A 56,103-nucleotide genomic window follows, 5' to 3' on the forward strand; every position below is an offset into this window, starting at 1 on the left:
GCGCACACGGCCACGCCCGGATGGTGCGTGTTCTCCGGCGAGATCGACGGCGACGTGACGAGGCCGCGGCCATGCGGATCGTCGACGAGCACGTCGACGAAGAACAGCGCCGCACCTTTCAGGACGGGGTAGATGCGGCGCAGGTACGCTTCGTCGGGCGCGTAGTCGTAGTGGTCCCACAGCGTCTTGCACAGCCACGCGCCGCCGCAGGGCCACATGCCCCAGTTCGGGCCGTCGATGGGCGCCGCCGCGCGCCACAGGTCCGTGTTGTGGTGCGCGACCCAGCCGCGCGCGCCGTACGAGTCGCGCGCGACGTCCGCGCCGGTGACGGCCAATTCCTCGACCATCGCCACCAGCGGCTCCACGCACGGCGCGATATTGGCCGCTTCCGCCGGCCAGTAGTTCATCTCCGTGTTGATGTTGATGGTGTACTTGCCGCCCCACGGCGGGTTCGTCCCCTCGTTCCAGATGCCCTGCAGGTTGGCCGGCTGGCTGCCCGGCCGCGACGACGCGATGAGCAGGTAGCGGCCGTACTGCAGGTACAGCGCGGCCAGCGTCCCGAGCGCGGCGTCGTCGGCCTGCGGGACGGCGGCGATGCGCGCGTCGGTCGGCAGGGCGGCATCGTCGTGGCGGCCGATGCGCAGGGACAGCCGGCCAAACAATGCGCGGTGCGCCTGGACGTGGTCGGCGCGCAGGCGCGCGTAAGGCTTGCGCGCGGCCGCGTCGACGCGCTCGCGCACGGCCTTGACCGGATCGCCTTTGACGTCGCGGAAGTTCACGAAGCTGGTGGCCGCGCCGATGAGCAGCGTGACGTCGCGCGCGCCGCGCACGCGCAGGCGGTCGCCGGCGGCCTCGATCTTGCCGTCGCCGACGGCCAGCACGCGCACGGCGAAGCGCAGGGCGCCGGCCACGCCGGCATTGTCCGCATTGCGGCCTTCGACGAGCAGGGCGCGCGGGCCGTCCGGGCGGATCGACAGGCTGGCCGGCCGCTTGGCTTCCAGCAGATCTTCCCTGACGTCCCAGGCGGCGCCGGTGCCTTCGGCCTTGTCCCGGCCATACTGGGCTTCGTGCGGATGGCGGTAGCCGACGTCGAAGTCGAGCGGGCCGCCGGTGGCCCGCAGGTGCAGCACGATCACTTGGTCGGGCGCGCTGGCGAAGACTTCGCGCACGTGGCGCGCGGCGCCGCTGGTGAAGCGCGTGGTGGCGATGGCGCTGTCGAGGTCCAGCGTGCGGCGGTAGCCCTTGGCGCCGTCGACGCCGTGGAAGTCGAGCAGCAGGTCGCCGGCCGCGCCATAGGGCATCTGCGTGGCCGGTTTCGAGATCATGTCGCGCGCCACCAGGTCGCGCGCCGCTTCGAACTTGCCTTCGTCGATCAGCGCCCGCACGCGGGGCAGCGCGGTCTTGAAGGCCGGATTGTCGAAGCGGTACGGGCCGCCGGCCCATAGCGTGTCTTCGTTGAGTTGCAGGCGTTCCTGCAGCGGGCGGCCGAACACCATTGCGCCGAGCCGGCCGTTGCCGACGGGGAGGGCCTCGACCCATTGGCGCGCCGGGCGCTCGTACCACAGCGCCAGCTTCTCGCGCTCGCCGTCGCCGCGGGCGACGACGGTGGCGCCGGCCAGGCCGGGATACGCCGCCGCGAGACCCAGCGTGGCGAGCACGCGCCGCCGGGTGGGATTGATGCGTTTCACTGCTGTCTCCTTGTTATCGTGCCGAGCGCACGATGCTAACAGCTTGACGGCGGCGGATATATATCGATAAAACTCAATCGTATGACGATTTTTGCGTCAGCGCGGGGAGGCCGTCCGGTATTCCCGGCGCGCCTCGCACACGTGGCGATGATGCTCGTCGGCCCAGGCGACGAGGCCCTTCATTGGGACGAGGAAGGAGTGGCCCAGCGGCGTGAGGTCGTATTCGACGCGGGGCGGCACTTCCGGATACACGGTGCGGCGCACGAAGCCGTCTTCTTCCAGGCGCTTGAGCGTGAGCGACAGCATCTGCTTGGAGATGTCGCCCAGTTCGCGCATGAGTTCATTGAACCGTTTCGTACCGCCGACGAGCGCGTCGAGCACGAGGAGGCTCCACTGGTCGCCGATGCGGTCCAGCACGTCGCGGATGGGACAGGGTTGTTCGAAGCCGCCGTTTGCGGCAAGAAGATTCGTCTTGGCCATGATGTTTTCGGGGTAACGGTCAGTTCGCGCTGACCTGATCACGCCGCGCTGACTTCTTGTGCGGCATCCACAGACTAGCATAAGATGCCTTTGCGGTCTCGTTTTTAGACCTGTTCTCAACCACAGACTTATGGAGTCTCACATGGCACGCATCGCTCTCATCGGCGCTTCCGGCAACGTCGGCACGCGCATCCTCGACGAACTCGTTTCGCGCAACCACCAGGTCACGGCCATCGTCCGCGATCCTTCGAAAGTGCCGGCACGCGCGGGTGTGACGGCGGTGCGCGGCGACGTCGCCGACGCGGCCGGCCTGGCCGAGGTGCTGAAGCGCCACGACGCCGTGATCAGTGCCGTGCGCTTTCTCGACAGCGAGCCGGATGCGTTGATCGATGCGGTACGCAAGTCCGGCGTTAAACGTTATCTCGTCGTGGGCGGTGCGGGCAGCCTGTTCGTCGCGCCGGGCAAGCGCCTGGTCGACCAGCCCGAATTCCCCGCCGCGTACAAGGCCGAGGCGACGAAGGGCGCCGACTTCCTCGACGCGCTGCGCGGCGCGAGCGACCTCGATTGGACGTTCATCTCGCCGTCCGCCCTGTTCGTGCCGGGCGAGCGCACCGGCAAATTCCGCCTGGCCCAGGACGAGCTGCTGGTGGGCGAGAAGGGCAGCACGATCTCGTACGAGGATTACGCGGTCGCGCTGGTCGACGAGATCGAGACGCCGGCGCATGTGCGGCAGCGGTTCACGGTCGGTTATTGACGCTTGGCCGGCTGCCACTCGTCGAGCCGCCGCCCCTCCGCGCACGCGTCGATCAGCCGCTCGAGCCGCGCCGCCCGCGTCTCCGGCTTCTTCGCGCTCGTCACCACGTGCAGCATGCGCTTGCGATAGCTGGGCGGGCACGCTTCGAAGAAGGCCCACGCGGCCTTGTGGCGCTTGAAGCGGGCGAGGTCCGCGGGTTCCAGTTCGGCGGGCGTTTCGCGCTCGTGCGAATACACGCGCGAGCGGTGTTCCGAGCGCAGCGCGAACGCCGCTTCGCCCGCCGGCGTCATGAGGCCTTGTTCACGCAGCTTCGCGATCTTGTCGATGTTCACCGCGCTCCAGATCGAGCCGGCTTTGCGCGGCGTGAAGCGGATCGTGTAGGTATCGGCGTCCACGCCCTTGCGTACGCCGTCGATCCAGCCGTAGCACAGCGCCTGGTCCACCGATTCGGCCCATTTCATGCACGGCTTGCCCGTGCCGACCTTGTGAAACCCGACGAGCAGCTCGCGCGCCTCGTGCGCGTGCGCGGCGAGCCAGGCGCGGAAGTCTTCCGGTGTCTCGAAGAAGACCGGCGCCGACATGTGCTGGACGTCAGCCGATGAAGGAATCGAACTGCAGGTCGAACTCCTGCAAGGCCTTCTGCGCGTTCTGCATCTTCTTGCGGAATTCCGGACCGCGCTGCAGCGCGAGGCCGACCGCCAGCACGTCGATGACGACGAGGTAGGCCAGGCGCGCGGAGATCGGCGTGTACGGGTCGATCGCGAACACGAGATCGATCGGAATCAACAGGCTCGCCATCTCCGCGAGCGGCGTGCCGGACGGCGCCAGCACGATCACTTCGGCGCCGCCGCGGCGCGCCAGTTTCGCGGAGCGCGTCAGCGACGGATTGTTGCCGCGCTGGGAGATCGCGACGAGTGCGTCGCCTTCGCGCAGCAGCGCGGCCGCGATGGCGTGGATCGCCGGGTCGGTGTAGGCGACGGTCGGCACGCCCGAGCGGAAGAATTTGTGTTGCGCGTCGGCCGCGACGAAGCCCGACGTGCCCTGGCCGTAGAACTCGATCTTGTTGGCGCGCGACAGGATGTCGAGCGCCTTCTGGATCAGCTCCGGTTTCAGGTTGTTGCGCAGGTCCAGCAAGGTGTTGATGGAGCGGCTGCAGATCTTGTTGACGAGGTCCGCGGCCAGGTCGTCCTGCGCCGGCTGCTCGGTCGCTCCCGGCAGCGCCAGCGCGAGGCCCTGCGCGAGCTTCAGCTTGAACTCGTGCCAGCCGTCGTAGCCGAGCGTGCGGCAGAAGCGCACGACGGTCGGCTCGGACACCTGCGCGCTGCGCGCCAGCGCCGTGATGTTCTGGCTCACGGTGGCGCTGGGCGCGGCCAGCACGGCGAGCGCCACCTTGCGCTCGGACTTGGACAGCGAGTCGAGCTGGGTACGGATGGAATCGAGCAGCACGGCGGTTCCTTTAGTCTTCCGGCAGCGCCTCTTCGCGCCACTGCAGGCCGTCGCGGCCGATCAGTGCGGAAGCGGCGGCGGGGCCCCACGTGCCCGACGTGTACGGGACCGGCGTCGTGTCGTCCTGTTCCCAGTAGGCGAGGATGGGCTCGACCCATTCCCACGCGGCTTCCAGCTCGTCGCCGCGCATGAACAGCGTGAGCTGGCCGCGCAGGACGTCCAGCAGCAAGCGCTCGTACGCTTCCATGCGCGGCGATTTGAACTGTTCGCGGAAATCGAGTTCGAGTTCGGCCTGCTTCAGGCGCATGGAATCGCCCGGCGTCTTGGCCATCAGGTTCATCGACAGGCCTTCGTCCGGCTGCAGGCGGATCACGAGGCTGTTCGGCTGGAAGCTCGACGTCGGCTGGTTGAAGATCGAATGCGGGATCGGCTTGAAGCGCACGACGATCTCGGCCAGGCGGTCGGCCATGCGCTTGCCGGTGCGCAGATAGAACGGCACGCCGGCCCAGCGCCACGTGTCGATTTCGGCCTTCATGGCGACGAAGGTTTCCGTCTTCGACTGCTTGGGCGCGCCCGGTTCGTCGCGGTAGCCCGGCACCGGCTGGCCGTCGACATAACCCGAGCGGTACTGGCCGCGCACGATGTTCTGTGACAGCGTCGTCGGCGTGAAGCGCTTCAGCGAGCGCAGGACCTGCAGCTTGGCGTCGCGCACGGCGTCCGGCGCGATCGACGTCGGCGGCTCCATCGCGACGATACACAGCAGTTGCAGCAGGTGGTTCTGCAGCATGTCGCGCAGGGCGCCCGAGTTGTCGTAATAGCCGAGGCGGTTGCCGACGCCGATCTTTTCGGCGATGGTGATCTGCACGTCCGAGATCCACTCGCGGCGCCACAGCGGCTCGAACAGGATGTTACCGAAGCGCAGGGCCAGCAGGTTCTGCACGGTTTCCTTGCCGAGGTAGTGGTCGATCCGGTAGATCTGCGATTCGGCGAAGACCTTGCCGACGTCGGCGTTGATCTGCTTGGCGGACGCGAGGTCGCGGCCCAGCGGCTTTTCCAGCACGACGCGCGACTCCGGCGTGGCCAGGCCCACCGCGGCCAGGTTTTCGCAGATCGTGGCGAACAACTGCGGCGGCGTGGCGAGGTAATACACGCGCGTGAGCGACGGATCGTTGCGCAGCGCCTCGGCGAGCGCGGCGTAGGTCGCCACGTTGCCGGCGTCGACGGCGACGTAGGTGATGCGGTCCAGGAACGCCTGCCACGCGGCCGCGTCGACGTTTTCCTTCACGTGCGGCTTCGCATGGGTCTCGACCATCTCGATGAACGCTTCCTGCGACATGGCGTCGCGGCCGACGCAGATGATGCGCGCCGTCGGGGGCAGGTCGTTGCACACGTCACGAGCATACATCGCCGGCAACAGCTTGCGCATCGCGAGGTCGCCGCTGCCGCCGAAGAAAACGAGATCGAAATCGGAAAGAGCCATGGTGTCTGTCGAGGAGTGAAATGCTGTAAATTTACTACACGAATATTGATAGCGCAAGAAAATTTACTACGTCGCAGGATGTGGCTGGGGACTATGTTGCCACATCCGTGTGCGCGTGGGCGCGAGGGAAAACGGCATCGTCGTGCACGCGTCTTGGTGGGCACGGGGTGCCCACCCTACGGTACCAATCGTAGGGTGGGCTCCCCGAGCCCACCATGCGCATCCGAAAAATCAACTGCGGTATTCGGCGATCTCGATGCCCGGCACGTCGACGGCGAACGCGAGCACCTTGCCGCTGTGCGGATACTTTGCCAGCTCTTCTTTCGAGCGCCCCTTGCTGGCGCTGGTGACGTACAGCGTGCGCAGGTCCGGCCCGCCGAACGCGAGGCTCGTCGGGCAGCGCACCGGCAGTTCGACTTCCTGCAGCAGCTCGCCCGTCGGCGACAGCTTGACGATGCGGCCGCCTTCGTACATCGCGGACCAGTAATTGCCTTCGCTGTCCACGGTCGCGCCGTCCGGACGGCCGCCGTAGTCCGGCGCCTTCTTGTCGTCCGGGAAGGTGACGAGGTTGCGCCGGTTCGACGCCGTGCCCGTCCTGACGTCGTAGTCGTAGGCGTCGACGCGGTGGCTCGTCGTGTCCGAGTGGTACATCGTCTTGCCGTCCGGGCTGAACGACAGGCCGTTCGAGTTCGTCATGCCGCCCGACCAGGCCAGGCGCAGCTCGCCCTTGTCGAGCACATACATCTCGGCCTTCGGCTGGTCGCGCGGTTCGTACATCGTGCCGACCCAGAAGCGGCCGGCCGGGTCAGTGCGGCCGTCGTTGAAGCGCACGATGGCCGGGTCGTACGGCGCCGCCACGATGTCGCTGATCTCGCCCGTCGTCGTGTTCAGGTAGACGAAGCCGGCGCGCGTGGACAGTACGAGGTTGTTGTCCTGGTCGACGGCGATGGCGGAAGGTTCCGTCGCCGTGTTCCAGCGCGAGTACTTGCCGCTCGACGGGTGCAGGCGGTGCACCGACTTGCCGTCGATGTCGACCCAGTACAGCGCGGATTCGATCGCGTGCCAGACGGCCGATTCGCCGACCAGCATCGGCTCGTCGTGCACGATGTGGAATTTTTCGTTTTTCATGGAGCGTCTCCTCGTCTCCTCAAATGGCGGCCTTGGCGCGGGCGATCAGGCCGTTGGTCGAACCGTCGTGCTGCTCCGGATGCGACGCGCCGTTCAGTTCCGCCTCGATCTTCTTGGCCAGCACCTTGCCCAGTTCGACGCCCCACTGGTCGAAGCTGTTCACGTCCCACAGCGCGCCCTGCACGAACGTCTTGTGCTCGTACAGCGCGATCAGGGCGCCCAGCGTCGCCGGGGTCAGGTATTCCATCAGGATCGTATTGCTCGGACGGTTGCCCGGGAAGGTCTTGTGCGGGACCAGGCGCTCGATCTCGGCGGCAGAATTTTCTCCTCCTTGGCCAGCCAGGTCCAAGCGCACCTCGTCCGCCATCTTGCCCTTCATGAAGGCTTCCGACTGCGCGAAGCAGTTGGCCAGCAGCGCGGCGTGGTGGTTGAGGAATTCGTGCGCGGGACGCAGCGCGGCGATGAAGTCGATCGGCGTCACGTCCGTGCCCTGGTGCAGCAGCTGGAAGTAGGCGTGCTGGCCGTTCGTGCCGACGTCGCCCCAGATCACGGGGCCGGTTTCGTAGTCGGTGATGATGTCGCCGGCGCGCGTGACGCGTTTGCCGTTGCTTTCCATGTCGAGCTGCTGCAGGTAGGCGGGGAAGCGGTTCAGGTCCTGGTGGTAGGGCGCGATCGACACCGACGGGCAGCCGAGGAATTCGCGATTCCAGAAGCCGACGAGCGCGAGGATCATCGGCAGGTTCTGCTCGATGGGCGCGGTGCGGAAGTGCTCGTCCAGCGCGTGCGCGCCCGCGAGGAAGTCGGCGAAGTAGCCGTAGCCCACGCACAGCGCGACGGGCAGGCCGATCGCCGACCAGACCGAATAGCGGCCGCCGACCCAGTCCCAGAACGGGAACATGTTGTCCGGGTCGATGCCGAACTTCTTGATGGCTTCCACGTTCGTCGACACGGCGACGAAATGCTTGGCCAGCGCCTGTTCGCCCGACTGCGCCGATGCATGCTTGAGGAACCAGCTGCGCGCCGTGTTCGCGTTCATCATGGTCTCGGCCGTGGTGAACGTCTTGGACGCGATGATGAACAGCGTCGTTTCCGGATTCACGCGCGACAGCGCGGCGTCCATGTCGTGGCCGTCGACGTTGGACACGAAGTGCATCGTCAGGCGCGGATGGGCGAACTGGCGCAGCGCCAGGCAGACCATCTTCGGGCCGAGGTCGGAACCGCCGATGCCGATGTTGACGATGTCGGTGATTTCACGGCCCGTATGGCCGCGCCACTGGCCGCTGCGCACGGCGTCGCTGAACGTCCTGATGCGCTCGAGCACCGCATGCACGTCGTGCGTGATGTCCTGGCCGTCGACCGTGATCTGCTTGTCCTTCGGCGCGCGCAGCGCGGTGTGCAGCACGGCGCGGTGTTCCGTCAGGTTGATCTTCTCGCCGGCGAACATGGCGTCGCGCAGACGCTCCACGCCGCGCTCGCGCGCCAGGTTTGCCAGCAGTGCAAGCGTGCGCCCGTCCAGGCGGTTTTTTGAATAGTCTAGGAACAGTCCGGCCGCATCGGCGGACAGGCGCTCGAAGCGCTGCGGGTCTTGCGCGAACAGGTCGCGCATCTGCCATTGCTTGGCGTCTAGCGCGTGGGTCTGGAGGGCCTGGTAACTGGCGGTGCTGGTCAGGAGTGGTTGGCGCATGGTGTTGGACGGTATGATGTCATTTTATGCAGGTTAGCGAATCATACAGGAACCGGGCGTAAAATCACTACACAAAATCGCCGGTATTCGTCACCGACGGCACGGAGGCATGGTGGGCGCGGGGCGCCCACCCTACGATCCTTCGCATGCTTCGGCCGTCACCTTCGACACATCGCGCCGACATGCGCCCGCGTCCAAAACGTAGTAAAATTTCAGAAATCTAATTCACAAGGAACAGATCATGGCGCTGCACCCCGTAGTAGAACAGGTCACCAACCGGATCATCAAGCGTAGCCGGCCGTCGCGCCAGGCCTATCTCGCGCATCTCGATGCCGCGCGCGTGAAGGGCGTGCAGCGCAGCGTGCTGGCGTGTACGAACCTGGCGCACGGTTTCGCCGCGTTCCCGGCCAACGACAAGCTCAAGCTGCGCGAGTACAAGCAGCCGTCGGTCGCCATCGTTTCCTCGTACAACGACATGCTGTCGGCGCACCAGCCGTTCGAAGCCTACCCCAAGGTCATCAAGGACGCCGTGCGCGAAGTCGGCGCCGTGGCCCAGTTCGCGGGCGGCGTGCCCGCCATGTGCGACGGCGTCACGCAAGGCCAGCCGGGCATGGAGCTGTCGCTGTTCTCGCGCGACACCATCGCCATGTCGACGGCCATCGCGTTGTCGCACAATATGTTCGACGCCAGCCTGTACCTGGGCATCTGCGACAAGATCGTGCCGGGCCTCTTGATCGGCGCGCTGCACTTCGGCCACATCCCGGGCATCTTCGTGCCGGGCGGTCCGATGGCGACCGGTATCTCGAACAAGGAAAAGGCCGCCGTGCGCCAGCGCTACGCGAAGGGCGAAGCCACGCGCGAAGAGCTGCTGGAAGGCGAGGCGAAGGCCTACCACAGCGCCGGTACGTGTACCTTCTACGGTACCGCTAACAGCAACCAGATGCTGATGGAGATGATGGGCCTGCACCTGCCGGGCGCCGCCTTCGTCCACCCGGACACGCCGCTGCGCGAAGCGCTGACCCGCGCCGCGGCCCAGCATGCCGTCAAGATCTCGCAGCAGGGCGGCGAATACATGCCGATCGGCCGCATCGTCGACGAAAAGTGCATCGTTAACGCCATCGCCGCGCTGCACGCGACGGGCGGCTCCACCAACCACACGCTGCACCTCGTCGCGATCGCGCGCGCGGCCGGCATCGTGATCGACTGGAACGACTTCGACGAGCTGTCCAAGGTCGTGCCGCTGCTGACGCGCGTGTACCCGAACGGCGACGCCGACGTGAACTATTTCCAGGCCGCGGGCGGCCCGACCTTCGTCATCCGCGAACTGCTGGACGCGGGCCTCGTGCACGACGACGTCAACACCATCCTCGGCCACGGCCTGCGCAACCACTGCAAGGAGCCGTTCCTGGACGGCGACAAGGTCGTCTGGCGCGACCTGCCGGAACAGAGCGGCGACGAATCCGTGCTGCGCAAGCATACGAACCCGTTCAGCGACAACGGCGGCCTGATCCTCGTGCAGGGCAATCTGGGCCGCGCCGTGATGAAGATCTCGGCCGTCAAGAAGGAGCACCACATCGTCGAAGCCCCGGCCCTCACGTTCGACTCGCAGGAAGAGTTCATGCATGCCTACAAGGCCGGCAAGCTGAACCGCGACTTCGTCGCCGTGATCCGCTTCCAGGGCCCGCGCGCCAACGGCATGCCGGAACTGCACGCGCTGACGCCGGCGCTGGCCAATCTGCAGGACTCCGGCTACCACGTCGCGATGGTGACCGACGGCCGCATGTCGGGCGCGTCCGGCAAGGTCCCGGCCGCGATCCACGTGTCGCCGGAAATCCTGGCCGGCGGCCCGCTGGGCCTCGTGCGCGACGGCGACATCATCCGCGTCGACGCCACCCAGGGCACCTTGGAAGCGCTGGTGCCGGAAGACGTGTGGGTGGCGCGCAAGATGGCGACCGCCGACCTGAGCTCGAACCACATCGGCATGGGCCGCGAGCTGTTCGACGTGTTCCGCAAATCCGTCAGCGCGGCCGAGGAGGGCGCCGCCCACTTCCCGCTGCCGTCGCCGATCGACACGACCGTTCCCCTGCACGAAGGCACCGACAGCGGCGAGATCATGCCCGGTTCGGACGAAGACTTTTTGTTCCGCAAATCCAAATAAGCGAAAGAGCACAACGATGAGTACTGAAATGACCCTGCTGGACATCATGAAATCGGCCGTCGTGATCCCCGTGATCGCGATCGACGATCCGGACCATGCCGTCCCCCTCGCCAAGGCCCTCGTCGCCGGCGGCATCCGCGTGCTCGAAGTCACGCTGCGCACCAGGCACGGCCTGGAGGCGATCCGCGCGATGTCGCAGGTGGAAGGCGCGATCGTCGGCGTCGGCACCCTGACCCAGCCGGAAGAACTGGCCGCGTCGCGTGACGCCGGCGCCGTGTTCGGCGTGTCGCCGGGCCTGACCCCGGCGCTGATCGACGCCGCCAAGAAGAGCGGCCTGCCGATGCTGCCGGGCTGCATGACCCCGTCCGAAGTGATGGTGGCGCGCGAAGCCGGCTTCAAGCAGCTGAAGCTGTTCCCGGCCGTGCCGGCGGGCGGCGTCGGCATGCTGAAGGCGCTGGGCGGTCCGCTGGCCGACATCACGTTCTGCCCGACGGGCGGCATCTCGATCGAGACCGCGCCGCAATTCCTCGCGCTGAAGAACGTCGCGTGCGTGGGCGGCTCCTGGCTGACCCCGGCCGACGCGATGAAGGCCGGCGACTGGGGCAAGATCACCGAACTGGCGAAAGCCGCCGCCGCGCTGAAGGCTGCCTGAGTTCCATCGCCTGCGGCGCAGGTGAGACAAGCGCGGCTCCGGGGCCTGACCCCGGGCGAGATACGCATGGCGTCGCTGCTGTTCGGCGACGCCATCGACTGCGCGCGCGTGCGCGTCCACGGCCGCCGCTACCTGCCGCTGGTGCAGCCGAAAAACTGCGCCATGACGCCCAACGGCAGCATCTATTTCCACCCCTCCTGTTACCTGCCCGACTACGCGGCGGGCGACCCGCACACGATCCACTGGTTCATGCACGAGATGGTGCATGTGTGGCAGCACCAGCTCGGTTATCCGGTGCGGCTGCGCGGCGCCGTCCGCATCGGCCTGTCGTACCGCTACGAGCTGCGTCCCGGTGCCTTGCTGTCCGACTACAACATGGAAGCCCAGGGTGACTTGCTCGCGGATTATTTCGCGCTGAAATACATGGGCAAACCGCGCGTGATGCGCCAGCGCCGCTATGCGGGCCAGCTCGCGTTGTACGAGCAGGTACTGGCGCGCTTCCTGGCCGACCCGCGCGACCCGGACAACCTGCCGCGCGGCGGCGCGCGCCGGCTCGTGCGCATGAAAGCGTCCGTCTCCGCCTGAGCTTGCGCGGCCTCAAAATTGGACAGCGGTGCTGCCGTAGGCTTTCGCCTTGCGCTCATCTTCTGCACGTCCCATGTTCACCTTCCTCCGCAATCGGATTCCGTTTTTACTGGCTTGCGCCTGGCTCGCTGCCGCGCCGGCGCATGCCCGCGTCGGCGAGGCCGAGGTGCGCGAAGGCCCGCGCGGCGGCCCATGCTTCACGATCACCCCGCGCGAAGAACGCCTGGGCACGCCGGATTTCCAGGCGATCGTCGTGTGGGAGGGCGCGCGCCCGGTGTGGAAGATGACGATGCCCAGGGACCGTACGTTTCCCCTCACGTTCGGCATGTGCGTGCCGTACGGCGGCAGGGTGGCGTCGCTGCCGCGCACGGCGTCGGTCCCGTTGGCCCCGGGCCGGGTCTACAGCCTGCGCATCGAGGCGCGGCCGGGCGGCAACGGGCGCACGGCGGCGGCCTACGAGGCCAGGTTCTGCCTCGCGCGCCAGCCCGACGGCCGCGCCGTGGTGCACCAGATCTGGAATGGCGAGCGGGAAGGCCCGCGCCTGTACGGCTGCCTGCCGTCCGACTAGGACGGGCCGCGCTTACTGCAGCAGCGACATGACCATCGACGACATGCCGTTGGTCTGCTTCAGCATGGCGGTGCCGGCCTGCATCAGCATCTGGTTCGACGTCATGCTCGACGATTCGGTCGCGAAATCGACGTCCATGATGCGGCCCGTCGCCGCCTGCGTGTTGCTCGAGATGTTCGCCAGGTTGTTGTAGACGTGATCGAGGCGGTTCGAGATCGCGCCCAGCTTCGAGCGCAGCGCCGACACGGCGTCGATGGCGTCGCTCACGCCCTGGATCGCGGCCGTGGCGTCGGCGGTGCCGTTGTTGGCGGCGTTGGCGTCGCCCGTGCGGTCGGCCAGGGCATGGCCGATGGTCGCGACGGTGGCCGAGCTGTCGCCCGCGAAGCGTCCGGCGACGGCCGGATCGCCGCCGGTCGCACTCCGGATGGCGGTCTTGACGTCACCGAGTTCGGTGGCGAAGGTCGCGCTCATGGTTTCCGAACTGTCGGCGCCGATCTGGAACTTGACGGTACCGTTCAGCTTGCCGGCCAGCGCTGCCTTGGCCGGATTCGCATCCGCCGGGTCGTTCATGTTCAGCAAGCGGGTGCCGCCGAACTTGGTGTTGCTGAAGATATTGGAGAGTTCGTCCGTCAGCGAGTCGTATTCGGCCTGCATCGCCGTCTTGTCGTTGGCCGACGAGGAGCCGTCGGCGGCCTGGGTCGCCAGGTCCTTCATGCGCGTGAGGACGTTGTTGACTTCGTTCAGCGCGCCGTCGGCGGTCTGCAGCATCGAGATCGAGTTCTGGGTGTTGCGCATGGCGACCGCCATGCCGCTCGTCTGGGACTTCAGGCGGGTGGCGATCTGGAGGCCGGCGGCGTCGTCCGCTGCCGAATTGATGCGGTAGCCGGTCGACAGGCGGGTCATCGAGGTCGACAGGGCGGTCTGCGTGTGGCCCAGCGAATTTTGGGCCGAAAGCGAAGCGGGGTTGGTGTGAAGGCTCAGCATGGTCGGTGTCTTGTTGTGCGAAGGTCAAGGAACGTTCAATAACTGTTCCTTAATGACAGGACGACCATATTGTTCGATTTATTAAGTTCCTTGTGGAAATATTTTTCGGATTTACCGATTCGGCACTCATCGGCGCGGCGGATGCGGGGACGCGACGGGCGCGCCGTCACTGCACGCCCAGCGCCCCCAGCCTTTCGCGCGCATGCATCTGCCCCGGCTCCAGCGCCAGCGCCTGCCGGTAATTGGCGATGGCCGCGTCGCGCTCGCCCGTCGCTTCGTACGCCTGGCCCAGGCCATCGTAGAGGAAATCGAAGCGTTCCGGATACAGCTTCACACCCAGCCGGAACACTTGCATGGCGTCCGCCGCGCGGTGCTCGCGCAGCAGCTTCATGCCCCACTCGTGGGCTTGCAGCGGGCCGAGGGCGAGGTCCGGATTTTGCGCGTGCAGGCGTTCGTAGATGGCGGCGATGTGCTCGAAGCCTTGCTGGCCCAGCTGGTCGAGGAAGGTGTCCAGGGTCGGCGGCGCGCTCGCGGCGCGGTGCACGACGAACGACAGGAAGCCGGGCGGCGGACGGTTCGCGGCGAGGGCGTCGTCCAGCTGGCGGCGGGCGGGGGCGTCGTTCTTCAGGCGGGCGTCGAGGAAGCGTTCCACCAGGCGCGCCATCGCGCCGTACGCCTGCGCGACCTGGGCGCGCGTGCGCCCGGCGAAGGCGGCGTCCGGGGCCATGCGCTGCGACCACGACGAAAATTCCAGGTGGCTCGCGGCATCGAGCGTGGCGAGGTAGACGTCGCCATAGCGCATGCGCGCCAGCAGTTCGCTGCCGATCGCGCCTTCGTCCTGCAGGCGCGTCATGTACAGCAGCGGGATGCCCAGGCGTTCCGGCGTGACGTATTTCGCGGCGCGCGGGCCGCCGTTGACGTAGTCGTAGGCGGCGCGCAGCGAGCCGTCCAGGGTGACGAGGGCACGGATGCGGTCGTCGCGGGCCGCGGCCAGCACGCTCGCGAGGCTGCCCCAGCTGTGGCCGACGACGGCGATGCGGCGCGTGTCGGCCTGCGGCAGCGTGTGGGCGTAGCCGACGAGGAAGCCGATGTCGGCGGCCTGCGCCTCCGCGCTTTCGAGGTCGGCCGTCATCGCGTGCGAGCGCGGGCCCAGCGACGGCGTGGCGATCACGATATAGCCATGGCTTGCAAGATACTCGCACAGGTCGGCGTTTTCGACGGCGTAGGCGCTGTGGCTCGGCGCGTAGATCACGACGGGGAATTTACCGGGGCGCTCGGGCGCGTCGCGCAGCGCGTGCATGGGGCTTTGCAGCGCGTGCCGGACCTCCGGGCCGCGCGTCTCGACGAGCGCGTCGGTGGCGCGGCGCACCTGGTCGGGCATGCGGCTGAATTCTTCCTCGGTCGCGACGGTGCTCGCGTAGTCGCGGAAGACCATCGCGCCGCCCGTGCCGATGGCCGGATACCAGATCAGCGTCTGCAGCGGACGCGAACGGTCGCCGCTCGTCGCCTGCGCCGTGACGGGATTGCGCGGGTGCTGGTAGACGCGCGCGCGGTCGTACTGCTGGCGGACGTGGAAACCGACGCGGTAGGGGCCGCTCGGGGCGGTCGGCGTGAAGTCGGCGGCCGTCGCGGTGTGGGCGAGGACGAAGGCGAGCAGCAGGGTGTGCAGGGTCCGGAGCATGTGTCGTGGCCAGTGTTTCTTCGGTTGCAAGATTATATGCCCAATTGGCATGAAAACTGTCGCGAAAGCGCGGCGAAGATGCGGCGCACCGCGGCGGATGTGGCAAGAACAGCATGCGAATCCGTTAAAATGTCGGATTCTTCACCTTCTACCAACATCATGACCCAGGACGAACTCAAGCAGGCAGTGGCCCGCGCCGCCATCGACTACGTGGTCGACGGCGAAATCATCGGCGTCGGCACCGGCTCCACCGCCAATTTCTTCATCGACGAACTCGGCAAGATCAAATCGCGCATCAAGGGCGCCGTGGCGTCGTCGGAAGCGACGGCGACGCGCCTGCGCGGTCACGGCATCGAGGTGTTCGACCTGAACGACGTCGCATCGATTTCCGTCTACGTGGACGGCGCCGACGAGATCGACGCCGCCGGCGCCATGATCAAGGGCGGCGGCGCGGCCCTCACGCGCGAAAAGATCGTCGCGTCCGTGTCCGGTAAATTCGTGTGCATCGCGGACGGCTCCAAGCTGGTCGAGACGCTGGGACAATTCCCCCTGCCGGTCGAAGTCGTGCCGATGGCCGCGAACGCCGTCAGCCGCAAACTGGCCGCACTGGGCGGGCAACCGCGCCTGCGCACCAAGCCGGGCAGCAGCGACGCGTTCGTCACCGACAACGGCGGCCATATCCTCGACGTGGCCGGCTTGTCCATCACGGATCCGGTGGCGCTGGAATCGGACATCAACCAGATCGTCGGCGTGATCGCCGTCGGCCTGTTCGCCCGCCGCGGCGCCGACGTCTGCCTGCTGGGCACGGGCGACGGCGTCAAGACGCTGACGTTCTGATCATGCGGCGCGCTCCGGTCCTCTTGTCGTTCGCCCTGGTGGCCCTGGCGGCCGTGGTGGGCCTGGGCGGCTGTTCCATATTGCACAAGCGCATGCCGGCGCCGCCCGCGCCGGCCGCGCCCGTGGCGGACGCAACGCCCGCCGTCGAGACGATTCCGTTCCACACGGGCGTGTCGTCGGCCACCGTCGAGAAGATGGCGAAGCAGCAAGGCTGTACGGGCGGGCAGGGCGCCGGGCTGATCACGGAGCCGGGGCCTGTGGAGGTCTATCGCATGCGCTGCGACAGTGGAAAAGTGTTCATGGCGCGCTGCGAGCTGCGCCAGTGCAAACAGATGTAGGGTGGACGGGTTCCCCGTCCACGCGTTCAACTCACTTGGGCGCAGCAGTAATGCAAGCGCTTGCTGGACGCGTGGACGGCGGAGCCGTCCACCCTACCGATCAGGCGGTCGGCGGCACGTAACCGGAGGCCTCGTCCGCGCCTTCGCCGAAGAAATGACGCTCCATCTGCGTGGCCAGGTATTTGCGGGCGCGCGCGTCCGCCATGTTCAGCCGGTTTTCGTTGATGAGCATGGTCTGGTGCTTGAGCCAGCCCTCCCAGGCTTCCTTCGACACGCTTTCATAGATGCGCTTGCCCAATTCGCCCGGGTACGGCGGGAAGGCCAGGCCTTCGGCTTCCTTGTTCAGTTTGATGCAATGGACGGTGCGGGCCATGTTCTTGCTCCTGGTTCGGTATCGGAAAACGTGATTATAAATCGGCGCGCCCCGGCCGTCAGAGCTGCTTGATCAAGATCTGCGACCTGCGTTGCCAGTTGTACATATGCGCCCGGTCCTTGGGCAGGTCGTCGACGGTCGCCGGCACGAAGCCGCGCTTCTTGAACCAGTGCGACGTGCGCGTGGTCAGCACGAACAGCTTCGTCATGCCGGCCGCGCGGGCGCGGTTTTCCATGTGCTTGAGGATGCGTTCGCCGTCGCCCTGGGTCTGCGCGTCCTGGCTCACTGTCAGGCAGGCCATCTCCGCCATCTTCGATTCCGGGAACGGGTACAGCGCGGCGCAGCCGAAGATGACGCCGTCGTGCTCGATCACGGAAAACTGTTCGATTTCGCGTTCGATCAGCTCGCGCGGGCGCTTGACCAGCGTGCCGTCCGCTTCCAGCGGCTCGATGAGCTTGATGATCCCGCCGACGTCCTCGATGGTGGCCTTGCGCAGGCTTTCCAGGTTGTCGTGCGTGATCATGGTGCCCACGCCGTCGTGGGTGAACAGTTCCAGCAGCGCGGAGCCGTCCAGCGAGAACGGGACGATGTGGGCGCGGTCCACGCCGCTGTTGCAGGCCTTGATCGCGTGCTGCAGGTAGAACGACGCGTCGTTCGGCAGGAAGCCCGCCTGCAGCACGGCTTCGGCCTGGTGCGACGACAGTTCGCGGATGTCGCCGCCGCCGGCGTCCTTCATCAGCGGGGTTTCGGTGATGAAGATGAGTTTTTCGGCGTGCAGGGCGATCGCGGCGGACACCGCCACGTCTTCCATCGTCAGGTTGAACACTTCGCCGGTCGGCGAGAAGCCCAGCGGCGACAGCAGGACGATGTTGTCCTCGGTTTCCAGGATGGGCTGGATCTTGTCGGCGGCGACCTTGCGCGTGACGCCCGTCAGCTCGTGGTCGACGCCGTCGATCACGCCGAGCGGGCGCGCGGTGACGAAATTGCCGGAGACGATGCTGATGTTCGCATTCGACATCGGCGTGTTGGGCAAACCCTGGCTGAACGCGCCCTCGATGTCCAGGCGCAGTTCGCCGGCGGCTTCCTTCGCGCATTCCATCGCGGCGCTGTCCGTGACGCGCACGCCGTTGTGGAAGCGGCCCGCGACGTTGCGCAGCGCGAGCTGTTCGGCCACCTGCGGCCGCGACCCGTGCACGAGCACGACGCGGATGCCCAGGCCGACCAGCAGCGACAGGTCCTGCGCGAGCACGGGCAGGGCGCCGGCCGCGACCAGTTCACCGGGGAAAGCGACGACGAAGGTCTTGCCGCCGAAAGCGTGAATATACGGCGCGACGGAGCGCAGCCACTGGACGAATTGGGTAGGGTTTTCCATTTGCCGCATTATAATTCGCTGCGCGACTTGCGCACTGAATCCTAGCAAAAATCAATGTCTGAACAGAGTAACAAGCCTGCGCCGAACCCGGCGCGCGCCGCTTCCCCCGACCGCCGCTCGCAACCGCGCAACGACGCGCGCCGCGGACCGCGTCCGCCCGCGCGCGAGGGCGCGCTCGCGAACGCGCTCGCGCAGGCCCAGGTGCGCGCGCCGCGCGCGGATACCGGCCCGCAGGAACGCCCGCCGCGCCAGCGCGAAGGCGACGCGCGTCCGCGTCCGGACCGCCCCGCGCGCAACGAGGCCCGCAAGGAGCCGGTGCGCAATCCGCTCCCGCCGATCACCTTCCCGGAAGACCTGCCCGTCTCGGGCCGGCGCGCCGAAATCGCCAGGACGCTGATGGAGAACCAGGTCGTGATCGTGTCCGGCGAAACCGGCTCGGGCAAGACGACGCAGCTGCCGAAGATCTGCCTGGAACTGGGACGCGGCGAGAAGGGCATGATCGGCCACACGCAGCCGCGCCGCATCGCCGCGTCGTCGACGGCGAAGCGCATCGCGCACGAACTGGGCTCGCCGCTGGGCGAGCACGTGGGCTACAAGGTCCGCTTCAACGACACGCTGTCGCCCGGCGCCTGGGTCAAGCTGATGACGGACGGGATCCTGCTGGCCGAAACGCAGACCGACCCGCTCCTCAAGGCCTACGACACGATCATCATCGACGAGGCGCACGAGCGCAGCCTGAACATCGACTTCCTGCTCGGCTACCTGAAGCAGATCCTGCCGCGCCGGCCGGACCTGAAGGTGATCATCACGTCGGCGACGATCGACGCCGACCGCTTCGCGCGCCATTTCGGCACGCCTACGACACCGGCGCCCGTCATCGAAGTGTCGGGCCGTCTGTACAAGGTCGAGGTGCGTTACCGCCCCGTCGAACGCGACCAGGAATTCGCGCCCGCCGCCGACGGTAAATCCGTCTCGAAGGCGCAGGCGGCGCGCGACAAGCGCGACCTGATGGATGCCGTCGTCGACGGCGTCGACGAGGTGTGTCGCCTGGGGCAGGGCGACGTGCTCGTGTTCCTGCCCGGCGAGCGCGAGATCCGCGACTGCGCCGAGGCGCTGCGCAAGCATCATCCGCCGCACGTGGAAATCCTGCCGCTGTTCGCGCGCCTGTCCGTCGAAGAACAGGACCGCGTGTTCCGCACGACCAACGCGCGCCGCATCGTGCTGGCCACGAACGTGGCCGAGACGTCGCTGACGGTGCCGGGCATCCGCTACGTCGTCGATGCCGGCCTGGCGCGCGTAAAACGCTACAGCTACCGCAACAAGGTCGAGCAACTGCAGATCGAGGCGATCTCGCAGGCCGCTGCCAACCAGCGCGCGGGCCGGTGCGGCCGCGTCGCGGACGGTGTCTGCATCCGCCTGTACGAGGAAAACGATTTCCTGCAGCGTCCGAAATTCACGGACCCGGAAATCCTGCGCTCGTCGCTGGCGGCCGTCATCCTGCGCATGAAGTCCCTGCACCTGGCGGACGTGGAGACCTTCCCGTTCGTCGAGCCGCCGCAGGGCCGCGCCATCGCCGACGGTTACCAGCTGCTGCAGGAACTGGGCGCCGTCGACGACGCCAACGAGCTGACGACGATGGGCCGCAAGCTGGCCAAGCTGCCGCTCGACCCGCGCGTGGGCCGCATGATCCTGGCCGCCGTCGATAACGTTTGCCTGACCGAGATGCTGATCATCGCGTCCGCGCTGTCCGTGCAGGACCCGCGCGACCGGCCGATGGAATACCAGCAGCAGGCCGACGAGAAGCACAAGAAATTCGCGGACGAGAAGAGCGAGTTCCTGGGCTTCCTGAAGATCTGGCGCTGGTTCGAGCAGGCCATCGAGCACAAGAAAACGAACCGCCAGCTGCAGGACAACTGCCGCGAGAATTTCCTGTCTCAGGTCCGCCTGCGCGAGTGGCGCGACGTGCATTCGCAACTGCTCACGATCGTGAAGGAGCAGGGCTGGCGCCTGAACGACGCGCCCGCGACGTACGAGCAGCTGCACATGGCGCTGCTGACTGGTTTGCTGGGCAATATCGGGTACAAGATGGAAGAGGAAGGCGAAACGGCTTCCGGTGGAGCGCAAGGCGGCGGCGCCTACCTGGGCGCGCGCGGCATCAAGTTCCACATCTGGCCCGGGTCCACCCTGGGCAAGAAGGCCGGCAAATGGATCATGGCGGCGGAGCTGGTCGAGACGACGCGCCTGTACGCGCGCTGCATCGCGCAGATCCAGCCGGAATGGATCGAAAAGATCGGCGGCCACCTGCTGAAGAAATCGTGGGGCGAGCCGCGGTGGGAAAAGCGCACGGCGCAGGTGACGGCCAGCGAACGCGCGACCCTGTACGGCATCGTGGTGTATAGCCAGCGCCGCATCAACTACGCCCTGCACAACCCGGCGGAAGCGCGCGAGATCTTCATCCGCGACGCGCTGGTGGGCGGCGACTACGAGACCCGCTCGCCGTTCTTCGCCCACAACCACAAGCTGATCCGCGAAATCGAGAACCTCGAGCACAAGTCGCGCCGCCTGGACGTGCTCGTGGACGACCAGCTGATCTACGCGTTCTACGACAAGGAAATCCCGGGCGACGTCGTGAACGGCGCGGGTTTTGAAAAATGGTACAAGGACGCGGCGCGCGACAATCCGAAGCTCCTGTACCTGAACCGCGAAGAGCTGATGCGCCACGAGGCGGCTGGTGTCACGACGGAGCTGTTCCCGAAGACGATGAACGTCACCGGCATCGAGATGGGCCTCACGTACCACTTCGAGCCGGGCAGCCCGCGCGACGGCGTGACGTTGACGGTGCCGCTGTTCGCGCTGAACCAGATCCCGCGCGAGCGCGCGGACTGGCTCGTGCCGGGCATGCTGAAGGAGAAGGTGCAGCTGCTGCTGAAGTCCCTGCCGCAGAAGCTGCGCCGCCATTGCGTGCCCCTGCCGGAGTACGCCGCGCGCTTCTTCGAGCGCAACGAGGACCCGGTGCGCTTCGGTCGCGGCGACCTGATCGACGCCCTGATCGCCGACATCCACGCGCAGACGGGCGTGCGCGTGATGACGACCGATTTCAAGCTGGAGACCCTGCCGGCGCACCTCTTCATGAACTTCAAGGTCGTGGACGAGCATGGGCGCCAGCTCGACATGGGCCGCAATCTCGCCACCTTGCAGGCGGAGCTGGGCGGCCAGGCGCGCCAGAGTTTCCAGCGCATGGCGGAGACCACGCCAGCCGCGGGCCAGTCGGGCGCCAAGCCGTTGGCCGCGCAGGCGCCGGCACCATCGGCGGCGCCGGCCAAAGGCAAAGCCGCGCCCGCGCCGGCCGCACCCGCCGCGCCGGCCGCCCACACGAACATCACCGGCTGGACGTTCGGCGAGCTGCCGGAGCTGCTGGAGATCACCCAGGGCAAGATCACGTTGATCGGCTTCCCGGCACTCGTCGACAAGGGCACGCACTGCGACCTGGAAGTGTTCGACGACCCCAACGTGGCGGCGCGCACGCACCGCATCGGCCTGCGCCGCCTGTTCGCGCTGCAGTTCAAGGAGCAGCTGAAATTCGCCGAGAAGAACGTGCCGGGCCTGCAGCAGATGGGCATGCAGTTCATGTCGGTGGGCACGCCGGACGAACTGCGCGAGCAGATCGTGAGCAAGGCCATCGACATCGCGTGCCTGCAGGACCCGTTGCCGATCGATGCCGCGTCGTTCAACAAGCGGCGCGACGAGGGCAAGGGCCGCATCGGCCTGTTGATCAACGAGACGGCGCGCCTGGCCGGCCAGATCCTCGCGGAGTTCCACGGCCTGCCCAAGCGCCTGCAAGGCCTGCCGCCGGCCGTCGCGAGCGACATGCAGGCGCAGTTGCAGGGGCTCGTGCACAAGCGCTTCATCGCCGAGACGGAATACAGCCAGCTGGCGCACTTCCCGCGCTACCTGAAGGCGATGAACGTGCGCCTGGAGAAACTGCGCGCCAACCCGGCGCGCGACGCCCAGTTGATGGCCGAGTGGCAGACGGCGGCGACGCAGTTCCAGCGCACGGTGAAGAACCAGCCGTTGAAGAACCTCGACCCGCGCATGATCGAGTTCCGCTGGATGCTCGAGGAGCTGCGCGTGTCGCTGTTCGCGCAGGAGCTGCGCACGCCGATGCCGGTGTCGTCCAAGCGCTTGCAGAAGGTGTGGGAGTCGATGTTGCGGTAGGGTGGACGGCTTTGCCGTCCACGCGGTGATCGTTAGCGGCTCCGCGTTCGTGCACGGTATCGGAGCCGACCCGTATCACCGCGTGGACGGGGAACCCGTCCACCCTACTTTGACATGGCGCGGACCTGCCGCTACAGTTGATATCCCATCACTATCAGCGACCTTGCCATGACCGACCTCGTGCTCGCCATCGTCCACCACCTGATCGTGTTCGGCATCGCATCCGCACTGGCCGCCGAGCTGGCGCTGATGCGGCCTGCCGCGATGTCGCCGCAGACCGTGCGCCTGCTGGGACGCTTCGACGCGGCGTACGGCATCATGGCGCTGGCGATCCTCGTCGTCGGCTTCCTGCGCGTGCAGTTCGGCGCGAAAGGTCCCGACTTTTATATGCACAACCCGGTGTTCTGGGCCAAGATCGGTGCGTTCGCCGCCGTGGGCCTGATCTCGATCCGGCCCACGCTGCGCATCCTCGCCTGGCAGAAGCTGGCGAAGGCGGACGCCGCGTTCGTCCCGGCGCTGGACGAAGTGAATGCGCTGCGCCGCACGATGCTGCTGGAAATCCACGTGTTCGCGCTGATCCCGATCTTCGCGGCCATGATGGCGCGCGGGATCGGGTACAGCTGACGTTCACGCGGCCGCCGCGGCGCCGGCCGGCAGCATGCGGTACGACGCCAGGTCGCGCACCAGGCGGCCGACGAACCAGCCGTTGAAGACGCCGAACAGGACGCACACGGCGCAGGCGAACACCGTATCGTGGCGCAGTTGCGGCGCGACGGACAAGGTCACGGACGCCACGTACTTCGTGAAGAACACGGCCATCATCATGACGAGCGGCTGGCCGCTGCCGCGCACGCGCACCCAGCCCGGCATCGTGCCCGCCTCGATGTGCGAGGCGCCGGCCAGTCCGGCCAGCAGCGCCATGCCGGCCGCACCGATTGCCCACGCGGCCAGCGCCCAGCCGCCGAGGCCGAATTTCGCGTTCATGTCCTGCAGCGACAGCACCAGCATCACGGCCGGGATCAGCACGAGCCGGCGCACTTCGACGTCGCGGTCGCGCATGGCCGTCAATCCGCGCTGGACGAGGAAGGCAAGGATCGCCCAGACGTAGAGCGGGGTGTGGGACAGGATCTGGATCAGCATGGTCGGCTCCATCGGTGAGTTAAGTTGGCGCCATCTTGCCGGCGCCCGCGCTCGTGCGGGCCGCGATGCGACGAAATACGCGGCGGCGGCGCGAAATGCGGCCGGACGGCGCGAAATGCGGACGGCGCGCGTCTTTACGCGGCTTTACAGTCGTTGACGGCACTTAACGTTCCCCCATCCGACAATGCGCGGCGCGCCCGGCACTTGCGTCATCCATATCGACAAGCCGGACTGCACTCCGTTTCGTAACCCAGGGGGATTCATGGATCATTCACATCACAGCCTTGCCGAGGACCTCGAGCGCATGCTCGCCACCCAGTCCAGCCGGCGCCAGTCGCTGCGCTGGCTGCTCGCGTCCGCGGCCGCCGTGCCGCTCGCGAGTTGCGGCGGGGGCGGTTCGGGCGGGGACACGGCCGCGTCGACCGTGTCGTCGTCCACCGGCAGCACCGGCACCACGACCACGACGACGACGGGCACCTGCGCCGTCATCCCCGAGGAGACGGGCGGCCCGTACCCGGGCGACGGCACCAACAGCAACGGCAGCGGCATCGCGAACGCGCTGGGCCTGTCCGGCATCGTGCGCAGCGACATCCGCACGAGCGTGGCGCCCGGCAGCGCGACGGCGGCGGGCATCCCGACGACCTTGAAACTCCAGATCGTCAACGTCGGCGCGAGCTGCGCCAGCGCGGCCGGCGCCGCCGTCTACCTGTGGCACTGCGACCGCGACGGCAATTATTCGATGTACGCGAGCGGCCTGACGAACGAGAACTACCTGCGCGGCGTGCAGGAGGCCGACAGCACGGGCACCGTCACGTTCACGACGATCTTCCCGGGCTGTTACTCGGGCCGCATGCCGCACGTCCATTTCGAGGTCTACCCGAGCCTCGCCAAGGCCACGAGCGCGTCCAACCGCGTCAAGACGTCGCAGTTCACCTTCCCGATGGCGACGCTGAACGAAGCCTACGCGACGGCCGCCTACAGCGCCAGTTCGCGCAACCTGGCGTCGATGAGCTATGCGACCGACAACGTGTTCAGCGACGGCACGACCTTGCAGATGGCGTCGGTGAGCGGGGATCCGGTCAACGGCTACGTCGTCACGCTGACGATCGGCGTGTCGTTGTGACGGGGGCGGCGCGGGTCAACGATACCGCGCGATTGTCTTCAGCGCGGCGATGCGCTGGCGTAGCAGCAGCGCTTCGATCGCGTCCGGGTTTGGTCCCGACGGCAGCGTGCCGCGAAAGGCCAGGAAGGCGTCGCGGTAGGCCAGCCACAGACGTTCGGCCTTGCGGACGTCGCCGCGCTCCACGGTGGAAGCGCCGATGCGGGCGGATTCATCCTTTTGTTTGGCGGGCGCGTTCATGAGGTCCTGGTAGACCGCATTGAGTTCGCCGTCGAGCCGTTTCGCTTCCGTGGGCGTCGTCGCGGCCACCTTGCCGTCGAGGACGTCCAGGACGGCGCGCATGAACTGCTCGTCGAGCTTCCCTTCATGCTCGATGGCGAGCGCCGGTGCGGCCGTGCCCTGCATGTCGACTTCGGCCGTGGCGGCGCCGGCATACGCGTCGGCAGCGGCGCGCAGCGTTTTGAATGCCGGCCGAGCGGAGGCGGGAATGGCGCGGGCCACGCGGTCGAGGCGCGCGGCGCGCACGCGCCCGGCCTGTGACTGGCGGATGCCGGCGCAGACACTGCCCATCATGCCGCTCGTGATGTCGTCGCACTGGTCGAACACGGCGCCGGCAGGCAGACCGCCCGCCAAATGGGCGATGCGCGCTTCCATTTCCGCCTTCGCCGCGAAATCCAGGCTGCAGGCATAGTGGATCGCGATGTCCAGATCGCGCGGCACGCCGAAACCGTTCGCATACAACATCATCAGGACGGCATTGTCCCCGCGCGCCAGCGCGCATGCCCTGACCGTCTGCCATTCGGCGGGCGAGGTCACCGCCTGGCTGCGCTTTTCGTAATACAGCCTGGACGCGTCGCAGGTCGCGCCCGGCGCGGGGGCGGGCGCAGCGGGTGCGACGGCGTGTTCGACGCGCATGCATTGGCGATACCACGCTTCGTCCTTCGAAAACGGGACGCCGAAGGTGTGCGTGGTGGGATATTCGGGCGCGGCCGGGACGGACGCGGCGGCGCAGGCGGCCAAACCGGCGACGGCGAGTTTGAAGAACGATGTCGGCATGCTTTTCATAGTCCTAGCGCAAAACCGTGGCCGGCGGACTTTCGGCGTGTCCGGGCGCCACGAAATAATGGGGCACGAAGTGGCTCATATTGGTCGTGACGAGCAACGCATCTTCGCGCAGGCAGATGCCGGCGGGTTCTTCCCCGACGATCCACGAGCCGATGACGGGATAGTTGCCGTCGAAGTCGGGGAGCCTGTGCAGTTGCTGGTAAATGAAGCGCCCGTGGCCATACGGCCCGTCGTCTTCGGCAACGACGTTTCCGTCCGCGACGAGCACGATATTGGCACCCTCGCGCGAGAAGAACGGTTTCTTCGCGTACGACGTCAACTGTCCCGGCTCGAAAAACGCCGGCAACAGGTTAGGATGGTCCGGATAGAGTTCCCACAGGATGGGAAGGATCGCCTTGCAGGACAAGACCGATTTCCAGATCGGCTCGATGAAGCGCGTGCCGCACGCGGTCGTCATCGGACCGAATGTTTCATGCATCATCCATTCCCACGGATACAGCTTGAACAGCGTGCCGATCGGCGCATTGTCCTCGTCCACGAACGTGGCCGTGTTCGCGTCCCAGCCCAGGTTTTCGACGTCGATATGGCGGACGTCGAATCCCGCCTGCCGCGCGGTATCCATCAAATAGTGCACGCAGACCCAATCTTCCTCGTTCCCGGCCAGCGAGGCAAAGTGGATGCGTCCGTCCTTGCTGTTCACTTGCTTCCAGCGTTCGACAAGGCGCTCGTGCAGCGAATTGAACTGGTCGTGGGCCGGGAATTTTTCCTTCATCCAGTACCATTGCGCGACCGCCGACTCCAACAGCGACGTCGGCGTGTCGGCGTTATATTCGAGCAGCTTGGGTTCGCTCTTGCCGTCATAGGCCAGGTCGAAGCGGCCGTACAGGCTGAATTCGCGCCGCGCAAACGACGTCTCGATCGCTTGCCAATATGTGGCGGGGATGTCCAGTTCACCCAGGCGCCTGTGCCGGATAACGTGATCCACTGCGTTGAGGCACATCGCATGCAATTCGGTGGTACGGGCTTCGAGCAGGTCGATCTGCTCGGCCGAAAAACGGTAGCAAACTTCCTCGCACCAGTAATCGTCCCAGCCGTGGAACGAGAGTCCGATCGATTCGAGTTTTTCCGCGTGGTTGGGGCGGGGATCGATGAGTAATCGTTGCATGTCAACCTCCGCCGGATTCGCCGCCGAAACCGCCGCCGTGCGCGCCTTCGCCATGTCCGCCCTCGCCGCCGCCATGCGCGGTCGAGCCGAAACCGCCGCGCGCCACGGGCACGGAATCGACGGACGTCGCATGCGACGGTCCGCCGCGGCTGGCGTCGCCGCTCGTCACCGCGCGCGCTGTGCCGTTTTCGATGATCATCGGACGGCCGGCGTCGCGGTCCCAGTAATAGCGTGGACCGACAAAGGCGGCGCCGCCATGGGCATTCGGCGCCGGTTTGCAGCGGTCGCCGTCGCCCCAGTCCTTGCGGCAATCGTCGGCATTGGCGTACGAGTTTTGCAGCGCGTTGTCGGGTAGATTGTCGGGCTTGCTGCAACCCGTGAGCGATGTGAGCGCGCCGAGCAGAATCAGCGGCACTTGTTTCGAGCGTTTCATCCCTGCCTTAGAAAATCGACTGTTTGTAAAGTACCCGTGCCGTTCGCGGGCCAGGCTGCATGCGTCCCGAACACCCGGCCGAGGAAGGGCAGCGCGGCCTGTACCACGCAATCGCTGTCCATGTCCTCGGCTTCCACGACGCCGTCCGAAGGATGGCGCACCATCCATTCGAGGGCGCCGACGATGCCGCCGACGACCTGCATCGACGTCGCGTTGTTATACGGTGCGATGCGCCGCGCCTGTGCCAGGGACAATACGGACCCGAACCAGTACGCGCCCTGTTCCGAAACCAGCAATGCCCCCAATTCGTCGGCGCCATCGACGAGCGCGTCGCGCATGACGGTTTTTTGCGCCGGCCGTGCCAAGCCGTCCCGGATCCACCGCTGCACGCTCTCGCATGTCTTTGGCGCCGGGCGGTAGGCGTAGTACACGGTCGGGCGATAGGCGAGCGTGCCGTCGGCATGGAATTCGCTCAACAGCTCTCCGATGGACAGCGTTTCGTGGTGCGTGATCAGATACGCTTCCTGTTCGCCCACGGATGGCGTCCACGACGAGACGTGCATTTTCGCGCCGGGGCCGCCGAGCATCATCCCCGAGCGCGCCGAGCGGTCGTGACGTCGAGCGCCGGGCGGCGCGCGCGTTTCATGGGTTCCCCAAGATAACTCGGCACGCTGCATGATTTCAGCCATCAGGCCATCGACGGACCATGTGTTGGCGAATTCGCCCGGTGCCAGCGGCCGCTCGTCGGTCTGCGTGTCGCGCTCGGCGACATGAATGACCTTGATGCCGAGCGCACTCGCCAGCGCGGCGCATGGCAGATCGGCCGGTATCGAATGGGCAGCGGCCAGATGCTTCAGGGCGAGTTTGACGAAATGGGACACCAGGCCCGGGTTCGCGCCGTGGGCGATGACGCAGGTGGACCGTCCTTGATCTTTGCGCTGCAATGCATGGTTGCGCAGCCAGTAGTTGGTGGTTTCCAGAACCGGTCTTTGATCCGCATCGTAGCCGCCGGGCCAAGGCTCGACGCACGTGTCGAGATACATGATATTGCGCGCCTGGCACCAATCGATCAGGGCTACGCTAGACACCTCGACCGAGAGGTTCAGCATGATATCGCCCGCGCCCAGCCGTTCGCCGAGCACCTCTTCGAGATTGGCTTGTGTGAGCGCCCATAACGTAAAGGCAATGCCGTACTCGCGCGCGACCGCGGCGCCGCGCGCGTCGGCACTGATGGCGCTGACGTCATTCGGATTCAGGCCGGGATACCGATCGAATAATACGGGCGTCAATGCTTGCGCGATCGAGCCGTAGCCGATGAATAAAATTTTTCGCTGGTTCATCTGTTGATACGGGCAGTGCGCCATGACGCGGCGCAGGCAGCTCACTCATCCCAACCGTATTCCGAGTACGGCTTTTGGGCGGTGCCGGCCAGTATTGCTTGTCGGACGTAGGGAATGGTTTCGGGAGGCAGATCGTCGACTGGCCGCCATTGGAGATCGGCGTGCTTGTCGGGTTCGTGCAATGCGACTGTGCCGTCCCAATGTGCCGTCTGGAAGAAATGCCCTAACCAAGTGTTCCCGTTGGTTTTGCTGTGCAAGGTATGAACATACGAAAACCGAGGCGGACAGTTGGTGGCGTTTTTTTCGTTCACGGCAAATTCGTCAAGATAGCACCGCGAGTGCATGGGTTGGACTGTCGACATGACTAACGAGCGTTGCGCAATCTGTGAAGCTCTACCGGAATACCAACGAGAAGCCCGGCCGCAAGCGCGGACAGCAGGACGAGGAAGAGCATCGAAAAGGAAACGTCATGGTCGCGCCAGTATTGGGCGATTCCGCTCGCCATTAGAATACCTGCGACGAGCAAGCAGTTTTTTCTCAGCACGTTCACAAGTGCGGTTTTTAACATTTCCTCTCCTGATTCATTCCTGAAGTTTGCGGACACTCACCGCATTCATTTCCCGTGCTTTTTCCCGGCCTCAAGGCCGATCACCAGGAACATCACGCCGCCGAAAATGAACACGTCGGCGACGTTGAACGAATACGGGTTGTGGATCCCGCAGCAGCTCATGTTGATGTAGTCGGCCACCGCGCCATAGGCCACCCGGTCATAGGCATTGCCGAGCGCGCCGCCGACCACGGCGCCGGACGCCAGCGTCAACATCCAGCCGGGCTTGTTGCGTGCCCATACCGTCAGCGCTACCGAGGCGATGATGCTGAGCGCGACGAGCAGCCAGCGGGCATCGAAACCATTCAGGAAGCCGAAATTGACCCCCTTGTTCCAGGCCATGACGAAATTGAGATAGGGCGGCCATGCGGGGATCTGCTGGACGGACGCCAGTGCCAGCTTTTGCACGAGGATGATCTTGGAAAGGCGGTCGAGGCCGAAGGCAATTAACGCTGCGAAGGCGATCCGTAATACGGGCATAGAGAAAGTCATTCACTTCAATTGGGCTGGTTGGTCGACGCGACCAAGCGGTCGAACGAGAATAGCACGTTGCGCATTGACGCATATGCCGGAAAATCAGGGTTCACGCTTCCATTGCGCCCTCGACGGGCACGCGATCGATCCGGCTTCGTCGATCCCCTTGATGACGCCGTTTTCGGGACCGACGTTTCCACTCATCCGGCATATCGTCCGTCCGCCTACGTGTTTGCGGTAAATGATCGTGCCGTCGGCGGCCGTGTAGCTGTCCTGCCATACGCCCGCTTCGTAGTGGGCAGCGTCGACGTCGCGCCCAAATCGGGTCCAGGCCGAGTCCGGGCCAGACGGTACATTTGGCAGTTCCCGGGCAATCGCTCGCGCGACGCGGCTCGCCTGGCGCCGGACAAGGTCCATATCGAAGTTCTTTTCGGGGGAACTCGCCGGTGTGGGCGCTGCCGCGTCTGACGCGGTAGTGGAGCGAGTCGCGCCTGTGTACGCGGCGCGCGCGTCCGGAAGCGAGATGTCATGCTCGGGAACTTTCGGCATCGGCGGGGTGATTGGTATGTGATGGATCGGTGGGATCGGCCGGTCCGGCGCCGGCGCCGTCGCTTTGGTTGGGGGCCGCAGCAGGATCGTGATCAGCGTCGTGCCGGGAACCAGACGCGGCCGCTTTTCGTGCAACCATGCCATTACTGCGAGCAGGTGCAAGCCGATGATAAGCGCAAGCACGAATTGTTTTCGTAGAGGGGTGTTAGCGGAGGCCAATGATGGTGTGGTTCGACCGTGCGAAAGGAATCGTCGATCGCTACGTTATCAGATCGCAACATTAGAAAATGCGCGCATTGTCACGGATCTCGTGGATGGCGCGTACCATGCACGATCCGTTCACCCGCCGATCACCGTGACGACGACCTTGCGACGATGCTCCGCCACCCGGTGCTCCCACAAATAAATGCCCTGCCACGTGCCGAGCAGCAGGCGTCCGTCGCCGACCGGCACCGTCACGGACGTGGCCGTCAGCATGGCGCGCGCGTGGGCGGCCATGTCGTCCGGGCCTTCGGTGTGGTGGCGGTAGGCCGGGTCGCCGTCCGGTACCAAGCGCCGGAGGATGGTTTCCAGGTCGTGGCGCACGTCGGGGTCGGCGTTCTCCGTGATCAGGAGGGAGCAGCTCGTGTGCTGGACGAACAGGTGCGCGAGCCCGCAGCGGATGCTGGAGCGGGCGACGGTGTCGGCGACGGCCGCGGTGATGTCGCGGCTGCCGCGTCCGAACGTGTTGAATTCGAGGATGGTTTGATGCGGCATGGTCGGCTCCTTGCGATGCCGACCATGCTACACGAGGTCAGGGCGCGGCCGAAAACGACGCGTGCGCCGGGAAGCGCGCCGTCATCCATTCGCGCGACAGGCGCAGCGTGTCGACCACGTCGGCCGGCAGCGTGTCGAGGATGGCGGGGTCGTCGCTCGGCGTGTCGGCCAGCAGGCTGGCCAGGTGGATGATGCCGCCCAGCTGGCAGAACGGGTGCGCCGCCATCGGGTCGGACGAATTGTCCAGCGCAAGCACGATCCGGTCGGGGAAGTCCCAGCGCCGGCCCAGCTCGGCCGTGATCTGGCCTTCCGAAAGGCCCAGCAGGCGCTGTTCGCGTTCCCAGCGCCCGCCCGGCAGGTGCGGCAGTTGTTCGATCTCGGCGAACGTCGCCGGGGCCGCCTGGTAGATCAGCAGCTCGCCCAGGCGCAGCATCATGCCGGCCAGCCAGGCTTCGCTGCCGTCGATGCCGAGGCCGCCCGCCAGCCACTTGGCGTAGCCGGCGCACGCCATGCTGCTTTTCCAGAACTCGTCGGAATCCAGGCCGGGCAGGGCGGGAAAGGCATCGGAAAAGCACGCGGCCAGCGCCAGCGTGCGGATGTGGGCCATGCCCGCGAGCGAGATCGCTTCGTCGAGCGAGCCGACGTCGCGGCGCGAACCGAAGCGGGCGCTGTTCGCCAGGCGCATCAGCTTGGCCGTGAGCGCCGGGTCGCGCGCGATGATCGCCGCCACCTTCCTGGTGGACGCGTCTTCGTCGTCGAGGGTGTCGATCAGGGCGTGGGCGACTTCGGAAATCGTGGGCAGTTTGACGTCTTCAAAAAACTTCGTAAGGCTGGTCATGGGCATCTTTCATCTACGGCGGTGAGACGGTTCAGTGTATGCCTGTCGACGTTTCCTTATCGAACTATTTTTTGTTTTAGGGAAAATTGTTGCGGAGGAGCCTTCTCATACAAACAACCTTGGACTTGTAACAAACAAATACAAATGTAAAGCGCGGAGCTGGGATAATCTTGCCTGCCTTTCCTCAACCTCAAGTCAACCAGGGATCCAATGAAACTCAAGCCTTCCATCGCCGCCGCATCCGTTGCCGTGTTCGTCGCCGTCCTGAGCCTCGCAGGCTGTGGCGGCGGCGGTGGCGGGTCTTCGTCCAGTACCGTGGTGGCGAATCCGGCGCAGTTCAGCGCGACGGACGTCGTCCTCGGCACCGGCACCGAAGCCGCGACCGGCAAGACCGCGACCGTGACCTACACGGGCTGGCTGTACAGCGACACGGCGGCGGACCACAAGGGCATGCGGTTCGACGGCGGTTCGTACACGTTCACGCTCGGGCAGAACCAGGTGATCGCCGGCTTCGAGCAGGGCGTGCTGGGCATGAAGGTGGGCGGCAAGCGGACGGTGCTGATCCCGGCCAGCATGGGCTATGGCGCGGCCGGTTCGGGCCAGATTCCGCCGAACGCGGGGCTGGTGTTCGACCTGGCGCTGACATCCGTGCAATAAAAAACGGGGCCGCGCGGCCCCGTCGTCCGATGCCGGTTGCCGTCAGTGCGCCGGCTTCAGGTAGCCGTGCATGCCCAGCCAGCGGGCGAAGGCATCGAACCAGCCGGTGCTGGTGGTGGCTTTGCGGTACATGCCGAAGCCGTGGCCGCCCTGTTCGTACAGGTGGAATTCGACCGGGCGCTTGGCCGCGCGCCAGCTGTCCACGAGGCCGTAGCCGCCGTTGCCGAACAGCGGATCGTCCGCCGCCAGCGCGACGAACAGCGGCGGCGCGCCGGCCGGCACGGCGACCGGTGCCAGCGGCCCGTAGATGTCGCCGAGGAATGCGGGTTTCGCGTCCTGGCCGTGCAGGGCGGTCGCCATCGTCAGCATCGCGCCCGCGGAAAAACCCAGCATGCCGATGCGGTCCGGGTCCACGTGCCAGGCCTTCGCGTGCGCGCGCACGAGCGCGAACGCGGCGCGCGCGTCGGCGATCTGCGGCGCCAGCGTCGATGCGGCATCGCCCGGCGCCGGTGGCCGCGGCCGCGCGGCGCCGGAAAACATCCGCGCCATCGCGCGCGCGAACGCGTCCATGTCCGGCGGCGTCTGGTTCAGCCGGTATTTCAACACGAAGGCCGCGACGCCCCTGTCCGCGAGTGCCTTCGCCACGTCCCAGCCCTCGTTGCTCATCGAGAGCGTCTTGAAGCCGCCGCCGGGCGCGACGATCACGGCGGCGCCCGTCGCCTTCGCCGGATCGGGCAGGAACGGCGTCAAGGTCGCCACCGTCACGTTGCGCGCGAACTGGCTGCCGTACTGCATGTGCCAGCTTTCCTGCGCCTTCGCACCCGGCAGCGGGCCCGTGCCCAGATCGACGGCATTCGGCTGCGCCGGCGTCGCGATGGACGTCATCTTGTCGTTCTGCGCATGGGCCGGCGCGGTGAGCGCGCAGGCCACCGCAATGGAGCCCGCGGTCAGCAGCCGGCCGAATCGTCGTGTCGTGTTCATGTCGTCTCCTGTTTTATTTTATTGCGCAAGCACGACGGCCTGCTTCAGCGTGAGCGGCGCATCCTGCTGCGCCGCGCCCGTTCCCGGCTGGCCCGAGCCGACGGAGAGCCGGTACTGGCCCGGCGTCAGCTGGCGGACGCCGTCGCGCGTGACGAAACTGAGGTCGCGCGGCGACAGCGCGAAGCGGACCTGGCGCCGTTCGCCCGCCTTCAGCGACACCCGCTCGAAGCCGCGCAGCGCGAGCCGCGGCGCGCCGTCGAACGCGGGCGGCGTCAGGTACAGCTGCGCGACTTCGTCGCCCGCGCGCGTGCCCGTGTTGGTCACTTCCGTCGTGACGACGATGCCGTGCTCCGGCGCGCCGTCCACCGGCTCGACGCGCAGCGGCGCATAGCGGAACGTCGTGTAGGAGAGGCCCGCACCGAACGGATAGACGGGCGTGCCCGTGTAGTAGCGATAGGTCCGGCCCCGCATCGAGTAATCGTCGAACGGGGGCAGGTCCGCGATGCTGCGGTAGAAGGTGAGGGGCAGCCGTCCGCCCGGATCGGCGCGGCCCGCGAGGACGTCGGCGACGGCGCGCCCGCCCGACTGGCCCGGATACCACGCTTCCAGGATCGCGGCCGCATGGTCCTTCGCCCACGACAGGTCGATGGCGCTGCCGTTCATCAGCACGACGACGAGCGGCTTGCCCAGCGCCCGCGCCTGTTCCAGCAAGGCGCGTTGGTCCGCCGGGAGGTCCAGCGACGTCTTGTCGCCGCCGGAAAAGCCGTCGACCTTGATGGCCATCTCTTCGCCTTCCAGGTCGGACGTCAGGCCGACGACGGCGACGATGACGTCGGCGTCCGCCGTGCCGGCTTTCAGCTCGGCTTCGGGCGCCGTCGAGATCCGTTTCCAGAACAGGCCGGGCACGCCCGAGGACCCCGTCTCGGTCTGGAACCGTAGCGGGTAGCGCTGGCCTTTTTCCAAGCGCACGTCCGTGAGTTTCAACGGCTCGCCCCATTGCGAATACCTGGTGGCCTTGACGGCGGGCTTGCCGGCCACCGTCAGCTCGCCCTGCACGCCGGTCACGCCGAGCCGATAGGTGCCCGTGGCCGGCGCGACGAGATAGCCGGTCCACACGACCTTGTGCCGGTCCGCGACGGCCTTCATCTGCAGCGCATGCGATTCCAGCCCGGGTTCGACGCGGACGGCGACCGGCCTGGCGTCGCCGCCGTTGAAGTATTCGGCGCGCAGGCCCGGTTTGCCGTCGGGCGTGCGCAGGGCCGTGGTGGGGACCGGATCGCCGTCCGTGATCGACGCGCCGGCCGGCACGAGCGTGACCTGCGCGGGCGCCAGCACGCGGCGCAGGCCGTCGACGACGGAGATCGGCGGCGCCGATTGCGTCGACGAATAATTCCCGCGCAGGACGCGCGTGGCGTCGGCCAGCGGACCGATGACGGCGACCTTCACGCCGCGCTTGAGCGGCAGCGTGCCGTCGTTCTTGAGCAGCACGAGGCTTTTCGCCGCGGCCCGCAGCGCGAGGTCGCGGTGCGCGGGCGTGTCGATCGCATCGACGGACACGGCGTTCGGCGCGCGCCCCGGCAGGCCGGCGAGGTCGCCGTTGCGATAGCGCGCGGAGAACAGGCGCACGAGCGCCCGGTCGATGTCGTCCGTCGAGATCAGGCCGCGCTGCCACGCCTCGCGGTAGCGCGCGCCCAGGTCGTCCTTGGCGTCGCCGAGCGTCTTCGTGTTGCACTCGTTGTCCGTGCCGGCCTTGAGCGCGACGGCCACCGCGGCGGCGGGATCGGGCGCGTACTTGTGGTGGTCGGCGATGTCCGTGACGGCGTCGCAATCGGAGACGACGTAGCCCTTGAAGCCCCAGGCGCCGCGCAGGTGTTCCTTCATCAGCAGGTCGCTGCCGCAGGCCGGCTGGCCGTCGATGCGGTTGTAGGCGCACATGATCGAGCCGGCCCTGGCGTCGACGATGGCGGCGCGGAACGCGGGCAGGTAGGTGTCCTCGAGGTCGTGGCGCGACACGAAGACGTCGGCCACGTGGCGCGTCGATTCCGGCCCGCTGTGCACGGCGAAGTGCTTGGGCGTGGCGATCACGTCCGGCAGGTCCGGGTCCGGGCCCTGGATGCCCCGGATGAACGCGACGCCCAGCTGCGCCGTCAGGTACGGGTCCTCGCCATAGGTCTCCTGGCCGCGGCCCCAGCGCGGATCGCGGAAGATGTTGATGTTCGGCGACCACGTGTCGAGGCCCGTGCCGATCTTGCCCAGGTGCCCGGTCCGGCGTCCCAGCGTGTGCAGCGCGCGTACCTCGGTGCTGATCGCCGAGGCCACCTCGTGCACGAGCGGCGCGTCGAACGTGGCCGCGAGGCCGATGGGTTCCGGGAAGTTCGTCGTGGGCAGAGGCCCCAGCGCGCCGTGCAGCGACTCGGTCCACCAGTTATAGGCGGGGATGCCGAGGCGGGGCAGGGCCGGGGCCACGTTGAGCAGCTGGGCGATCTTCTCGTCCAGCGTCATCTGCGCGACGAGGCCGTGGGCGCGGGCATCCGCATCCGCGCGCGCGCCGGGCGGCGTGGTGGATTGGGCAGCGGCCGGCAACGCCGCTGCGAGCATCAGGGTGCCGCACGTGGCGGTGCGCCGGATGGCTCTCGATAAGTCTCCTGTCTGACCAATGGTTTTGGTCTTATCTTTGTGCATGGGATCTACCTGGTGTGGTGGAAGGGACCGATGCCGGCGCCATGCCGTCGCGCGGTCCGCACCGTGATTTTTGGATGCGGAATGGTTGCGATAACATGACGCGCCGGCTCAGCATGTCGCTTGCGCAGGATGCGGGCAGGCGAGGACAATGTAGTGCAGGAATTATCGAGATACTAATAACTTTTTATGGCGTATCGATATCGGAATCGATATCGATACGCGGCGGCCGGGGTGGGCCGGATGAAATGCTTCCGCTGTTACGTAACATTGATGTTATACGATAACATTCCGCGCCGGCCGCGTCCGATGTTGTGCTCATACATCGATCACGTCACATTGCCGGTTGCTCAGTGAAATTTCCTTGAGGTAAATATAAGTCCGACGGACAATGAGCTTGACTCAATGTATTGGCTACTGCCGGCTCATCCGTCCATGGTTTTCGCTTACCGCCTCGTCGTTGTCCTGCTCGTCGCCATGATGGCGCCCGGTCCGGCCGCCCGTGCCGCGCAGCCGGTGGACGTGCGGGCGGAAGTGGCGCGCATCCAGCGGCTGGCGGAAGACGCCCCGCGCCAGGCCCTCGACCGGGTGGCCGCCGCGCGCCGCAAGCTGGGGCCGGACGCGTCCTACGAGGACCGGCAGGCGTTGTTGCGCGTGGAGGCGTGGCTCAGGGAAGACGTGGGCCAGCTGGACGCGTCGTATGCGCTGGCGCGCACGTCGTTGCAACTGGCCCTGGACCACGGCGACGCCGCGGGCGCGGCGCTGGCCCGGCTGGGCGCCGTGCGCGAGATGATCGACCGGCGCCGGCTGGACGCGGCGCAAGCCGCGCTGGACAAGATCGTGAAGGAGGCGCCGGCGAACGTCTCGTTGACGTTCAAGGTGTCGGTCGAACGCATGCGGGGCGACATCCTGAACCTGCGGGCAAAGTTCGACCTGGCGCTGGCGGCCTATCTGCGCGGCTTGCGCCTGCTGCAGGGCGTGCCCGGCGAGAGCGGGAAGCGCGCCGCGCTGTACGGCCGCATCTGCCAGGTGTACATCAATGCCGACAACCCCGCCAAGGCGATCGACAGCGCGAAGCTGGGCCTGGCGGAACGGCCGATGCCGCTGCGCCCGCTCGCTTCGCTGCACTTCACCCGCGCCGTCGCCCTCATCCGGCTGGGACGGGGCGAGGAAGGCATCGCCGCTTTCGAACAGGCGCTGGCGACGGCGATGCGTGCCGGGCTGCTGGGGATGGAGGCGGCGATACGGGGCAATATCGCGGACTACTACCTGATCCGCCACGATTACGTGCGCGCGGAGCAGGAGTCGCGCAAGGCCCTGGTCGTGTCCGACAAGGTCAACGACCAGAACGTCATGCAGATGGCGCGCGCCAATCTCGGTTTCGCCCTGATGGGACAGGGACGCTTCGCGGAGGGCCTGCCTTACGTCGACGGCGTGATCGCCGACATGCGCAAGGGGAAACTCACGGCCGATCTCGAGGCGATGCTGGACGAGAAAGGCCGCATGCTGGAGCGCGCCGGTCAGTATCAGCAGGCGCTGACGATCGTCCGCGAGCAGCAGGCGCTGCAACAGCAGAGCGCCCGGGTGGCGCGCGACCGCGCGATCGCCGCATTGCAGGAAGAGTTCGACGCGCACCGGCGCAGCCAGCAGATCGTCCTGCTGCAGCGCGAGAACAAAGTGAAGGACGCGGAGCTGCGCAACCGCCGTACGGTGCAGTTCGCGACGACGTTCGCCGCCGTGCTGACGGTGCTGGCGGGGTCGGTCGTGTACGTGATGTACCGGCGCGCGGCCAGGAGCAATGCGCGGCTCAAGGAATTGAACGCCCAGCTCGAATTCGGCTCGACCCACGACGCGCTGACGGGATTGCACAACCGGCGCTCGCTGACGAACCGGATGGCCGGCCGCATCCAGGACGGCCGTGCCGAGCGCCGCGACAGCGCACGCAACGGCGCGCGCGACGGCATGGACTGCTTCGTCCTCATGGACATCGACCACTTCAAGAGCATCAACGACCGCTGGGGACATGGCGTGGGCGACGCGGTCCTCGTCGACGTCGCGCGCCGGCTCGCCGCGGCCGTGCGCGATACCGACATGGTCGTGCGCTGGGGCGGCGAGGAATTCATGGTCTTCGCGCCCGCCATGGACCCGGGCCGCGTCGCCGGCATGGCGGCGCGCCTGCTGGAGGCGGTCGGGTCGGCGCCGGTCGACGGGGGCAGTTGCCCGATCCCCGTCACGCTCACCGCGGGCATCGTCGCGCTGCGGCCCCTGCCCGGCGAGGCGTTCGACTGGCAATGCGCCGTGCGCCTGGCCGACTGGGCGCTTTACGAAGGCAAGATGCAGGGCCGCAACCAGGCCCGCATCGTCACCCGCCTGTGCGCGTCGGCGGCCACCGTGATGGCGGCGCTGGAGCGCGACGGCGACGGCGCCGCGGTCCGCCCGTTGCTGGCGCTCGACTGCGTGCATGGGCCGCGCCAGGACGCGGCGCGCCCGGCGCCATCGGCCGCGCGCGACGTCGGCGGCGGCGCCTTGTCCCTGCTGGCCGGCGCGTGACCTCGGCGCCGGCGGGCGTCAGCCGCGCCGTGCCGCCTCGATGGCCGCGACGTCGATTTTCTTCATCGTCATCATCGCGTCGAACGCGCGCTTGGCCGCGGCCCCGTCGGCGTCGGTGACGGCGTCCAGGAGCACGCGCGGCGTGATCTGCCACGACAGGCCCCACCGGTCCTTGCACCAGCCGCAGTCGCTTTCCTGGCCGCCGTTGCCGACGATCGCATTCCACAGGCGGTCGGTCTCAGCCTGGTCGCTTGTGGCGACCTGGAACGAGAACGCCTCGTTGTGCTTCACGCCCGGACCGCCGTTCAGGCCGAGGCACGGGAGGCCCATCACCGTGAATTCGACCATCAGCACATTGCCCTGCTGGCCGGCGGGATAGTCGCCGGGCGCGCGGTGGACCGCGCCGACGGCGCTGTCCGGAAACGTCTGTGCATAGAACGTCGCCGCGTCCAGGGCGTCGTTGTCGTACCAAAGACAAATCGTATTCTTGCTGGCCATGTCTCTCTCCTGTTGATGGGAACGATAGCACGTCCGCGGCGTTCACTCCGCCGTCGGCGCGGGCGGTGCGGCCGGCGCCGCCGCCGGATGCCCGGTGAGCGGCAACTCCGGCAGGAACAGCAGCACGACGAGCCCCGCCAGCACGATCAGCGCGCCGGCGCCGAAGATGTTGGCGATGGCGTGGCGGTACACGGCCACCGTCAGCGCCTGCGCGGCGGGCAGCACGGTTACGGCGCCGTGCGCGCCCGCGCGCGCGACCTGGGCGATGCCGTGCGCGTGCACCTGGTGCGCGAGGATGGCGCCGGAGCCCGTCACGCCCAGCAGGCCGCCGAAGGAGCGGAAGAAGCTCAGCATGGCCGTGCCCACGCCGCGGCGCGGGACGGGCAGCGCGTTCTGCACGGCGATCGTCATGTTCGGCATGACGAGGCCCAGGCCCGCGCCCAGCATGAAGATGGCCGGCTCGATGATCCAGTAGCCGCGCGCCGTGTCCATGGCCCAGGAGAGGATGGCGAATGCCGCCACCGCCGCCGCCAGCCCGGCCAGCTGCACGGCCTTGTACTTGCCCGAGCGCGACAGCACGCGGCCGTTCAGCGTGGACGAGGAGATCATCCCGATCATCATCGCCACCGTCATCATGCCCGAATGCGCCGGGCTGCTGCCCATCACGAGCTGGAAGAACAGCGGGAAGAACACGCTGGCACCCATCAGGCCCATGAAGGTCAGCGCCATCACGATGCTGGCGATGTCGAAGACGCGGTTGTGGAAGAGGTCCGGCGGCAGCACGGGCTCCGGCACGCGGCGCAGGTGCACGAGCAGCCAGCCTCCCGGCACGAGCGCGAGCGCCGCGCACACCTGCACCTGCACGCCGTCCCAGGGCCACTCCGTGCCGCCCAGCGCGAGGATCAGGAGCAGCGCGGTGATCGACACCGTGAGCAGCAGGGAGCCGAGATAATCGATGCGGTGCGCGTGCGTGCGCACGGGCTTGCGCAGCGAATGCGCGATGGCGTAGAAGGCCACGGCGCCGACGGGCAGGTTGATGAGGAAGATCCAGTGCCACGACAGCAGGTCCGTCATGATCCCGCCCAGCACCGGGCCGAGGATGCTGGTGACGGCGAACACGATGGCGATCGAGCCCTGGCGGCGCGCGCGTTCCTTGGGCGGCACGAGGTCGCCGATGATGATCTGCGCCAGCGGCATGAAGCCGCCCGAGCCCATGCCCTGGACGGCGCGGAACGCGATCAGCTGCGTCATGCTCTGCGCGAAGCCGCACAGCACGGAGCCGGCCAGGAACGTGGCCAATGCCGTGAAGATCATCGGCCTGCGGCCGTACTGGTCGGCCAGCTTGCCGTACAGCGGCATCGTCGCCGTGGACGCCAGCACGTAGGCCGTGACGACCCACGACAGGTGGGCCATGCCGCCCAGGTCGCCCACGATGCGGGGCAGGGCGGTGGCGACGATGCTCTGGTCGAGCGCGCCGAGGCCCAGCACGGCCATCAGGGCCAGGTAGACGGAGCGGATTTCGCGCGCGTCGGCGGGCGCCGCGTCGTGCGTGGGCGTGGTGGATTCAGTCTTCATGGTCGGCAAGGATGTTGAGGATGTCGACGGCGCCGGCGAGCGCCTCCATCTGGTCGGGCGACAGGCGGGCGATGCGTTGCGACAGCCAGTCGTGCCGTTGGTCGCGCAGATGGCGCAGGGCGGCATGGCCGACCTGGCTGACGTGCAGGCCGCTGCGGCGCCGGTCGTCGGCCAGGGGCGCGCGCGTCACGAGGCCGGCCGTTTCCAGCGCCTTGACCTGGCCGCTCATCGTCGGGCTGCGCACCTGCTGCATGCGCGCCAGCTCGGCCACGCCGATGCCGGGATGTTCGTGGATCAGGTGCAGGAGCATCGCCTGCATCAGCGACAGGCCTTGTTCCTGGCGTTCCGTGTCGCGCCGCATCCGGCGCACGATGCCCTTGAGGGCGGTGCGCAGGTCTTCGGACAGGCGTTCGACGCGTTCGTGGCGGTGTGTGTTGGTCATCATTAATATAGGTAGCCTACCTAACTATATTGCGCTGATCGCGCGGCGCATGCAAACGATGACTCCGTGACAATGCACGCATTTTTTCGGCGGCGTAACTGGTAATGTGGCGGCACTTCCTGTTCAATATCTCGGCAGGTTTTATCGCGTCGTCATATGCAATTTCGAGTACAACTGGACCGTTCCCTTGCCGTGCTGTCGCAGCGCGGCCTGTCGCGCAATCATGCCGAGCCGCTGCTGTTCCGGCTGCTGTGGAAGCTCGGGGTCAATGTCCGCCCGCCCCATTTCCTCGGCTTCGCCAGCATCGCGCTCGTCTACGGCGGCTGGTTCACCGGCGTCTGGGGCGTGCTCATGTGGATGCTGGTGTGGTCGCACCAGGGCGTCGGCATCGCCGGCGTGGCGCTCAGGGCCTTGGCCGCGGGCGCGTGTTTCGGCCTGTTGATGGCGTGGTTTTATACCCGCGAGCGCAAGGAATTCGCCCTGCCGGCGTGGGAAGCGCTGGGCCGCGAGTAGCGCACGGGCAGGCCTCGGGCCTCAGGCCTTAGGCCTCAGGTTGCTTGCCGGGCCAGTGCCGCCATCACGTCGTCCACGCCGATCTTGTCGACCCAGTCGTCGCGCCGCGCCACGGTGATGACGGTGCTGTTGCGCGTGTCGATCGGCGTCCATTCCGGGTTCTTTTGCCGCATCAGCGCGATGACGGGCACGTGCACGGCGTTCGCCAGGTGCATGACGGCCGTCTCGACGGACACGATCAGCTTGCACAGGCTGAGCACGGCCGGCAGCTGGAAGAAGTTGTCTTCGGCGCTGAACAGATGGGTGCGCGCGAGGTCCTGCCCGGCGAACAGGGCGCGGGCGCGGGCCAGGTCTTCGGGGACGACGTTGACGACGAAGCCGGCATCGCGCCACCTCGCGTCCCGCCGCATCGTGCGGATCAGTTCGATGACCCGTTCCAGCGGCCACGAACGCTCGATCGACTTCGAATACGCGTTCAGGAAGACGACTTTCGATCCGGCGCCCTCGAAGCCCCAGGCGGCGAACTGGTCGCGCGCGTAGGCCATCCACCGGTCGGGAATGGACAGCACGGGATAGCGGGCGGCCGGCGGGATCGCGATGCCGAATAATTGCGTGAACCATTCGGCGTAGATGTCGCTGATGTGCTGGTCCGGGTGCGACGCCGCGTTGTAGGCGGGAATGAACGCATCCAGCTTGCGGTAGGCGAGATGCTTGGGCAGGTCGTAGGGGCGCACGCGTTTCTTTTGGCCCACGACGAAGCCGCGCGGGCTGATCTTGCGCGCCATGCCGGCGTATTTGTGGCGGTCCAGCACGGCGAGCGACACGACGACCGGGTAATCCTGCCGCTGCGCTTCCTGCAGCGACGCCTCGTACAGCGCCGGGCTGTAGGTTTCGTTGTAGACCTTGGCGATGTGCGGGCATTCGGCCAGCCAGTCGTACAGCGCATATTTTTTCAGGTGCGGCCAGTCCGCGGCCCGGTTGGTGCGGCGGCGCTCGTCGACCCACAGGTGGATGTCCAGGTGCGGGAAGGCGCGCGCGAAGGCGGCGAAGCAGCTTTGCAGGTACGTGAAATCGCCCAGCGCCAGGTGGGCGATGAACAGGATCTTGTCGGCGCGGGCCAGCAGCGCGCGGTCGACCAGCGCCGTGCGCGGCGTAGTGTCGGCCAGCCAGTCGGCTTCGAAGGCGGCCGGGTCGGCCTGCCGACGCGTTCGGCCGCCCCAGCTGTCCAGTTCCAGCGTCTGTTCACTCGAGATTTTCATGGTGCGGTGTCGAATTCAGGGGGCGCGTGGTCATGTGGACGTTTCCGTGACATTGTACAGACGATAGGACGCGACGATTGTAGAGGGTGAATGGATGGCGTTGAACGGGCACTGCTGTAAAGTTGGGTAAAGCTTTTTTCAAGAAGTCGTAGATTTCAGCAGATTTCAACAGATTGCGATGACGCGCGTGTTGCACGCCTTCGTATCGTGAAAGTGGTTGATTCGTAAATGTTGCATTCCGTCAGTCTGCCAGATTGCCCGGAAAAGCGATGCACTGTTGACGTTACAAGTTGTAACGACACGTATCGTGGGCACGGCGCGCGGGCACGCTGCCCCAAGCACGGCCGGCGAGTGCCGACCGTGCTTGGGTGTGGTGACTGGCGGCGCTGTGCCGGTCGTCAGCCGAGGTTGCTGCCGCGGATCTTGCTTAGATCCTTGTCGCTGCCGCTGGTGCCGGACCGCGGGTCGAGGCTGCCGCCCGCACCGCCGCCCGATATCGCGCTGCCGGCGCCCGTGTCGGCCGAGCCCGCATGGCCGGCACCCATGGAGCCCATGCCGGCGCCCGCGCCCGTGCTGGCGCCGGCACCGCCGGCCATGCCGCGCATGCTCACGTCCGGTCCCATGGTGGGCGCGCCCTGGCGCGTGCGGTCGGTGCCGTAGAAGCTGTGGATCTGCTGGGCCCACTGGGCGTCCGCCATGTCGGGCCAGGCGTGCTTGTCGAAGCCCGGGGCGCTCTGCAGGCGCTGCTTGTCGATGTCGAGCACGAAGCGCTTGTTGACGGTGTCGAGGTGCAGGGCTTGCCAGGGCACGGCGAACAGCTTGTCGCCCATGCCCAGGAAGCCGCCGAAGGACAGCACGGCGTAGGCGACCTGGCCGGTCTGCATGTCGAGCATGATTTCCTTGATGTCGCCCAGGTCCTCGTCGGCAGCGTTGACGACGCTGTCGCCGAGCAGGGTGTCGGCACCCATCAGGGCCGGGCCGGGGCCGGCATGGCGGCTCGTGGATTTGTACATGCCGTATTTGTCGCGATCTGCGTAGCTCATCTTAACCTCCTGATGTCGATGATTGCAGGGCCGTCGGTGCGGCAACCCATTCAGGGTAAGGGAGCCGGCCGGTGCGCGTTTGCGTTCACTCAATCGTGCTCGAACACGGCCGGACGGTCCCGGATGCCGGTCCGACCGGACGATACTAGCCACAATCGAGATCGCCGCGCGCCCGCTAGACACGGGGAAAGAGAAATGGCGCCCGGCAGCGGCCGGGGCGCGGATCAGTCCAGGTCCGCCGCGTCGTGGCGCTCCAGCACTTGCTCCTCCGGCTTGCCGCGCACCCGGTTGACCTTGCGGCCGCGGACCACGGCCGGGCGCGCGCGGACCTCGTCGGCCCAGCGGCGCACCTGCTGGTACTGGTGCACGGCCAGGAACTCGGCGGCGTCGTACAGCTCGCCCAGCACGAGGCCGCCGTACCACGGCCAGATCGCCATGTCGGCGATGGTGTACGTGTCGCCCGCGACGAAGCGGCGCTCGGCCAGCAGGCGGTCGAGCACGTCCAGCTGGCGCTTCGTTTCCATCGCGTAGCGGTTGATCGGGTACTCCAGTTTTTCCGGCGCATAGGCGTAGAAGTGGCCGAAGCCGCCGCCCACGAACGGCGCCGCGCCCATCTGCCACATCAGCCAGTTGAAGGTTTCCGTGCGGGCCGGGATATCCTGCGGCAGGAAGGCGCCGCCGAATTTTTCCGCCAGGTAGACGAGAATCGAGCCGGATTCGAACACGCGCACGGGCGTGTCGCCGCTGCGGTCGACGAGGGCCGGGATCTTCGAATTCGGATTGATGTCGACGAAGCCGCTGCCGAACTGGGCGCCTTCGTTGATGCGGATGAGCCAAGCGTCGTATTCCGCGCCCGCGTGGCCGGCGGCCAGCAGTTCCTCGAGCATGATCGTGACCTTTTGCCCGTTCGGCGTGCCCAGCGAATACAGTTGCAGCGGATGCTTGCCGACCGGCAGTTCCTGCTCGTGGGTCTTGCCCGCGACGGGGCGGTTGATGGCGGCGAAGGCGCCGCCCGACGGCGTCGCCGGGGACCAGACCCGGGGCGGGACGTAAGGGGACGTGAACGGGTTCGTGGGGTCGGACATTGCACTCTCCTTCGATGACTCGGTGGTGAAGGGATGATGCCCGAAAAGCCGGCTGCGTGCTGGAAGCCGGCGTGCCGGTTCAGCGCAGCAGCTTGAGGCCCGGCGGCAGCGCGTCGCCGAACATGCGCGCGCGGCTTTCCTGGTCCAGTTCGACGACGTCGCGCACCATGGCGGACCAACTGGCCGGCGCGCCGCTCGCGGCCAGGCGTTGCAGGACCTGCGCGCGCAGGTCCTCCTCGATGTCGCGCGTGCGGTCGCCCGTCTTGCGCGCGAGGTGGGCGGCGGCGAAACCGGCCGGCTCGATCCGTTTCCAGTCCAGCTTCATCAGGTCCGTCAGCCACCGTCCGGCCGCTTCCGCCGGCGCCACCTCGTGCGCGCTGCCGTGCAGCGGCGCCCGTGCGCCCACGCGCGCGAGCGCCCACAGGTAGCGCGCATACGTGGCGGCCGCCTTCGCGTCGGGCTTGGGCGTGACCGGGATGCCCATGATGCGGCCGACCATCCAGTCCCCGATCTCGGCCTTGTACGCGGCCGGGATGCGTTCCAGCGACGCGCCCAGGCGCAGCATGTCGTCCTCGCTGCCGTCGACGAGCGTGGCGGGACGCTTGGCGCGCTCGCTGGGATCCGCCTGCAGGTTGAAGGCGAAGTCGTCGAGCAGGCGCAGTTGCGCTTCCGTCGACAGTCCGCCGGCCACGCGCCGCCACAAGGTCCACCACTCGGCGCGCACCTGGCTGTCCTTGGCGTACTGGGCGCCGGCCGGGAACAAGGCCCACAGCTGCCCGATGCGCCAGTCGTCGAGCGGGTCGCCGAAGCCCGGCCGCAGGCACCAGCCGGCCAGGTTCAGCCACACGCGTTCGTGTTCGGCCGAGCGGCGCCGGCCTTTCGCGCGTTCCATCAGGGCGTCGAACAGGCGGCGCAGCAATGGCGTCTCCCACCGTTCGCGTCCGCCCAGCACGTGTTCGAGCGCGCCGCGCAACTGGCGCATTTCGCGTGCCTCGACTTGCTGATTGCGCGCGCCGAAGATGCGGTCGACGCGCTTGACGGCGTCGTCGAGCTGCGGATGCGCGGCCGCGTCGGCGGCCGGCGCCTCGTCTTCGCCGCGCAGCTGGAATTCCAGGCGCCAGCGTTGGCCGCTGCCATCCTCGGCCACGCAGAACATCTCCAGGGTGCCGAGTTCCGACAGCGCGGCCGCCAGCCGGACCGGGATGGACGCCGTCTTCGCATCCTGCGCGCGCAGCACGGTCGCGATGGTGGGCAGGCGCACCACGTCGTTCGGATCGAGGTCGACGAGATCGCCCGCCGCGGACGCGCCGGCCACGGCCGACACGAGGTTCAGGCGCACGGGCCGCCCCACGCGCAGGGCGAAGCTGCGCTCGGCCAGCGTGATTTCTTCGCCGGCGCGGGCGCCGCGCGGCAGCACGCACACGGCGCGCAGTTGTCCATCCTTGCGGTCGCCCGGGGCGTCGTCGAGCAGCAAATAATAACTGCGCGCCGAGCCGCTCTCGATGGCGGGCGCGAGGCCGGCCCGCGCGAGCGAATACGCGACGGCGCCGCGCGCGACGGCGACGTCCGGATCCGCATTGTGCAGCACGCGGATGGGCGCGCCGCGCCAGGCCGCCAGCACGTCGGCCAGCCGCCGCGCCAGCGCGTCGCCGCGGAACACGCCGCCGTTCAGCAGCAAGGTGTCGGGGACGGGCAGGCGGCCGTCGTCCGCGCGGCCCAGCGCCGCGCGCGCCGCCTGCGCGTGCTGGCGCAGGAAGTGCGCGAGATGGCGCGTGATGGCCGGGTCGCTCGCATACGGCAGGCCGAATTCGACGATGCCGGCCCGGGCCCGTTGCGGGCCTTCCTGTGCCTCGTTGCGGGGAAAGAAGCCGTCCAGCACGATGCGTTCGACGTCGGCTTTCGTGAGCGTGGCCGAGCGGCTGCCGCCGACGAGACGCGCGCCGCCGCCCAGCAAGGTCACGCCGACTTCGTCCGGCGCGTTGGGCGCCAGCAGTTGTTCCTTGGCGGCGCGGCAGCGTTCCGTCAGTTGCGCGAGGCGCCCGGCTGACAGGCGCTGGCCGTCGCCCAGCCGGGATTCGGCCAGGTGGGCCAGGGCGAGATCCATATTGTCGCCGCCGAGGATCAGGTGGTTGCCTACGCCGATGCGCGACAGCGCGGGTTGGCCGTCCCGCAGTTCGACTTTCACCAGCGTGAAGTCGGTGGTGCCGCCGCCCACGTCGGCCACGAGCACCAGCTTCGCATCCCCGAGGTCGGCGGCGAGGGTCGCGCGGTGGCGCTGCAGCCAGTCGTACAGCGCGGCCTGCGGTTCTTCCAGCAGGCGCACGTCGGGCAGGCCGGCCAGGCGCGCCGCTTCCAGCGTGAGGGCGCGCGCGCCTTCGTCGAACGAGGCGGGGATGGTGAGGACGATCTGCTGGCGTTCCAGCGGCCGTCCCGGATATTGGGTATTCCAGGCCGCGCGCAGGTGCGCGAGATAGCTGGCGCTGGCGGCCAGCGGGGAGACTTTCGGCACGTCGTCCGGCGCGCCCCACGGCAGGATAGGCGCCGTGCGGTCCACGCCCGGATGCGACAGCCAGCTCTTGGCCGACGCGACGAGCCGGCCCGGCGACGCCGCGCCGAGGCTGCGCGCGAGACGGCCGATGGCCACGCGTTCCACGCCGCCGACGTCCGGCTGGACCCAGGGCAGTTGCAGCGCGTCCGCGGCGAGTTCGCCGGCCAGCGGGTGGTAGCGGTTCGACGGCAGCAGCGGCGCCGTGCCGACTTCGCCGGGCGCCACCAGTTGCGGGATGGCGAACGTGGCGACGTGGTCCGATCCGGCGGCGGCGAACGCCAGCACCGTGTTGGTGGTGCCGAGGTCGATGCCGACGCGGTCTGCTGGCGTGCGGGTCACTGCTCGGTGCTGCGGACGTCGAACTCGACCTTCCAGCGCTGGCCGTCACGCGCGACGGCCACCAGTTCCAGGGTGCCGGCCTCGGTCGCCACCGCGTGCAGCTTGACCTGCACGGCGTCGCCCGGCGTGCGGCCTTCCGCCGGCAGGGTCGCCTGGATCTCGTTCAGTTCCTGCAGCTCGTCCGGGTGCCACGATTCGAGCACGGTGCCGATCCGGTCCTCGCGGCGCGTGGTCGAGCCGAAGAAGCGGAAGTGCACGGGCTCGCCCACGACGAGGCCGAATTCCTGGCCCGGCAATTCCAGCTCGCTGCCTTCCTCCATGCCGAACGGCGCCACGCACAGCGCTTCCAGCGGCGGCTCGAAGCCGGGGATGGCGGGCATCGAGGACTCCACGCCGACGTAGTAGGAACGGGCCGTGCCGCCGCGGATGCGCACGCCGCCGCCGCGCCGCGCATAGCCGTAGTAGGCGGCGCCGCGCGCGACGGCCAGGTCGAGGTCCGCGCCTTCCAGCATGCGCGCGGGTGCCGCGCCTTCCGTGGCGAGCCAGTCGTTGAGGGTGTCCATCACGCGCGTGGCGAGGATGTCCGACTTGAACACGCCGCCGTTGAACAGCACGGCGCTCGGGTGCAGGAAGGAATGGTTCGGATCGACGTTGCCGGCAAAGCCTTCCAGCGCGGCCGTGGCACCGGCCTGGCGGGCCAGGAAGGCGGCCAGGTGGCGCGTGACGGCGGCGTCCTGCGCGTACGGCAGGCCCACCTGCGTCAGGCCCGCGCGGGTGCGCACGGCCGGGCGCGCGGCCGCGTCCACGCGCGGGAAGAAGCCGTCCGTGATGAAGGTGGTGACTTCGTCGCGCGTGAGTTCCGTGCGGATCGACCCGCCGATCAGCTTCGAGCCGCGGCTCGGCACGACGATCGGCCACGTGGTCGCGTCGGCGTCGGCCAGCAGGTGTTCCTTGGCGCCGCGGCAGGCGTAGGTGAGGGCACGCATCTGCCACGCGTCCAGCTGCGTGCCGTTCGTCTGCAGTTTGCGCGCGACGAGGTGGGCCAGCGCCAGGTCCATATTGTCGCCGCCCAGCAGGATGTGGTCGCCGACGGCGACGCGGTGCGGTTCCAGGTTGCCGTCGCGCTCGAGGATGGCGATCAGCGAGAAGTCGCTCGTGCCGCCGCCCACGTCCACGACGAGCACGATGTCGCCCGCCTTGACCTGCTTGCGCCAGCGGCCGCCGCTGCCTTCGATCCAGCTGTACAGCGCGGCCTGCGGTTCTTCCAGCAGGGTCGGGTTGCCGTAGCCGGCGCGCTGCGCCGCTTCCGCCGTCAGCTCGCGCGCGGCGGGATCGAACGATGCCGGGATCGTGACGGTGACGGCCTGCTGCTCGAACGGCGCCTCCGGATGCGCCGCATTCCACGCGGCTTTCAGGTGTTCGAGGTAGCGCGTGGAGGCGGCCAGCGGCGACACGCGCTCGACTTCTTCCGGCGCGTCCGTCGGCAGGATGGCGGCGCGGCGGTCCACGCTCGGGTGGCTCAGCCAGCTCTTGGCCGAGGACACGAGGCGGATCGGCGTGCTTGCCCCGCGACTCCGCGCCATCTCGCCGATGACATAAGACGATGCGGGCGCGGCCTGGCCGTTCGTCCACGGCAGCGCCAGTTCGCCCGGCGCCAGTTCTTCCGGATGCGGCAGGTACAGGAACGACGGCAGCAGCGGCAGCGCGTCGACGGTGCCGGGCGCGGTCAGTTGCGGGATGCCTAGCACGCCCTGGTCGGCCTGTTCGCCGTCGCTGGCCTGCAGGTCGACGTAGGACAGCGCGCTGTGCGTGGTGCCGAGGTCGATCCCGATGGCATAGCGGGCATCGTTGTTGGCGATGTCGTTCACAGTTCCACCTCCGCCGGGGCGATGACGGCGGCGTCGTGCTTGTCCGCCAGCTGCGGCAGGCGCACGTCGCGGGCGCGCCAGCCGCGGTGCGACAGCGTGCCGGTGAACGGCGCCTTGCCGACGACGTTGCCGGTCAGGCGCACGCTGGCCGCGTCGAAGCCTTCCGGCAGCGTGATGCGCGAGCCTTCCAGCTCGCCGCGCACGGGTTCGATGGTGAAGTGCTCGCGCAGCACGCGCGCGCAGCCTTCGTGCACGAGGCGGGCGGCGGCGCCGATGTCGGCGTCCGCGTAGACCGTGATGTTTTCGTTGGCGAAGTCGATCAGGCGCGCTTCGCGCTGCAGGAGGCCCAGCAATTGCAGGGCGGCGTCCGGCGTGGCGATGCGCAGCGGGGCCGGGGCCGGGGCCGGGGCCGGTTTCGGTTCGGGTGCCGGGGCGGGAGCGGGCGCGGCGACGGGGCCGACCTGGTCGTCGCGCACGCGCGCGGCGAACCCGGCGTCGCCCAGGGTCTTGAAGAAGGCGCCGAAGGCAAGGGACAGCCGGCTCCAGAAGGATGGCAGGTTGGTCGGTTGGCTCATGTTCTTGTGGTGTCTGGTGCGTGGTTCATGAAAGGGCGCATGATACCAGTTAGACAGCATCCGGATCGGGGTCGCCGGCCGCGCCCGCGAGCAGCGCGCGCGCATACACGTCGAAATCGTCCAGCCCGCGCTTGATGATGGTCACGAGCGCGGGCAGCGGCGCGGCCTGGTAATCCCATTCGGCGCGGCAGAATTCGCCCGTGCGCTTGAGGTCTTCGGCCAGGGCCGGCTCGATCCAGCCGTGGTCCGCCAGCAGGGTGATGATCGCGCGCTCGTCGTGCGCGGGGCCGAGGCCGCGGGCGGCCAGCACGTGGTCGCCCATCTCGACGGCCGCTTCCCAGGCGCGGATCACGTTCAGGGTGGCCGCGTCCTGGCGCGTGATGTCGCCGACGAAGGTGGTCGGGTCCTTCTCGTATTCGTCGCGGGCACGCTTGCAGCAGCGCTCGATGGTGCCCGTCTTGCTGACCAGCAGGTCTTGATCCATGGTTCCCTCGCTGCGGGACATGGGGCGTCCCGCTCCAAGAGATAACTTACAACAAGAACAACATGGCTGCCGCACAAGTGGGGCCCAGCGCGCCCAGCAGCAGGCCGACGGCCCCGATCGACTCGTCGTTGAAGCCGCGCCGCAGCAGCGCGACGCCGGCCGGGTTGGGGGCGTTGGCGATGACGGTCAGCCCGCCGCCCGCCACGGCGCCCGCCACGAGCATGTATTTCGCATGTTCGGACAGCCCGGCGATCAGCGAGCCGAGATAGGTCAGCGCGGCGTTGTCCGTGATCGCGGTCAGTCCCAGCGCGCCGAAGAATAGAAAGGTGGGCTCCAGCCGCGCGACGATGGGTTGCAGCCACCATTGCTGCATCCCGCCCAGCACGACGAGGCCGGCGAGGAAGAAGCCGACCAGCAGGCCTTCCTTGAGGATCAGCGGGTCCTGGTAGCGCGGGTAGGCTTGGGTGACGCCGAGGAACAACAAGAAAATGCCGATGAACAGCACGGGATGGTGGGCCAGCAGCACGACCGCCGTCAGTACCGCCAGGTGCGTCACGGGCACGAGGATCGGCATGCGCACGGGCGCTTCGCCCTCGATCGACACGTCCAGCGGGCGCAGGTGCGTGCGCAGCAGGAACGTCACGACGCTGGCGTTGACCAGCACGGCGATGAGCGCGCGCCAGCCGAAATGCGTGAGCATGTGGGCGCTGTCCCAGCCCCACGCGCTGGCCACCATCAGCACGGGCGGCGCGGCGTACGACGTCAAGGTGCCGCCGATCGACACGTTGACGAACAGGACGCCCAGCGCCCCGTATTTCAGCCATTCCGGCATCCCCTGGCGGAACACGGACGGCGCCAGCATCAGCGCGGCCAGCGTCATCGCGGCCGGTTCCGTGATCAGCGAGCCGGCCAGCGGCACGAGCGCGAGGCCGAGCCACGTCTGCGCGACTTCCGTCCGCAGCGGCAGCAGCGCCGCGAGCACGCGCACGAGGGCGCGCGCCGTCTCCAGCACGGGGCGCGACGCGGCCACCACCATCACGACGAACACGAACAGCGGTTCCGTGTAGTGGCGCGACTCCGCGTAGTCGATGGCGGCGGCGCGGCCCTCGACGAAGGCCATCGCGATCATCAGCACGAACGCCCAGAAGCCGAAGACGACCTCCACTTCGCCCAGCAGGTGGAACAACCCCGCGTGGCGCGGATGCCGGTGGGCCAGCACTTCGAAGATGCGGGTGGCGAACGTGTGCAGCAGGGCGAGCACGAACAGGATCAGGGCGATCTTGTGCATGGTCGTGGTCATAGGCGGGATTCCTCGTCGTCAAGTATGGTCATCCCGCTATTGTCCCACGACACGCCCGGATCGGGAGGGCACGGCTCAGCGCAGGTGCGCGCGCAGCCCCGCGACGCCGGGTGCGACGTCGTCCGCCAGCACGTGCCGGTCCGGATAGTCGCCGCCGTTCTGCGGGCGATAGGGAACGGGCGCGTCGTCGAACAGCGTGCGCATGCGCGCCGCCAGGCCGGCCTTGGCTGCGTCGACGCCCCCGGCATCGATGTGGCCCGTGCCGTACACGGCATACGTGGGCAGTACCTCCATGCCGGCGAAGAACAGGGTGCCGTGCGTGATCGGGAACAGCAGGTCGTCCAGCGGGCCGTTGATGGCGCGCGGGCCGTAGTCGGCGGCCGGACCGCCCGCCGTCACCGACAGCAAGGCGCGTTTTCCCGCCAGGCCGCCCTCGCCGTAGCGGTAACGGTTGCCGGCGCCCCGCCAGCCGTAGGCGAGGCCGAACGCGAACAGGCGCTCGATCCAGCCTTTCATGATGGCCGGCATGCCGAACCACCACAGCGGAAACTGGAACACGACGGCATCGGCCGCCAGCAGCTTGGCCTGCTCGGCGCGCACGTCGTCCGGCTGCGCGCCGGTGCCGAAGGCGTGGCCGGATTCCGCCACGAACGACAGGCGCTCGCGATCGAGCCGGTCGGGGAAATCGTGTTCGTCGTAGACGGCCTTCCAGCCCAGCGCGTACAGGTCGGACTGGATCACTTCGTGGCCCTGGGCGCGCAGTTCGGCGCGCGCGGCGGTGGCCAGCTGCGCGGTGAGGGAGTGCGGGTCGGGGTGGGCGTGCACCAATAAAACGGTCTTCATCGTTGTACTCCTTGATTGACGATGGAAGCCATTCTGGGCAGGAAAGAGAGGCGAGGGAATGCCCGCCGGCTTTTGGGGTAGTATCCAAAAAATGGATATCAAGAGATTGGACTTCAACCTGCTCGTGACCCTGGACGCGCTGCTGGCCGAGCGCAGCGTGAGCCGCGCCGCGCAACGCCTGAACCTGAGCCAGCCCGCGCTGAGCGCCCAGCTGGCGCGCCTGCGCGAGATGCTGGGCGACCCGCTGTTCGTGCCGAGCCACCGCGGCATGACGCCCACGCCGCTGGCCCTGGGCCTGCAGGCGCCGCTGGCGGCGGCCCTCGCGCAGCTGCGCGACGTGGTGACTTCGGCCCGCGCGTTCGACCCCGCGCGCGACGAATTCACCGTCCACGTCGCGGCCTCGGACTACGTGCAGTCGGCCCTGCTGCTCGACTTCACGCTCGCGCTGCGCCGGGAGGCGCCCGGCGTGCGCATCGCCCTGCGCCCGGCCGACGCCGCGCGCCTGGCAGCGCAGATGGAGCAGGGCGAGGTCGACGTGGCCATGCTGACGCCGGACGGCATCGCCGGCGCGCTGCGCTCGCGCCGCCTGTTCGAGGAGCGCTACGTCTTCATCGCGCGCCGGGGCCACCCGGCGCTGCGCCGTCCGCTGAGTGCCGCGCGCTTTTGCGAGCTGGAACACGTGATGGTCTCGCCGCGCGGCGGCAGTTTCGCGACGCCGGTCGACGACGTGCTCGACGCGCAGGGCCTGCGGCGCCGGGTCGTCGTGTCGGCGTCGACGTTCCGCTCGGTGCCGGACCTGGTCGAACGCTCCGACCTTGTCGCCCTCGTGCCGGCGCGGATGGTGGAAGGCCGGGCCGGCCGCCTGCGCGTGCTGGCGCCGCCGTTTCCCGTGCCCGGGTTTGCCATCCACATGGCGTGGCATAACCGCAATCACGGCGATGCGGCGCAGCGCTGGGTGCGAGAGAGATTGGTGGCATTCGCGCAGTATTCGGCGCAGGCCGCGCGCCCGGCCACCGGCGTTGCCGTCCGCGCCGGGCGATAGCCTCAGGTCTTCGCTCTCATTTCTCGTAACTGACGGCGAAGTTTCACGTTGTCCGCCACTGCACACACGAACCCGACGGTCACGAACACGGCCAGAGCGTCATTGCTCCCGTACTTCCAGAATGCCCAGGAAGTCACGGACAGCCCCAGCCCTGTAAATAGGAGCAAGAGCGAGTCTTTCATTTCAGATTCTCGTAGAGCTTGTGGTATTTCCGGCCGCGGACCGAGTCCTGGGACTCGCCCTTGATGCCTTCGATCTGAAGGTAAGCGTCCACTGCCATGATGCCCCCGTTGTTGATTGAACAAGTAATGCATTCTGGCGCGGCCTTTAAGCTGCAACGTTGGTTGGCGTCAGTGCATCAAAGGAGACAGATCAATGAAGGATGATCACCCCAGGCTTTCGATATACCGCCCGTCCACCTGCGTACAGTATTCGGCGCAGGCCGCGCGCACGGCGGACGCCGCCGCGTGCACGGCCACCGGCGCGTTGGTGCGGCGGCTCATCGATACGATGATCGGCGGCGGCACGGGCTGCAGCGGCACTTCCATGAATTCGCCATTTTCGAGGGGATTGCTGACGAACAGCCAGGGAATCGCGGCCACGCCGAAGCCGTTGCGGATCAGCTGGATGATGGCGGCGACGGACGGACTGCAGGTGATCCGGGTCTGTTCGAGCGGCACGCCGCTCAGGCTCGCGAGCCGGGTGACGATGTCTTCCAGCACCCGGTGCGGCGCGGTGCCGCGGCCGAACGTCAGGATCGGGAATTGCAGCAGGCGCTGGGCCAGGCCGTCCTTGTGCGCCGGCAGGAGGCCCGCGCGTGCGATCCAGCGCACCGGGTACACGGCCAGCGGTTCCGACGTGATCTCGCTGCTGTTGACGCCCTCGATGCCCACGACGAGGTCGAGCTCGCCCGCGAGCAGGCGCTTTTCCAGCGTGGTGCTCATGTCCACGACGAGGTCGATTTCCAGTTCCGGAAAACTGGCGTTCAGCTGGCGCACGGAATGCGCGAGCCAGCTGTGCACCACGGTCTCGATCACTCCCAGCCGGAGCCGGCCCCGGACCGCGCTTTCCGTGCTCGCCGCTTCCTGCAGGCGCCGCGTCGCGTCCACGACGGCCTTCGCGTGGCCCAGCAGATAGTCGGCGTTCGGCGTCAGCCGGAATTCTTTCGTGCTGCGGTCGATCAGCGCCGTCTGCAGCTCTTCCTCCAGCGCCTTGATCCGCGATGAAATCGCGGCGGGTGTCGCGTGCATGGCGCGGGCGGTGGCTCGGACGCTGCGCAACTGGGCGAGGGTGATCAGCGTTTCGAGGAAGCGTGTGTTCATGGTGTTGCGTCGGCTGGCATAAGAAATGCTTCAAGCATAACCATAATGGCCTGTCAGGTGTTAGGGAAAATTTAACGCCGCCGGTAAAAATAAGTGGCTTTGTGGATAGAGGAGATGCATCTATGCTTATTGACATCTACATGCAGTAGGGAAACCCATGAAACCGACCGAGTTACGCCACCTGGTCCGCACAGGTGAGTTCCGCAAACCGACCGCCGGCGCGTGCGGCGGCTACGCCCAGGCCAATCTCGTCATCCTGCCGGAAGCGCAGGCTTCCGACTTCCTGCGGTTCTGCCAGCGCAATCCGAAGGCGTGTCCGCTGCTCGCGGTGGGCGAGCCGGGCGCCTGGAACCTGCCGGCGCTCGGCGCGGACCTCGACCTGCGCACCGACGTGCCGGGCTATTACGTTTACCGCGACGGCGAACTGGCGGAAACGCCCGTATCGCTGGCCGGCGTGTGGCGCGACGACCTGGTCGCGTTCGCGATCGGCTGTTCGTTCTCGTTCGAGGAGATGCTCTTGCAGGCGGCCATCCCGCTGCGCCACATCGAACAGGATAAAAACATCGCCATGTACCGCACGAACATCCCGA

52 protein-coding genes (2 of these 52 only partly in view) are annotated in these 56,103 nt (G+C 67.6%); 15 read left to right on the forward strand and 37 right to left on the reverse strand.

What is annotated here, in order from left to right:
• Both ISF28_RS08295 and ISF28_RS08300 read right to left on the reverse strand, forming a co-directional pair.
• Positions 1-1,688: the 5' portion of a glycoside hydrolase family 95 protein gene (locus ISF28_RS08295; RefSeq protein WP_198116695.1), read on the reverse strand. It extends 754 nt beyond the left edge of the window; 1,688 of the gene's 2,442 nt are visible here — the first part of the coding sequence; it begins with the start codon at positions 1,686-1,688; its stop codon lies off the left edge, out of view.
• Between the two features lie 96 nt (positions 1,689-1,784).
• The gene (locus ISF28_RS08300; protein WP_198116696.1) at positions 1,785-2,168 is read right to left on the reverse strand and encodes a winged helix-turn-helix transcriptional regulator; all 384 of its coding nucleotides are present in this window, start codon (positions 2,166-2,168) and stop codon (positions 1,785-1,787) included.
• Between the two features lie 142 nt (positions 2,169-2,310).
• Between ISF28_RS08300 and ISF28_RS08305 the strand changes: the two genes are divergently transcribed.
• Positions 2,311-2,922, forward strand: coding sequence for an NAD(P)-dependent oxidoreductase (locus ISF28_RS08305; RefSeq protein WP_198116697.1), 612 nt, complete (start codon positions 2,311-2,313; stop codon positions 2,920-2,922).
• Here the strand turns inward: ISF28_RS08305 and ISF28_RS08310 are convergent.
• The 5 genes from ISF28_RS08310 to pgi form a co-directional block, all read right to left on the reverse strand.
• Complete coding sequence (locus ISF28_RS08310; RefSeq protein ID WP_198116698.1) at positions 2,916-3,503, reverse strand: YdeI/OmpD-associated family protein; 588 nt, start codon at positions 3,501-3,503, stop codon at positions 2,916-2,918. The genes ISF28_RS08305 and ISF28_RS08310 overlap by 7 nt on opposite strands.
• A 10-nt stretch (positions 3,504-3,513) precedes the next feature.
• Positions 3,514-4,368, reverse strand: coding sequence for an SIS domain-containing protein (locus ISF28_RS08315; protein ID WP_056443340.1), 855 nt, complete (start codon positions 4,366-4,368; stop codon positions 3,514-3,516).
• A 10-nt stretch (positions 4,369-4,378) separates the two neighbouring features.
• On the reverse strand, positions 4,379-5,848 hold the full coding sequence (gene zwf / locus ISF28_RS08320; RefSeq protein WP_198116699.1) for a glucose-6-phosphate dehydrogenase: 1,470 nt from the start codon (positions 5,846-5,848) through the stop codon (positions 4,379-4,381).
• A gap of 231 nt (positions 5,849-6,079) precedes the next feature.
• Positions 6,080-6,976, reverse strand: coding sequence for an SMP-30/gluconolactonase/LRE family protein (locus ISF28_RS08325; RefSeq protein WP_229518952.1), 897 nt, complete (start codon positions 6,974-6,976; stop codon positions 6,080-6,082).
• Between the two features lie 19 nt (positions 6,977-6,995).
• On the reverse strand, positions 6,996-8,660 hold the full coding sequence (pgi, locus tag ISF28_RS08330; RefSeq protein ID WP_198116700.1) for a glucose-6-phosphate isomerase: 1,665 nt from the start codon (positions 8,658-8,660) through the stop codon (positions 6,996-6,998).
• 241 nt (positions 8,661-8,901) lie between these two features.
• On the opposite strand from pgi, the gene edd reads away from it, so the two are divergent.
• From edd to ISF28_RS08350, 4 genes are all read left to right on the forward strand, one after another.
• A complete protein-coding gene (edd, locus tag ISF28_RS08335) occupies positions 8,902-10,818 on the forward strand; it encodes a phosphogluconate dehydratase (RefSeq protein WP_198116701.1) in 1,917 nt (638 codons plus the stop codon).
• Positions 10,819-10,846: 28 nt separating this feature from the next.
• Positions 10,847-11,470, forward strand: a complete 624-nt coding sequence (gene eda / locus ISF28_RS08340) for a bifunctional 4-hydroxy-2-oxoglutarate aldolase/2-dehydro-3-deoxy-phosphogluconate aldolase (protein ID WP_198116981.1) — start codon at positions 10,847-10,849, stop codon at positions 11,468-11,470.
• 66 nt (positions 11,471-11,536) lie between these two features.
• On the forward strand, positions 11,537-12,055 hold the full coding sequence (locus tag ISF28_RS08345) for a Rhs element Vgr protein (RefSeq protein WP_198116702.1): 519 nt from the start codon (positions 11,537-11,539) through the stop codon (positions 12,053-12,055).
• 73 nt (positions 12,056-12,128) lie between these two features.
• Complete coding sequence (locus tag ISF28_RS08350; protein ID WP_198116703.1) at positions 12,129-12,623, forward strand: hypothetical protein; 495 nt, start codon at positions 12,129-12,131, stop codon at positions 12,621-12,623.
• A 12-nt stretch (positions 12,624-12,635) separates the two neighbouring features.
• Here the strand turns inward: ISF28_RS08350 and ISF28_RS08355 are convergent, their stop codons facing one another.
• Both ISF28_RS08355 and ISF28_RS08360 read right to left on the reverse strand, forming a co-directional pair.
• On the reverse strand, positions 12,636-13,607 hold the full coding sequence (locus tag ISF28_RS08355; RefSeq protein WP_198116704.1) for a flagellin N-terminal helical domain-containing protein: 972 nt from the start codon (positions 13,605-13,607) through the stop codon (positions 12,636-12,638).
• A 166-nt stretch (positions 13,608-13,773) separates the two neighbouring features.
• A complete protein-coding gene (locus ISF28_RS08360) occupies positions 13,774-15,288 on the reverse strand; it encodes a tetratricopeptide repeat protein (protein ID WP_198116705.1) in 1,515 nt (504 codons plus the stop codon).
• Between the two features lie 159 nt (positions 15,289-15,447).
• Between ISF28_RS08360 and rpiA the strand changes: the two genes are divergently transcribed.
• On the forward strand, positions 15,448-16,125 hold the full coding sequence (gene rpiA / locus ISF28_RS08365; protein ID WP_198116706.1) for a ribose-5-phosphate isomerase RpiA: 678 nt from the start codon (positions 15,448-15,450) through the stop codon (positions 16,123-16,125).
• A 2-nt stretch (positions 16,126-16,127) separates the two neighbouring features.
• Positions 16,128-16,463, forward strand: a complete 336-nt coding sequence (locus ISF28_RS08370; protein ID WP_198116707.1) for a hypothetical protein — start codon at positions 16,128-16,130, stop codon at positions 16,461-16,463.
• A 100-nt stretch (positions 16,464-16,563) separates the two neighbouring features.
• On the opposite strand, the gene ISF28_RS08375 is transcribed toward ISF28_RS08370, so the two are convergent.
• Both ISF28_RS08375 and argA read right to left on the reverse strand, forming a co-directional pair.
• Positions 16,564-16,836, reverse strand: a complete 273-nt coding sequence (locus ISF28_RS08375; protein ID WP_198116708.1) for an oxidative damage protection protein — start codon at positions 16,834-16,836, stop codon at positions 16,564-16,566.
• 58 nt (positions 16,837-16,894) lie between these two features.
• Positions 16,895-18,208 carry an amino-acid N-acetyltransferase gene (gene argA, locus ISF28_RS08380; protein ID WP_198116709.1) on the reverse strand — a complete coding sequence of 438 codons (1,314 nt, stop codon included), beginning with the start codon at positions 18,206-18,208 and terminating at the stop codon, positions 16,895-16,897.
• A 54-nt stretch (positions 18,209-18,262) separates the two neighbouring features.
• Between argA and hrpA the strand changes: the two genes are divergently transcribed.
• A complete protein-coding gene (gene hrpA / locus ISF28_RS08385) occupies positions 18,263-22,423 on the forward strand; it encodes an ATP-dependent RNA helicase HrpA (RefSeq protein WP_229518953.1) in 4,161 nt (1,386 codons plus the stop codon).
• A gap of 168 nt (positions 22,424-22,591) precedes the next feature.
• Complete coding sequence (locus ISF28_RS08390; protein WP_198116710.1) at positions 22,592-23,047, forward strand: DUF2214 family protein; 456 nt, start codon at positions 22,592-22,594, stop codon at positions 23,045-23,047.
• Between the two features lie 3 nt (positions 23,048-23,050).
• On the opposite strand, the gene ISF28_RS08395 is transcribed toward ISF28_RS08390, so the two are convergent.
• Positions 23,051-23,563: a DUF6622 family protein gene (locus tag ISF28_RS08395; RefSeq protein WP_198116711.1), complete on the reverse strand. Its 513-nt coding sequence runs from the start codon at positions 23,561-23,563 to the stop codon at positions 23,051-23,053.
• A gap of 262 nt (positions 23,564-23,825) precedes the next feature.
• On the opposite strand from ISF28_RS08395, the gene ISF28_RS08400 reads away from it, so the two are divergent.
• Positions 23,826-24,686: a dioxygenase family protein gene (locus tag ISF28_RS08400; protein ID WP_198116712.1), complete on the forward strand. Its 861-nt coding sequence runs from the start codon at positions 23,826-23,828 to the stop codon at positions 24,684-24,686.
• A gap of 15 nt (positions 24,687-24,701) precedes the next feature.
• Here ISF28_RS08400 and ISF28_RS08405 read toward each other — a convergent pair whose 3' ends face one another.
• From ISF28_RS08405 to ISF28_RS08450, 10 genes are all read right to left on the reverse strand, one after another.
• Positions 24,702-25,739 (reverse strand): lysozyme inhibitor LprI family protein, encoded by a 1,038-nt coding sequence (locus tag ISF28_RS08405; protein WP_198116713.1) that lies wholly within the window; start codon positions 25,737-25,739, stop codon positions 24,702-24,704.
• A gap of 13 nt (positions 25,740-25,752) precedes the next feature.
• Positions 25,753-26,913, reverse strand: coding sequence for a glutathionylspermidine synthase family protein (locus ISF28_RS08410; protein ID WP_198116714.1), 1,161 nt, complete (start codon positions 26,911-26,913; stop codon positions 25,753-25,755).
• Position 26,914: 1 nt separating this feature from the next.
• Positions 26,915-27,346 (reverse strand): DUF1190 domain-containing protein, encoded by a 432-nt coding sequence (locus ISF28_RS08415; protein WP_198116715.1) that lies wholly within the window; start codon positions 27,344-27,346, stop codon positions 26,915-26,917.
• On the reverse strand, positions 27,343-28,686 hold the full coding sequence (locus ISF28_RS08420; protein WP_198116716.1) for a saccharopine dehydrogenase C-terminal domain-containing protein: 1,344 nt from the start codon (positions 28,684-28,686) through the stop codon (positions 27,343-27,345). The genes ISF28_RS08415 and ISF28_RS08420 overlap by 4 nt, the downstream gene beginning before the upstream one ends.
• A gap of 41 nt (positions 28,687-28,727) precedes the next feature.
• Positions 28,728-28,997, reverse strand: a complete 270-nt coding sequence (locus tag ISF28_RS08425; protein WP_198116717.1) for an NUDIX hydrolase — start codon at positions 28,995-28,997, stop codon at positions 28,728-28,730.
• Between the two features lie 53 nt (positions 28,998-29,050).
• The gene (locus tag ISF28_RS08430) at positions 29,051-29,254 is read right to left on the reverse strand and encodes a hypothetical protein (protein ID WP_198116718.1); all 204 of its coding nucleotides are present in this window, start codon (positions 29,252-29,254) and stop codon (positions 29,051-29,053) included.
• A 45-nt stretch (positions 29,255-29,299) separates the two neighbouring features.
• Positions 29,300-29,785, reverse strand: coding sequence for a signal peptidase II (gene lspA, locus ISF28_RS08435; RefSeq protein ID WP_198116719.1), 486 nt, complete (start codon positions 29,783-29,785; stop codon positions 29,300-29,302).
• Positions 29,786-29,869: 84 nt separating this feature from the next.
• The gene (locus ISF28_RS08440; RefSeq protein WP_198116720.1) at positions 29,870-30,499 is read right to left on the reverse strand and encodes a hypothetical protein; all 630 of its coding nucleotides are present in this window, start codon (positions 30,497-30,499) and stop codon (positions 29,870-29,872) included.
• 156 nt (positions 30,500-30,655) lie between these two features.
• Positions 30,656-31,072, reverse strand: coding sequence for a secondary thiamine-phosphate synthase enzyme YjbQ (locus ISF28_RS08445; RefSeq protein WP_198116721.1), 417 nt, complete (start codon positions 31,070-31,072; stop codon positions 30,656-30,658).
• A 37-nt stretch (positions 31,073-31,109) separates the two neighbouring features.
• On the reverse strand, positions 31,110-31,910 hold the full coding sequence (locus ISF28_RS08450; protein WP_198116722.1) for an HDOD domain-containing protein: 801 nt from the start codon (positions 31,908-31,910) through the stop codon (positions 31,110-31,112).
• 210 nt (positions 31,911-32,120) lie between these two features.
• On the opposite strand from ISF28_RS08450, the gene ISF28_RS08455 reads away from it, so the two are divergent.
• Complete coding sequence (locus tag ISF28_RS08455; protein WP_198116723.1) at positions 32,121-32,567, forward strand: FKBP-type peptidyl-prolyl cis-trans isomerase; 447 nt, start codon at positions 32,121-32,123, stop codon at positions 32,565-32,567.
• Positions 32,568-32,609: 42 nt separating this feature from the next.
• On the opposite strand, the gene ISF28_RS08460 is transcribed toward ISF28_RS08455, so the two are convergent.
• Positions 32,610-33,548 (reverse strand): alpha/beta hydrolase, encoded by a 939-nt coding sequence (locus ISF28_RS08460; RefSeq protein ID WP_198116724.1) that lies wholly within the window; start codon positions 33,546-33,548, stop codon positions 32,610-32,612.
• Positions 33,549-33,566: 18 nt separating this feature from the next.
• Positions 33,567-36,146 (reverse strand): glycoside hydrolase family 3 C-terminal domain-containing protein, encoded by a 2,580-nt coding sequence (locus ISF28_RS08465; RefSeq protein ID WP_198116725.1) that lies wholly within the window; start codon positions 36,144-36,146, stop codon positions 33,567-33,569.
• 516 nt (positions 36,147-36,662) lie between these two features.
• Here ISF28_RS08465 and ISF28_RS08470 point away from each other — a divergent pair.
• Positions 36,663-38,777: a tetratricopeptide repeat-containing diguanylate cyclase gene (locus ISF28_RS08470; protein ID WP_198116726.1), complete on the forward strand. Its 2,115-nt coding sequence runs from the start codon at positions 36,663-36,665 to the stop codon at positions 38,775-38,777.
• Between the two features lie 18 nt (positions 38,778-38,795).
• Here the strand turns inward: ISF28_RS08470 and ISF28_RS08475 are convergent, their stop codons facing one another.
• From ISF28_RS08475 to ISF28_RS08485, 3 genes are read right to left on the reverse strand one after another with little or no spacing between them, the layout of a single operon-like run.
• Positions 38,796-39,275 (reverse strand): VOC family protein, encoded by a 480-nt coding sequence (locus ISF28_RS08475; RefSeq protein ID WP_198116727.1) that lies wholly within the window; start codon positions 39,273-39,275, stop codon positions 38,796-38,798.
• A 42-nt stretch (positions 39,276-39,317) separates the two neighbouring features.
• A complete protein-coding gene (locus ISF28_RS08480; protein WP_229518954.1) occupies positions 39,318-40,850 on the reverse strand; it encodes an MDR family MFS transporter in 1,533 nt (510 codons plus the stop codon).
• Positions 40,840-41,295 (reverse strand): MarR family winged helix-turn-helix transcriptional regulator, encoded by a 456-nt coding sequence (locus tag ISF28_RS08485; protein ID WP_198116728.1) that lies wholly within the window; start codon positions 41,293-41,295, stop codon positions 40,840-40,842. Before ISF28_RS08485 ends, ISF28_RS08480 begins: the two co-directional genes overlap by 11 nt.
• Before the next feature lie 153 nt (positions 41,296-41,448).
• On the opposite strand from ISF28_RS08485, the gene ISF28_RS08490 reads away from it, so the two are divergent.
• Positions 41,449-41,805, forward strand: coding sequence for a DUF6404 family protein (locus ISF28_RS08490; protein ID WP_198116729.1), 357 nt, complete (start codon positions 41,449-41,451; stop codon positions 41,803-41,805).
• Between the two features lie 35 nt (positions 41,806-41,840).
• On the opposite strand, the gene ISF28_RS08495 is transcribed toward ISF28_RS08490, so the two are convergent.
• The 9 genes from ISF28_RS08495 to ISF28_RS08535 form a co-directional block, all read right to left on the reverse strand.
• Entirely contained in the window at positions 41,841-43,064 is a 1,224-nt protein-coding gene (locus ISF28_RS08495) for a glycosyltransferase family 9 protein (RefSeq protein WP_198116730.1), read from the reverse strand.
• 398 nt (positions 43,065-43,462) lie between these two features.
• A complete protein-coding gene (locus tag ISF28_RS08500; protein WP_198116731.1) occupies positions 43,463-44,107 on the reverse strand; it encodes a PRC-barrel domain-containing protein in 645 nt (214 codons plus the stop codon).
• A 224-nt stretch (positions 44,108-44,331) separates the two neighbouring features.
• Positions 44,332-45,192, reverse strand: a complete 861-nt coding sequence (gene yghU / locus ISF28_RS08505; RefSeq protein WP_198116732.1) for a glutathione-dependent disulfide-bond oxidoreductase — start codon at positions 45,190-45,192, stop codon at positions 44,332-44,334.
• 79 nt (positions 45,193-45,271) lie between these two features.
• Positions 45,272-48,079, reverse strand: coding sequence for an Hsp70 family protein (locus tag ISF28_RS08510; RefSeq protein ID WP_370663405.1), 2,808 nt, complete (start codon positions 48,077-48,079; stop codon positions 45,272-45,274).
• The gene (locus ISF28_RS08515) at positions 48,076-49,947 is read right to left on the reverse strand and encodes an Hsp70 family protein (RefSeq protein ID WP_198116733.1); all 1,872 of its coding nucleotides are present in this window, start codon (positions 49,945-49,947) and stop codon (positions 48,076-48,078) included. The genes ISF28_RS08510 and ISF28_RS08515 overlap by 4 nt, the downstream gene beginning before the upstream one ends.
• A complete protein-coding gene (locus ISF28_RS08520; protein WP_198116734.1) occupies positions 49,944-50,522 on the reverse strand; it encodes a DUF2760 domain-containing protein in 579 nt (192 codons plus the stop codon). Before ISF28_RS08520 ends, ISF28_RS08515 begins: the two co-directional genes overlap by 4 nt.
• 49 nt (positions 50,523-50,571) lie before the next feature.
• Complete coding sequence (hepT, locus tag ISF28_RS08525; protein WP_198116735.1) at positions 50,572-51,006, reverse strand: type VII toxin-antitoxin system HepT family RNase toxin; 435 nt, start codon at positions 51,004-51,006, stop codon at positions 50,572-50,574.
• 46 nt (positions 51,007-51,052) lie between these two features.
• On the reverse strand, positions 51,053-52,306 hold the full coding sequence (locus ISF28_RS08530; protein ID WP_198116736.1) for a putative Na+/H+ antiporter: 1,254 nt from the start codon (positions 52,304-52,306) through the stop codon (positions 51,053-51,055).
• A gap of 75 nt (positions 52,307-52,381) precedes the next feature.
• Positions 52,382-53,149, reverse strand: a complete 768-nt coding sequence (locus tag ISF28_RS08535) for an NAD(P)H-dependent oxidoreductase (RefSeq protein ID WP_198116737.1) — start codon at positions 53,147-53,149, stop codon at positions 52,382-52,384.
• A gap of 91 nt (positions 53,150-53,240) precedes the next feature.
• Between ISF28_RS08535 and ISF28_RS08540 the strand changes: the two genes are divergently transcribed.
• Positions 53,241-54,191 (forward strand): LysR family transcriptional regulator, encoded by a 951-nt coding sequence (locus tag ISF28_RS08540; protein WP_198116738.1) that lies wholly within the window; start codon positions 53,241-53,243, stop codon positions 54,189-54,191.
• A gap of 386 nt (positions 54,192-54,577) precedes the next feature.
• Here ISF28_RS08540 and ISF28_RS08545 read toward each other — a convergent pair whose 3' ends face one another.
• A complete protein-coding gene (locus ISF28_RS08545; RefSeq protein ID WP_198116739.1) occupies positions 54,578-55,513 on the reverse strand; it encodes a LysR family transcriptional regulator in 936 nt (311 codons plus the stop codon).
• Between the two features lie 157 nt (positions 55,514-55,670).
• Here ISF28_RS08545 and ISF28_RS08550 point away from each other — a divergent pair, with 157 nt between their 5' ends.
• On the forward strand, positions 55,671-56,103 hold the 5' portion of the coding sequence (locus ISF28_RS08550) for a putative hydro-lyase (RefSeq protein WP_198116740.1). 341 nt of this gene lie beyond the right edge of the window; the window shows 433 of its 774 coding nt (coding positions 1-433); the start codon lies at positions 55,671-55,673; the stop codon falls past the right edge of the window.

This window comes from Massilia rhizosphaerae (genome assembly GCF_016093545.1).
Classification (GTDB): domain Bacteria; phylum Pseudomonadota; class Gammaproteobacteria; order Burkholderiales; family Burkholderiaceae_D; genus Telluria; species Telluria rhizosphaerae.

Excerpts from the sequence above, each read along its gene's own strand:
- ISF28_RS08500 (WP_198116731.1), bottom strand. The coding sequence starts at position 44,107 with ATGAGCTACGCAGATCGCGACAAATACGGCATGTACAAATCCACGAGC.
- ISF28_RS08410 (WP_198116714.1), bottom strand. The coding sequence starts at position 26,913 with ATGCAACGATTACTCATCGATCCCCGCCCCAACCACGCGGAAAAACTC.
- ISF28_RS08405 (WP_198116713.1), bottom strand. The coding sequence starts at position 25,739 with ATGCCGACATCGTTCTTCAAACTCGCCGTCGCCGGTTTGGCCGCCTGC.
- ISF28_RS08530 (WP_198116736.1), bottom strand. The coding sequence starts at position 52,306 with ATGACCACGACCATGCACAAGATCGCCCTGATCCTGTTCGTGCTCGCC.
- ISF28_RS08415 (WP_198116715.1), bottom strand. The coding sequence starts at position 27,346 with ATGAAACGCTCGAAACAAGTGCCGCTGATTCTGCTCGGCGCGCTCACA.
- ISF28_RS08540 (WP_198116738.1), top strand. The coding sequence starts at position 53,241 with ATGGATATCAAGAGATTGGACTTCAACCTGCTCGTGACCCTGGACGCG.
- ISF28_RS08400 (WP_198116712.1), top strand. The coding sequence starts at position 23,826 with ATGGATCATTCACATCACAGCCTTGCCGAGGACCTCGAGCGCATGCTC.
- ISF28_RS08485 (WP_198116728.1), bottom strand. The coding sequence starts at position 41,295 with ATGATGACCAACACACACCGCCACGAACGCGTCGAACGCCTGTCCGAA.
- hepT (WP_198116735.1), bottom strand. The coding sequence starts at position 51,006 with ATGGATCAAGACCTGCTGGTCAGCAAGACGGGCACCATCGAGCGCTGC.
- ISF28_RS08465 (WP_198116725.1), bottom strand. The coding sequence starts at position 36,146 with ATGCTCGCAGCGGCGTTGCCGGCCGCTGCCCAATCCACCACGCCGCCC.
- ISF28_RS08300 (WP_198116696.1), bottom strand. The coding sequence starts at position 2,168 with ATGGCCAAGACGAATCTTCTTGCCGCAAACGGCGGCTTCGAACAACCC.
- ISF28_RS08470 (WP_198116726.1), top strand. The coding sequence starts at position 36,663 with ATGGTTTTCGCTTACCGCCTCGTCGTTGTCCTGCTCGTCGCCATGATG.
- ISF28_RS08370 (WP_198116707.1), top strand. The coding sequence starts at position 16,128 with ATGCGGCGCGCTCCGGTCCTCTTGTCGTTCGCCCTGGTGGCCCTGGCG.
- ISF28_RS08395 (WP_198116711.1), bottom strand. The coding sequence starts at position 23,563 with ATGCTGATCCAGATCCTGTCCCACACCCCGCTCTACGTCTGGGCGATC.
- ISF28_RS08545 (WP_198116739.1), bottom strand. The coding sequence starts at position 55,513 with ATGAACACACGCTTCCTCGAAACGCTGATCACCCTCGCCCAGTTGCGC.
- eda (WP_198116981.1), top strand. The coding sequence starts at position 10,847 with ATGACCCTGCTGGACATCATGAAATCGGCCGTCGTGATCCCCGTGATC.
- ISF28_RS08455 (WP_198116723.1), top strand. The coding sequence starts at position 32,121 with ATGAAACTCAAGCCTTCCATCGCCGCCGCATCCGTTGCCGTGTTCGTC.
- ISF28_RS08450 (WP_198116722.1), bottom strand. The coding sequence starts at position 31,910 with ATGACCAGCCTTACGAAGTTTTTTGAAGACGTCAAACTGCCCACGATT.
- rpiA (WP_198116706.1), top strand. The coding sequence starts at position 15,448 with ATGACCCAGGACGAACTCAAGCAGGCAGTGGCCCGCGCCGCCATCGAC.
- ISF28_RS08445 (WP_198116721.1), bottom strand. The coding sequence starts at position 31,072 with ATGCCGCATCAAACCATCCTCGAATTCAACACGTTCGGACGCGGCAGC.
- zwf (WP_198116699.1), bottom strand. The coding sequence starts at position 5,848 with ATGGCTCTTTCCGATTTCGATCTCGTTTTCTTCGGCGGCAGCGGCGAC.
- ISF28_RS08310 (WP_198116698.1), bottom strand. The coding sequence starts at position 3,503 with ATGTCGGCGCCGGTCTTCTTCGAGACACCGGAAGACTTCCGCGCCTGG.
- ISF28_RS08355 (WP_198116704.1), bottom strand. The coding sequence starts at position 13,607 with ATGCTGAGCCTTCACACCAACCCCGCTTCGCTTTCGGCCCAAAATTCG.
- ISF28_RS08390 (WP_198116710.1), top strand. The coding sequence starts at position 22,592 with ATGACCGACCTCGTGCTCGCCATCGTCCACCACCTGATCGTGTTCGGC.
- ISF28_RS08345 (WP_198116702.1), top strand. The coding sequence starts at position 11,537 with ATGGCGTCGCTGCTGTTCGGCGACGCCATCGACTGCGCGCGCGTGCGC.
- edd (WP_198116701.1), top strand. The coding sequence starts at position 8,902 with ATGGCGCTGCACCCCGTAGTAGAACAGGTCACCAACCGGATCATCAAG.
- ISF28_RS08305 (WP_198116697.1), top strand. The coding sequence starts at position 2,311 with ATGGCACGCATCGCTCTCATCGGCGCTTCCGGCAACGTCGGCACGCGC.
- ISF28_RS08430 (WP_198116718.1), bottom strand. The coding sequence starts at position 29,254 with ATGTTAAAAACCGCACTTGTGAACGTGCTGAGAAAAAACTGCTTGCTC.
- ISF28_RS08480 (WP_229518954.1), bottom strand. The coding sequence starts at position 40,850 with ATGAAGACTGAATCCACCACGCCCACGCACGACGCGGCGCCCGCCGAC.
- lspA (WP_198116719.1), bottom strand. The coding sequence starts at position 29,785 with ATGACTTTCTCTATGCCCGTATTACGGATCGCCTTCGCAGCGTTAATT.
- yghU (WP_198116732.1), bottom strand. The coding sequence starts at position 45,192 with ATGTCCGACCCCACGAACCCGTTCACGTCCCCTTACGTCCCGCCCCGG.
- ISF28_RS08325 (WP_229518952.1), bottom strand. The coding sequence starts at position 6,976 with ATGAAAAACGAAAAATTCCACATCGTGCACGACGAGCCGATGCTGGTC.
- pgi (WP_198116700.1), bottom strand. The coding sequence starts at position 8,660 with ATGCGCCAACCACTCCTGACCAGCACCGCCAGTTACCAGGCCCTCCAG.
- ISF28_RS08350 (WP_198116703.1), top strand. The coding sequence starts at position 12,129 with ATGTTCACCTTCCTCCGCAATCGGATTCCGTTTTTACTGGCTTGCGCC.
- ISF28_RS08420 (WP_198116716.1), bottom strand. The coding sequence starts at position 28,686 with ATGAACCAGCGAAAAATTTTATTCATCGGCTACGGCTCGATCGCGCAA.
- ISF28_RS08375 (WP_198116708.1), bottom strand. The coding sequence starts at position 16,836 with ATGGCCCGCACCGTCCATTGCATCAAACTGAACAAGGAAGCCGAAGGC.
- ISF28_RS08475 (WP_198116727.1), bottom strand. The coding sequence starts at position 39,275 with ATGGCCAGCAAGAATACGATTTGTCTTTGGTACGACAACGACGCCCTG.
- argA (WP_198116709.1), bottom strand. The coding sequence starts at position 18,208 with ATGGAAAACCCTACCCAATTCGTCCAGTGGCTGCGCTCCGTCGCGCCG.
- ISF28_RS08495 (WP_198116730.1), bottom strand. The coding sequence starts at position 43,064 with ATGAAAATCTCGAGTGAACAGACGCTGGAACTGGACAGCTGGGGCGGC.
- hrpA (WP_229518953.1), top strand. The coding sequence starts at position 18,263 with ATGTCTGAACAGAGTAACAAGCCTGCGCCGAACCCGGCGCGCGCCGCT.
- ISF28_RS08460 (WP_198116724.1), bottom strand. The coding sequence starts at position 33,548 with ATGAACACGACACGACGATTCGGCCGGCTGCTGACCGCGGGCTCCATT.
- ISF28_RS08490 (WP_198116729.1), top strand. The coding sequence starts at position 41,449 with ATGCAATTTCGAGTACAACTGGACCGTTCCCTTGCCGTGCTGTCGCAG.
- ISF28_RS08360 (WP_198116705.1), bottom strand. The coding sequence starts at position 15,288 with ATGCTCCGGACCCTGCACACCCTGCTGCTCGCCTTCGTCCTCGCCCAC.
- ISF28_RS08535 (WP_198116737.1), bottom strand. The coding sequence starts at position 53,149 with ATGAAGACCGTTTTATTGGTGCACGCCCACCCCGACCCGCACTCCCTC.
- ISF28_RS08520 (WP_198116734.1), bottom strand. The coding sequence starts at position 50,522 with ATGAGCCAACCGACCAACCTGCCATCCTTCTGGAGCCGGCTGTCCCTT.